This window comes from Xenorhabdus indica (assembly GCF_014467235.1).
Classification (GTDB): Bacteria; Pseudomonadota; Gammaproteobacteria; order Enterobacterales; family Enterobacteriaceae; genus Xenorhabdus; species Xenorhabdus indica.
In genome coordinates, this window is the sequence record NZ_NKHP01000002.1 from 1 (window position 1) to 57,671 (window position 57,671).

General features: G+C 40.0%; 55 protein-coding genes and 3 pseudogenes (1 of these 58 running past the window's edge). 33 read left to right on the top strand and 25 right to left on the bottom strand.

The genetic code is table 11. The features are described 5' to 3' along the window. Nucleotides 1-176: 176 nt before the first annotated feature. From Xind_RS01685 to Xind_RS01725, 9 genes and pseudogenes are all read right to left on the bottom strand, one after another. Nucleotides 177-1,130 carry a filamentous hemagglutinin N-terminal domain-containing protein gene (locus Xind_RS01685; RefSeq protein WP_187649341.1) on the bottom strand — a complete coding sequence of 318 codons (954 nt, stop codon included), beginning with the start codon at nt 1,128-1,130 and terminating at the stop codon, nt 177-179. Between the two features lie 75 nt (nt 1,131-1,205). Then, nucleotides 1,206-1,730, bottom strand: coding sequence for an SMI1/KNR4 family protein (locus tag Xind_RS01690; protein ID WP_187649342.1), 525 nt, complete (start codon nt 1,728-1,730; stop codon nt 1,206-1,208). Between the two features lie 12 nt (nt 1,731-1,742). Next, on the bottom strand, nt 1,743-2,174 hold the full coding sequence (locus Xind_RS01695; protein WP_187649343.1) for a hypothetical protein: 432 nt from the start codon (nt 2,172-2,174) through the stop codon (nt 1,743-1,745). A gap of 40 nt (nt 2,175-2,214) precedes the next feature. After that, entirely contained in the window at nt 2,215-7,518 is a 5,304-nt protein-coding gene (locus Xind_RS01700; protein ID WP_187649344.1) for a DUF637 domain-containing protein, read from the bottom strand. A 112-nt stretch (nt 7,519-7,630) separates the two neighbouring features. Next, nucleotides 7,631-8,599, bottom strand: coding sequence for a filamentous hemagglutinin N-terminal domain-containing protein (locus Xind_RS01705; protein ID WP_187649345.1), 969 nt, complete (start codon nt 8,597-8,599; stop codon nt 7,631-7,633). A 17-nt stretch (nt 8,600-8,616) separates the two neighbouring features. Next, nucleotides 8,617-10,314 (bottom strand): ShlB/FhaC/HecB family hemolysin secretion/activation protein, encoded by a 1,698-nt coding sequence (locus Xind_RS01710; RefSeq protein WP_187649346.1) that lies wholly within the window; start codon nt 10,312-10,314, stop codon nt 8,617-8,619. Nucleotides 10,315-10,366: 52 nt separating this feature from the next. Continuing rightward, nucleotides 10,367-11,293 (bottom strand): two-partner secretion domain-containing protein, encoded by a 927-nt coding sequence (locus tag Xind_RS01715; protein WP_187649347.1) that lies wholly within the window; start codon nt 11,291-11,293, stop codon nt 10,367-10,369. A gap of 113 nt (nt 11,294-11,406) precedes the next feature. Continuing rightward, nucleotides 11,407-11,604, bottom strand: coding sequence for a hypothetical protein (locus tag Xind_RS01720; RefSeq protein WP_187649348.1), 198 nt, complete (start codon nt 11,602-11,604; stop codon nt 11,407-11,409). Between the two features lie 131 nt (nt 11,605-11,735). Next, nucleotides 11,736-11,858, bottom strand: a pseudogene (locus Xind_RS01725) (phage major capsid protein); the annotation flags it as partial. Nucleotides 11,859-11,903: 45 nt separating this feature from the next. Here Xind_RS01725 and Xind_RS01730 point away from each other — a divergent pair. The 5 genes from Xind_RS01730 (at nt 11,904) to Xind_RS01750 (ending at nt 15,543) form a co-directional block, all read left to right on the top strand. Continuing rightward, entirely contained in the window at nt 11,904-12,206 is a 303-nt protein-coding gene (locus tag Xind_RS01730) for a Tn3 family transposase (RefSeq protein WP_338114328.1), read from the top strand. A gap of 77 nt (nt 12,207-12,283) precedes the next feature. Continuing rightward, nucleotides 12,284-12,580, top strand: a complete 297-nt coding sequence (gene tnpA / locus Xind_RS01735; protein WP_187649349.1) for an IS66 family insertion sequence element accessory protein TnpA — start codon at nt 12,284-12,286, stop codon at nt 12,578-12,580. Further along, nucleotides 12,577-12,918 carry an IS66 family insertion sequence element accessory protein TnpB gene (gene tnpB / locus Xind_RS01740; RefSeq protein ID WP_187649350.1) on the top strand — a complete coding sequence of 114 codons (342 nt, stop codon included), beginning with the start codon at nt 12,577-12,579 and terminating at the stop codon, nt 12,916-12,918. The genes tnpA and tnpB overlap by 4 nt, the downstream gene beginning before the upstream one ends. Before the next feature lie 81 nt (nt 12,919-12,999). Further along, entirely contained in the window at nt 13,000-14,487 is a 1,488-nt protein-coding gene (tnpC, locus tag Xind_RS01745; protein WP_187649449.1) for an IS66 family transposase, read from the top strand. Nucleotides 14,488-15,156: 669 nt separating this feature from the next. Next, nucleotides 15,157-15,543 (top strand): cupin domain-containing protein, encoded by a 387-nt coding sequence (locus Xind_RS01750; RefSeq protein ID WP_047680717.1) that lies wholly within the window; start codon nt 15,157-15,159, stop codon nt 15,541-15,543. On the opposite strand, the gene Xind_RS01755 is transcribed toward Xind_RS01750, so the two are convergent. Continuing rightward, nucleotides 15,544-16,233: a helix-turn-helix transcriptional regulator gene (locus Xind_RS01755; protein WP_047680720.1), complete on the bottom strand. Its 690-nt coding sequence runs from the start codon at nt 16,231-16,233 to the stop codon at nt 15,544-15,546. A gap of 947 nt (nt 16,234-17,180) precedes the next feature. Here Xind_RS01755 and Xind_RS01760 point away from each other — a divergent pair. After that, nucleotides 17,181-17,783 (top strand): hypothetical protein, encoded by a 603-nt coding sequence (locus Xind_RS01760; RefSeq protein ID WP_231571383.1) that lies wholly within the window; start codon nt 17,181-17,183, stop codon nt 17,781-17,783. A 36-nt stretch (nt 17,784-17,819) separates the two neighbouring features. Here the strand turns inward: Xind_RS01760 and Xind_RS01765 are convergent, their stop codons facing one another. Continuing rightward, entirely contained in the window at nt 17,820-18,185 is a 366-nt protein-coding gene (locus Xind_RS01765) for a DUF1090 family protein (RefSeq protein WP_047680723.1), read from the bottom strand. 121 nt (nt 18,186-18,306) lie between these two features. Here Xind_RS01765 and Xind_RS20795 point away from each other — a divergent pair. The 6 genes and pseudogenes from Xind_RS20795 to gorA all read left to right on the top strand — a co-directional run. Continuing rightward, nucleotides 18,307-18,519 (top strand): annotated as a pseudogene (locus Xind_RS20795) (primase-like DNA-binding domain-containing protein); the annotation flags it as partial. Between the two features lie 333 nt (nt 18,520-18,852). Continuing rightward, a complete protein-coding gene (locus Xind_RS01770; protein WP_187649351.1) occupies nt 18,853-19,776 on the top strand; it encodes a hypothetical protein in 924 nt (307 codons plus the stop codon). Continuing rightward, on the top strand, nt 19,773-20,168 hold the full coding sequence (locus Xind_RS01775) for a DUF1240 domain-containing protein (protein ID WP_187649352.1): 396 nt from the start codon (nt 19,773-19,775) through the stop codon (nt 20,166-20,168). Before Xind_RS01770 ends, Xind_RS01775 begins: the two co-directional genes overlap by 4 nt. A gap of 131 nt (nt 20,169-20,299) precedes the next feature. Further along, nucleotides 20,300-20,458 (top strand): annotated as a pseudogene (locus Xind_RS01780) (phage major capsid protein); the annotation flags it as partial. 202 nt (nt 20,459-20,660) lie between these two features. Next, complete coding sequence (locus tag Xind_RS01785; protein WP_047680729.1) at nt 20,661-21,503, top strand: 23S rRNA (adenine(2030)-N(6))-methyltransferase RlmJ; 843 nt, start codon at nt 20,661-20,663, stop codon at nt 21,501-21,503. A gap of 137 nt (nt 21,504-21,640) precedes the next feature. Next, nucleotides 21,641-22,993, top strand: coding sequence for a glutathione-disulfide reductase (gene gorA / locus Xind_RS01790; RefSeq protein ID WP_047680732.1), 1,353 nt, complete (start codon nt 21,641-21,643; stop codon nt 22,991-22,993). A 142-nt stretch (nt 22,994-23,135) separates the two neighbouring features. Here gorA and Xind_RS01795 read toward each other — a convergent pair whose 3' ends face one another. The 4 genes from Xind_RS01795 to lsrR all read right to left on the bottom strand — a co-directional run bounded on the left by Xind_RS01795 (nt 23,136) and on the right by lsrR (nt 27,563). Continuing rightward, nucleotides 23,136-23,690 (bottom strand): hypothetical protein, encoded by a 555-nt coding sequence (locus Xind_RS01795; RefSeq protein ID WP_187649353.1) that lies wholly within the window; start codon nt 23,688-23,690, stop codon nt 23,136-23,138. Beyond that, on the bottom strand, nt 23,687-24,697 hold the full coding sequence (locus Xind_RS01800) for an AAA family ATPase (protein ID WP_187649354.1): 1,011 nt from the start codon (nt 24,695-24,697) through the stop codon (nt 23,687-23,689). The genes Xind_RS01795 and Xind_RS01800 overlap by 4 nt, the downstream gene beginning before the upstream one ends. 95 nt (nt 24,698-24,792) lie before the next feature. Further along, nucleotides 24,793-26,385, bottom strand: coding sequence for an autoinducer-2 kinase (gene lsrK, locus Xind_RS01805; protein WP_187649355.1), 1,593 nt, complete (start codon nt 26,383-26,385; stop codon nt 24,793-24,795). 110 nt (nt 26,386-26,495) lie between these two features. Beyond that, a complete protein-coding gene (gene lsrR, locus Xind_RS01810; RefSeq protein WP_187649356.1) occupies nt 26,496-27,563 on the bottom strand; it encodes a transcriptional regulator LsrR in 1,068 nt (355 codons plus the stop codon). Nucleotides 27,564-27,847: 284 nt separating this feature from the next. Between lsrR and lsrA the strand changes: the two genes are divergently transcribed. The 8 genes from lsrA (at nt 27,848) to Xind_RS20805 (ending at nt 34,843) form a co-directional block, all read left to right on the top strand. Further along, nucleotides 27,848-29,443, top strand: coding sequence for an autoinducer 2 ABC transporter ATP-binding protein LsrA (lsrA, locus tag Xind_RS01815; protein WP_276511044.1), 1,596 nt, complete (start codon nt 27,848-27,850; stop codon nt 29,441-29,443). Nucleotides 29,444-29,448: 5 nt separating this feature from the next. Continuing rightward, the gene (lsrC, locus tag Xind_RS01820) at nt 29,449-30,471 is read left to right on the top strand and encodes an autoinducer 2 ABC transporter permease LsrC (protein ID WP_420856057.1); all 1,023 of its coding nucleotides are present in this window, start codon (nt 29,449-29,451) and stop codon (nt 30,469-30,471) included. Nucleotides 30,472-30,478: 7 nt separating this feature from the next. After that, the gene (lsrD, locus tag Xind_RS01825; RefSeq protein ID WP_187649358.1) at nt 30,479-31,492 is read left to right on the top strand and encodes an autoinducer 2 ABC transporter permease LsrD; all 1,014 of its coding nucleotides are present in this window, start codon (nt 30,479-30,481) and stop codon (nt 31,490-31,492) included. Nucleotides 31,493-31,548: 56 nt separating this feature from the next. Beyond that, the gene (gene lsrB, locus Xind_RS01830; protein WP_047680753.1) at nt 31,549-32,586 is read left to right on the top strand and encodes an autoinducer 2 ABC transporter substrate-binding protein LsrB; all 1,038 of its coding nucleotides are present in this window, start codon (nt 31,549-31,551) and stop codon (nt 32,584-32,586) included. Between the two features lie 44 nt (nt 32,587-32,630). Beyond that, on the top strand, nt 32,631-33,515 hold the full coding sequence (gene lsrF / locus Xind_RS01835; RefSeq protein WP_047680755.1) for a 3-hydroxy-5-phosphonooxypentane-2,4-dione thiolase: 885 nt from the start codon (nt 32,631-32,633) through the stop codon (nt 33,513-33,515). Between the two features lies 1 nt (nt 33,516). Continuing rightward, nucleotides 33,517-33,816 carry a (4S)-4-hydroxy-5-phosphonooxypentane-2,3-dione isomerase gene (lsrG, locus tag Xind_RS01840; RefSeq protein WP_047680758.1) on the top strand — a complete coding sequence of 100 codons (300 nt, stop codon included), beginning with the start codon at nt 33,517-33,519 and terminating at the stop codon, nt 33,814-33,816. A 351-nt stretch (nt 33,817-34,167) separates the two neighbouring features. Continuing rightward, the gene (locus tag Xind_RS20800; RefSeq protein ID WP_246432445.1) at nt 34,168-34,569 is read left to right on the top strand and encodes a class I SAM-dependent methyltransferase; all 402 of its coding nucleotides are present in this window, start codon (nt 34,168-34,170) and stop codon (nt 34,567-34,569) included. Nucleotides 34,570-34,594: 25 nt separating this feature from the next. Further along, complete coding sequence (locus tag Xind_RS20805; protein ID WP_246432446.1) at nt 34,595-34,843, top strand: hypothetical protein; 249 nt, start codon at nt 34,595-34,597, stop codon at nt 34,841-34,843. Nucleotides 34,844-34,848: 5 nt separating this feature from the next. On the opposite strand, the gene mobB is transcribed toward Xind_RS20805, so the two are convergent. Both mobB and mobA read right to left on the bottom strand, forming a co-directional pair. After that, on the bottom strand, nt 34,849-35,397 hold the full coding sequence (mobB, locus tag Xind_RS01850; protein WP_047680764.1) for a molybdopterin-guanine dinucleotide biosynthesis protein MobB: 549 nt from the start codon (nt 35,395-35,397) through the stop codon (nt 34,849-34,851). Next, entirely contained in the window at nt 35,394-35,996 is a 603-nt protein-coding gene (gene mobA / locus Xind_RS01855; protein WP_047680767.1) for a molybdenum cofactor guanylyltransferase MobA, read from the bottom strand. The genes mobB and mobA overlap by 4 nt, the downstream gene beginning before the upstream one ends. A 244-nt stretch (nt 35,997-36,240) precedes the next feature. Between mobA and Xind_RS01860 the strand changes: the two genes are divergently transcribed. The 4 genes from Xind_RS01860 to spfP all read left to right on the top strand — a co-directional run bounded on the left by Xind_RS01860 (nt 36,241) and on the right by spfP (nt 41,391). After that, a complete protein-coding gene (locus Xind_RS01860) occupies nt 36,241-37,218 on the top strand; it encodes a serine/threonine protein kinase (RefSeq protein ID WP_072032501.1) in 978 nt (325 codons plus the stop codon). A 17-nt stretch (nt 37,219-37,235) separates the two neighbouring features. After that, nucleotides 37,236-37,859 (top strand): thiol:disulfide interchange protein DsbA, encoded by a 624-nt coding sequence (gene dsbA, locus Xind_RS01865; RefSeq protein WP_047680773.1) that lies wholly within the window; start codon nt 37,236-37,238, stop codon nt 37,857-37,859. Nucleotides 37,860-38,250: 391 nt separating this feature from the next. Further along, a complete protein-coding gene (gene polA / locus Xind_RS01870; protein ID WP_187649359.1) occupies nt 38,251-41,061 on the top strand; it encodes a DNA polymerase I in 2,811 nt (936 codons plus the stop codon). A gap of 282 nt (nt 41,062-41,343) precedes the next feature. Further along, nucleotides 41,344-41,391 carry a small protein SpfP gene (spfP, locus tag Xind_RS24715; RefSeq protein ID WP_438361642.1) on the top strand — a complete coding sequence of 16 codons (48 nt, stop codon included), beginning with the start codon at nt 41,344-41,346 and terminating at the stop codon, nt 41,389-41,391. Between the two features lie 109 nt (nt 41,392-41,500). Here the strand turns inward: spfP and yihA are convergent, their stop codons facing one another. After that, nucleotides 41,501-42,124: a ribosome biogenesis GTP-binding protein YihA/YsxC gene (gene yihA / locus Xind_RS01875; protein ID WP_187649360.1), complete on the bottom strand. Its 624-nt coding sequence runs from the start codon at nt 42,122-42,124 to the stop codon at nt 41,501-41,503. Between the two features lie 392 nt (nt 42,125-42,516). Here yihA and ppiA point away from each other — a divergent pair, with 392 nt between their 5' ends. Next, on the top strand, nt 42,517-43,086 hold the full coding sequence (ppiA, locus tag Xind_RS01880) for a peptidylprolyl isomerase A (protein WP_187649361.1): 570 nt from the start codon (nt 42,517-42,519) through the stop codon (nt 43,084-43,086). A gap of 330 nt (nt 43,087-43,416) precedes the next feature. After that, complete coding sequence (locus Xind_RS01885) at nt 43,417-43,992, top strand: aminodeoxychorismate synthase component II (protein ID WP_038269479.1); 576 nt, start codon at nt 43,417-43,419, stop codon at nt 43,990-43,992. A gap of 194 nt (nt 43,993-44,186) precedes the next feature. On the opposite strand, the gene crp is transcribed toward Xind_RS01885, so the two are convergent. The 3 genes from crp to Xind_RS01900 all read right to left on the bottom strand — a co-directional run bounded on the left by crp (nt 44,187) and on the right by Xind_RS01900 (nt 46,429). After that, entirely contained in the window at nt 44,187-44,819 is a 633-nt protein-coding gene (gene crp, locus Xind_RS01890) for a cAMP-activated global transcriptional regulator CRP (RefSeq protein WP_004240730.1), read from the bottom strand. Nucleotides 44,820-45,223: 404 nt separating this feature from the next. Continuing rightward, nucleotides 45,224-46,093: a phosphoribulokinase gene (locus tag Xind_RS01895; RefSeq protein WP_047680785.1), complete on the bottom strand. Its 870-nt coding sequence runs from the start codon at nt 46,091-46,093 to the stop codon at nt 45,224-45,226. Nucleotides 46,094-46,210: 117 nt separating this feature from the next. Then, on the bottom strand, nt 46,211-46,429 hold the full coding sequence (locus Xind_RS01900; protein ID WP_047680788.1) for a YheU family protein: 219 nt from the start codon (nt 46,427-46,429) through the stop codon (nt 46,211-46,213). A 159-nt stretch (nt 46,430-46,588) separates the two neighbouring features. Between Xind_RS01900 and Xind_RS01905 the strand changes: the two genes are divergently transcribed. Further along, entirely contained in the window at nt 46,589-47,194 is a 606-nt protein-coding gene (locus Xind_RS01905) for a LysE family translocator (RefSeq protein ID WP_047680791.1), read from the top strand. Between the two features lies 1 nt (nt 47,195). Here Xind_RS01905 and murP read toward each other — a convergent pair whose 3' ends face one another. Then, complete coding sequence (murP, locus tag Xind_RS01910; protein WP_187649362.1) at nt 47,196-48,659, bottom strand: PTS N-acetylmuramic acid transporter subunit IIBC; 1,464 nt, start codon at nt 48,657-48,659, stop codon at nt 47,196-47,198. A gap of 43 nt (nt 48,660-48,702) precedes the next feature. After that, the gene (gene murQ / locus Xind_RS01915; protein ID WP_187649451.1) at nt 48,703-49,608 is read right to left on the bottom strand and encodes an N-acetylmuramic acid 6-phosphate etherase; all 906 of its coding nucleotides are present in this window, start codon (nt 49,606-49,608) and stop codon (nt 48,703-48,705) included. Between the two features lie 1,162 nt (nt 49,609-50,770). Between murQ and Xind_RS01920 the strand changes: the two genes are divergently transcribed. Continuing rightward, entirely contained in the window at nt 50,771-51,661 is an 891-nt protein-coding gene (locus tag Xind_RS01920) for a LysR family transcriptional regulator (protein WP_187649363.1), read from the top strand. A gap of 353 nt (nt 51,662-52,014) precedes the next feature. Here Xind_RS01920 and Xind_RS01925 read toward each other — a convergent pair whose 3' ends face one another. After that, the gene (locus Xind_RS01925; protein ID WP_187649364.1) at nt 52,015-53,967 is read right to left on the bottom strand and encodes an ABC transporter ATP-binding protein; all 1,953 of its coding nucleotides are present in this window, start codon (nt 53,965-53,967) and stop codon (nt 52,015-52,017) included. A 224-nt stretch (nt 53,968-54,191) separates the two neighbouring features. On the opposite strand from Xind_RS01925, the gene Xind_RS01930 reads away from it, so the two are divergent. Further along, nucleotides 54,192-54,395: a YheV family putative zinc ribbon protein gene (locus tag Xind_RS01930; RefSeq protein WP_047680805.1), complete on the top strand. Its 204-nt coding sequence runs from the start codon at nt 54,192-54,194 to the stop codon at nt 54,393-54,395. A 139-nt stretch (nt 54,396-54,534) separates the two neighbouring features. Next, entirely contained in the window at nt 54,535-55,071 is a 537-nt protein-coding gene (slyD, locus tag Xind_RS01935; protein WP_047680807.1) for a peptidylprolyl isomerase, read from the top strand. Between the two features lie 120 nt (nt 55,072-55,191). Here the strand turns inward: slyD and Xind_RS01940 are convergent, their stop codons facing one another. Further along, on the bottom strand, nt 55,192-55,410 hold the full coding sequence (locus tag Xind_RS01940; protein ID WP_047680810.1) for a SlyX family protein: 219 nt from the start codon (nt 55,408-55,410) through the stop codon (nt 55,192-55,194). Between the two features lie 344 nt (nt 55,411-55,754). On the opposite strand from Xind_RS01940, the gene fkpA reads away from it, so the two are divergent. The 3 genes from fkpA to tusD all read left to right on the top strand — a co-directional run. Continuing rightward, nucleotides 55,755-56,519: an FKBP-type peptidyl-prolyl cis-trans isomerase gene (gene fkpA / locus Xind_RS01945; protein ID WP_052189469.1), complete on the top strand. Its 765-nt coding sequence runs from the start codon at nt 55,755-55,757 to the stop codon at nt 56,517-56,519. A 379-nt stretch (nt 56,520-56,898) separates the two neighbouring features. Then, on the top strand, nt 56,899-57,636 hold the full coding sequence (locus Xind_RS01950; RefSeq protein ID WP_047680813.1) for a helix-turn-helix transcriptional regulator: 738 nt from the start codon (nt 56,899-56,901) through the stop codon (nt 57,634-57,636). Next, nucleotides 57,636-57,671, top strand: partial view of a sulfurtransferase complex subunit TusD gene (tusD, locus tag Xind_RS01955; protein WP_047680816.1) — the 5' portion only. The gene runs 360 nt beyond the window's last position; 36 of the gene's 396 nt are visible here — the first part of the coding sequence; it begins with the start codon at nt 57,636-57,638; the stop codon falls past the right edge of the window. The genes Xind_RS01950 and tusD overlap by 1 nt, the downstream gene beginning before the upstream one ends.

Consider the following 57,671-nt stretch of genomic DNA (forward strand, 5'->3'; position numbering starts at 1 on the left):
TCAGTCCATTTTGGGATTTTTTTGATTTGGCGATTAATCAGATCGCAAAAATTGGACTGAGTTCCCTCCAAGTGATCTACTATTTTGAAAGCTTATTTATAACCCTCAGAGATTTAATATTCTTGTTTTTAATAGTCATAAAATTCTCTTTTTAAGTGACATAATTTTTGGTGAAATTATTGTTTAGGATGCCAAACACCATTAATAAGTTCCATTTCTCTACCATCGTGAAAATATCTATTTGCTGCAACAATTATATCTTGTTTTTGGTTAGTAGTATATACGGCTCCAGAGTCTTTCGTTAATTGCACAGTAACATCCGTTAATTGTCCCCTTGAAGTTGATAAATCCCTTATATTCACGCCGGCACCTTTTTCGTTACTAAGAAGTATTATGCTTTTATTAGTATACATTCCCCCGAGGCTACCAGTATCTATAGAAAACCCAGATTGAGGAGTTTCATTTTCAAATCTGGTAGGTAATCCTGGAATTTTCATACCGAAAGAGTTTGGACCTACCATTGCTGTAATAGTGTCAGCATTAATTTTTCCATTTACTTGAAGAGATCTACTGAAAACAACAAGGTTATCAGAATTTAAGCCTTTTTCTCCAATAGTAACTTTACCTTTAGTTACTTCTAAACTAAGTAAATCTTTTTTATTGAAAACAGGTTTACCAGTGCTAATAAAAGACTCTCTTATATTTATGAATTTAGCTCCATCAATAAAGACACCGTTTGGATTAGTTATTACTAATTTAGCATCTTCCCCAACTATTTCTATAGCTCCTTTAAGTTGAGATTGATTACCGCCAACTACTTCATTAATGATTAATCTAGCAGTCCTATCCTTAAGATTATGATTTTTCTCTAATTGACCTGCTAATTGAGAATTAACAGAATCTATAGAATTATTGAAAATCACGCCCTTTTCACTAACATTGAACTCTTTATAGGTATTTCTGGACATACCGTTAAGAGTTGGAGTAGCTATGTTGATAACTGGTATATTATTAACTTGGTTAACTTGAGTGTTAAAATCATTAGGAATGATATCATTAGCAAAAGCTAGGTTAGTAGAAACTAACAAAGTTAATGTAGAAATCTTTGTAAAAGTTTTAAAGTTTTTCATAAAAGCCTCTTTTTAGGTAGATCTGCTTTGATTTAAATCAAAGCAGATCTAATAATAATGAAATAGGTTTAATTGTTATATTCTAAGTAAGTCTCCTGTATAATCAAGTGGGATTTTACAAGCATAACCTCTACTAGAATCTACAACGCTTCTTAAATATTCATTAAAAGTTAAACCAGTATCTACTATTGTGTCATAGTTAGTATCAAGATAATAAACTAAATCAGGATTATCTGAATCAGTTAATAAGAAATAATGCAAAATTCCTTCATTTTCCATTGAAATAAAGAAAGGTTTTTGTTCTACTAAATCAAATCGTTGAACTTCTCTTAATCCATCTTCACATCCTATTTGAAATTTTATCTCATCTCTGATATTAGCAGTTTCACTATAAAAACTTAAAGGTTGATTTGAAAAAAAACCTCCACTGCAACGCCCTATGTGAATTAAAAAATCAAGTAATTGACCTTGAATTTTAATATCATATAAACGTTCTAATTTTACTATATCTTCTTCTGAATAGCCCTTAATGTAAGTAATATCTATAGTCAACTCTGGGTAAGCAGAATGTAGATATTCTATTAATTCTGTTTTAGTCATTTATAACTCCAATTAATCTACTGACCATAAAGATTGTAATTTATGAAAATAATCATTCAATAATTTGGCATTACATTTTTTACTGAAAGAGAACTTTCTATAAAAAGGTTTATAATTGATATCTTCCTCCAAATTCATAACAGTGTATATAATTAACTTAAGTTCTCCATAGGAGAATCTAAGGTTATAGAATATTTCATTGTTTAAATGTTCTTTTTTCAAAATTATATTTGTTTTATGTGAAATATTGGATTGTATATAATCTGATATTTCTAAAAAAGCAGATCTATACCAGGACAATTTATCTAGGTTTTTTTCTTCAATCTCTTCAGATTTAAGCAAAATATCATATAAACAATCCCTAAGAACAACTAATTCTTCATATGTCATTCTGATAGTATAAAAACTAACTCCAGATACAGTTTCTCTATTTAAGGTCTTCATATTGATTTAAGGTCTTTATATTGAATTTATCACTAGATATTTAGGGTTTTCTACCGGTTGTACCGGTTGTACCCTCAAATATATTAATAATAAAATCTTTGTTTTGATCTGCAAATACTTTGCTATTAGGTTTACAGCCAGCACACATTCCTGGAGATGTAGCACTAGTATTCTGAATAGACATATTTATATCTACTTTCTTACCTTGAAAATTATCTTGAAAATGACTAAATAATTTTTGTTCAGCGTGATTAAAGTTAGTTTGCTTTCCATTAGGAGCTGATGGTATAGAACCACTATCTTTTCTAATCACATTAAAATTAACCCCCTTAATATTTACGACATTGGGAGAATTGCCTGACCAAGCTGCACCATTTACAGATAAGTAATATTCTTTTTTACCATTAACTGTTACTGATGCTGCAGCATAACTAACAGCTGCATCAGGTTTTTGGAATTCACTTTTAAGATATTTTTTAGTCCCCGCTCTAAGCATATTAGGCTCTAAATTCATATCTTTAAGCTTACTTAAATCATTAACTCTATGATTCCCTTTAAAGAATTTACCCATACTTCTAAGAGAATCATTGTAAATCCTAGTAGCTTCAGCAAACTTACCATTTTTAGCAAAAGTTTTTATAGCTTCAACGCTTTTATCAGCTGCTTTTCCTAATTTTGCCCAAGGGGCTGCTGATGCCGCTGCAATTATATAATCTGTTCCTGTTTCTGCATCTTTAACATCTTTAAGTACTGAAAGAGGACTAAATTCTACTATAAAATTACATAAAGTTGCATCAACTAAACAAGCATCTACAGCATCTTGGAGAGATCCTTCGGGGAATATGCTTCCAGGTTTACCTTTATTGACGAACAGTCCCATAGTATGTTCATCATGGTTATATATTATAGTCAATTCGCCAGCATTAGCTCCAGCATAAACACCTTCAGGAGTCCCTGTAATAGCTGCACCAGCTAAAGCTCCTACAATCTTACCTCCTATTTGAGTGGCTCTAGAATCATCAAACGTATTTCTAAGACTATCAGCTGCTAAAGAAGCAGCTAATGCTCCCGCTGCGGCAGCTTTACCATCATTTCCTCCAACTTCTGCAATTATAGCAGATAGTGCAGCATGGCTAAGCGCTCTTCCAACTTCAGTTAACTGATTCGCATATTCACCTATTTGGAAAGCTCCTTCAGCATGAAGTTGACTAGTTGAATTAGATAATAGAGCGGAAACAAAATTATCTTTAAAACTTCCACCATTAATAGTAGTGTTTATTCCAGAGCTAATCAAAGACTGTCCGGCAACTCTCTGGGCAGTAGCTACCCAATCTTGATTACTTAATAGAGGCATACTTCCTCTATTAATAGCTGCACCTCCTTTAGTCCCTTCACCCCAACCCATTGCAGAATCAAATCCAGCTAATGCACCTCCAATAGCCGCTGAAGTAACTATAGATTTTATAGTACTACTACTTCCCATGTCTTTAAAAATTTTAGATAAATTACCCTCATTTTCAGCTAGAGAAACCGCTGCTTTACTAGCAGCCGCTGCCATACCTGCTGTAATAGCTCCTTGAGCTGCTGCACTGCTTCCAGCTATAGATGTTGCATAGGGAGCAGCGTAACCAGCGGTGACTACAGCTACTACTACAGCTATTACTGCCCCTACAACCGGATTTAAGTTTTTATTGTTAATGTTCCATTCAGAATAAGCATCTTGTATTTTATTCCATTCAACATCATTTCGTTTGCTTATATCTTTTATCCAAGACATACCATAACCATCGCTTAGTAAGTCAATGGCATCTTGAAGATTTTGATTATCCTTTGTTTTTATATCAGCATTAATACCGGTAGCATTAACAGTAAGAGTTCCTCCAATATTAATTTGAGGTAAATACCAAATATTTTCTTGGTAACCTTTATTTCTTTGCTTAATGTAAAACCCTTTAGACATACTAAGTTCTTGTTCAAAATCTAAAGAACTTACAGCTTTGAAGTTAACTTTACCTTGAAGACTAGTTAAATTAGTATTTTTGCCGGCTTCTATTTTACTACCTTCAAAAGTAACATCATCTCTACCTAATAAATTGATATAACCGGTAGGAGCAGAAAACTCTGTAACAACTGGGGTTGAAGTTTGGTTAATTTTCTTAAAAGTTTTCTTTCCACCTAACCAATTTCGCTTTACAGACTCTGTTTCATATTGCGTTGTTTCGTTTAAAGCTTGAGCATAGATGTAACCGCCTTTAGCAGAAATATCCATAGTTCCAGAAGCTATCGCATTTCTTAAAGTAGTGTCTGAAATAACTGATGAGATATTTTTTAGTCCTTCAACTGCTAATTTAGTAGCTTGAAATAAAATATTTCCTTCAGCGGAAAGCGTTAATAAACCTTTGGCAGATAATTCTGTTGATTCAATAGTTTGATATTCGTAGCTATCATTACTTCTAGTATATTTTTCTTTTGGTAAAGCTCTAAGTCTAATGTCTCCTCCAGAAAGTATAGAAAGATTTTCTCCAGAGATTAATTTAGATCCTGAGGTTACGACATGATCATTAGCGATTAAATTAAGATTTTTACCGGTTTTAATAGAAGTTACTAAGTTATCTGTAAGGAAATAATTTAAATCTGGACTTAGTTTACCATAATTATACCGATCAAAACCTATATATTCTCCTGCTAATATTGTAGTATTTTCTTTAGATTTAATATCGGCAGCTTTTAGTATAGCCGACCCTCCAGCATTTAATGTGACATTGCCCGAGTTAATAGCAGTAGTTAAGTCTAAAATTTCGTGAGAATTAGCTCCAAATTCAGGTCCGAGATTCACAATTGTGTAATGGAGGTCATCAGGAGTGTTAGGTATAATTCTAGGCCCTTGGGCCATAACTTTTACTGAAAACATAATATCCCCAAAAGAGGTATCATTTCCAATAGAAGTAAGTCTATCATCACCATAAATTAGACCAGAGCTAGAAGAATTTCGAGTTTTTAAACTAAATAAGATGTCTTTTCCAGCAGTTAAGCTAACACTATCGGAATCTTTTACCGATACATTATTACCATTGCAACCATTTATTGATCCCCCTAAACAATTTATCTGAACACCGCGTAAAGCTAAATTATTTCCAGCTACCATAGAAACGTTGGAAGCATTAATATAGCTTCTAAAAGAGAAGGGGCCTCCAACAAAATCTTCTGCTGTTTTATTATGTGCAGGTCTGATTGTAAAGGTTCTAAGCTCTTTATCATTATTTTCGACGTTAATATCCCTTCCAGCGAAAATTGTTACTGTATTTCCATTATCTGTAGAACTAAAAACTGCAGTGTTCTCTAAAACGACATCTCTTCCAGCAGAAATTGTTAAATCTTTATCTGCTCTTATAATGCTACCTAATATTGGAAAAGTATCGAAATCAAAAGGTATAAAAACGTCACCATCTTTCTTGAGTCTTTTATTATTATTGTGTTTATCATTAGCATCTGAATCACTAATGCCATAAATTTTAACATCTCCATCTTTACTAAGTAGATTCTGAGAATCTCCTCTTAATTTTAATCTCCTCAAATCTATATTGTTGCCAGCTATAATCGATACTTCATTTTTAGCATTTAAATCAGTTTTTATTCCCTTTACAGAGTCATTCGCAATGATTTTTAAAGTATCATTAGCAGTTATTCTTCCATGAATATTAATGTTATTAGCGTTTAATACAATATCTTTACCTTTAATAGAATCAGAATCAGACCCTCCTTCGAAAGTTGGCGAATAAAACTTTTGATTATCTATTTTGAAAGAGAGATTATTAAATAAACTAGAATTTACATTAATTGAGTTAGTAAAATCTAAAAGAAGTTTATTTCCAGCTGTTAACTGTGGTGTTATATCATATTTTCTTCCAGAACCATAATGAAAATCGCTTATATATTGATGATTTAAATTTTGTCCAGTAAGAATTAAATCATTTTTTGCCGTAATATTTGCAGAATTGTTAATATTATTAGCATTGATATATAAACTATTACCTGAAGTTATTCTTTGATCAAAAAATTTTCCATTCTCTATACCATTATTTTCTAGACGAGCAGCTCTAAGTATTATGTCTCCATTAAGGCTATTAATATTTCCACCTAAGTTTTTAATTGAATCAGATTTATCTCCATATAAAGTTTTTTGAGCCCATAGATTATCTTTCGCCGAGATTAAAGAATTATCAAAATTTACAATATTATTGCCTAACAACCATATATCTTTACCACTAGTTATTTTAGTATTATTTTCTATTCTATTTTTGCTGGCTAAAACTATATCTTTTCCAGCGTTAATCTCAGCTTTATCGCCAGTAAAAATATTATCAGCTCCTATGTTCAAATTAGAGCTAGCTGAAATATTTCTGTTATTATTAGGGAGGTTGACAAGATTTACATTTCCATTAACGTTAATAGAAATATCTCCCCCATTAGACCTAATATCAGAACCAGATGCCTTTAGGCTATTTAAATTAACGCCAACTCCTTTTTCAGTAGAAAGTATGTTAATTTTATTAGCATACATCCCTCCAAGATCAGAAGTGTCTATAGCTAGTTTTGGAGAACTTCCTTCACCTTTAATATTTGCAGTTAAATAATTGTTACCAAGACCTCCATAATTAATTTGATTGGTGCCTTGAATTGTATTGATATTATTTCCTTGACCATTTATCCTACCAGATAAATTTAAAGTTCTACTGATTATATCTATAGAATCTACAGTATCAAAACTGCCATCTAAGCCATCACCCTCAATATTAATTTGACCTTTAGTTACTCGTAAGTTATCTAAAAATCCATCATTATTTAAAGTAGGTTTACCTGTAGTTAATGTAGCAACGGACATATTAAGAAAGCCGCCGCCATCAACAGTAATACCATTGGGGTTAGATATTATCACTGAAGCTCTATCGCCAGCTACTTCTAACGGTCCTTTAAGCTGAGATTGATTACCCCCGACTACTTCATTAATGATTAAATCTGCAGATCTATCTTGAAAATTAGGGTTTTTATCTACATCTCCTAATATTTCAGATACTGCAGTATCTATTGAGTTATTTAAAACTGCACCTTGCTCTTCGACATTAAATTCTTTATAAACGTTATGAGAGATCCCCCTAATATTAGGGGCAGCTATATCAATAACAGGAACATCATCAATTACATTTATTTGAGTTATGTTATCATTGGAGATAATTGGATTTGCAGCAGCGATGCTGATAGGATAAATACCTATTAGATATATCAGAAGATAGGTTAAAGCTTTTGTAAACTGATTAACATTATCAGGATTATTGGGTTTTTTCATAATTTCCTGCCATTAGTTCATTTAGAAAAAAATTGCAAGAAGTTATGAAAAGTATATAAGTCTCTTGCAATTAATAGAATTACTTATACTTTTTAACTAAGACTGGTAAATATTAAATTGGCTCCCATCTATTTTTATCATCAGACCATTTTAATTTTGTTCCATTATCATTTAAGTTATTAGCATTTATAGTTATATTGTTATTATCATTTCTAAAAACCCCATTAATATTTACAGTGCTACTATAAGGGGCGTTTATCTTAATCAGGTTTTTTCCATCTAAATCATTTAAATTAACTCCGGTTCCTTTATCAGTAGATATCAGTACGATTCTATTAGCGTATATTCCACCTATGTCACTAGTATCTATTGAGAATTCAGGTTTAGGACCTTCAGATTCAATCCAAGTATAAGTAAGGTTTTTCATATCTGTTAAAACACCGCCAGCATGAACAGAAACATAATCTCCTTCAATATCTCCATCTATCTTGATAGTTTTGCTAAACAAATTAAGATAGTTAACATTTCTAGTATTTATCCCATCTTCTCCAATAGTAATATGTCCTTTAGTTACTTTAGACTCCTCTAAATTTTTTCTTTTATCAAAGGTAATAGTTCCAGTGGTGAAATTAGCTTCACCAATAGTATCACTGAAAGTAAGTCCATTAATTGAAATACCATTAGGGTTAGATATTATCACTGAAGCTCTATCGCCAGCTACTTCAATCATACCTTTAAGTTGAGATAGATTGCCTCCAACTACCTCGTTAACAATTATTCCGGCTGGTCTATTTCTAAGATTAGGGCTTTTATTTAGTTGTCCTACTAGTTGAGATGTAGTACCATTTAATGAATTATTGAACACTAAACCTTTTTCAGAAGTATTAAATTCTTTATAGACGTTATGAGATACTCTTGAAATATTAGGAGTAGCTATATCTATTACGGGTATATTATTAACTATATTTACTTGAGTTCTATTATCATTAGGGATAACTGGATTTGCAAAAGCTATATTTATACTCACAAGGGATGTTAAAGAAAACAACACTCTTAATTTAAATTTGTTTTTAATGGTCATAATAATAACCCTATTGATTAAAAATTAAAAGAAGTAGACCAGTGGAAAACCCAGTTATCTGGTTTAAGATCTGATGAGTATTTTAAAGGTTTTCCAAGTGTAATTGAATGATTACTTATCTTATTATTCAAATTTAACCCTAAAGATGTTCCTACTAAAGTATCTCCTTCTGCAGATTTAGCTATTTCTTCTTTAAGCCATCCAGCATCTAAAGAGCTAACTAATGAAATATCACCTAATTTTGGAATACTTGCTACTTTCCAATTAACTTCATTTCGCCAATATCCTCCTGAATTTCCAGTAACATATTGTTCTTTAAAACCTCTGACAGAATACAATCCACCTATAGACATTCTTTCGCTAGAATATAAATTTTTTGGGCTATATTGACCATAAACAGAGGTAAAATAATAAATATCTTGAGTTATAGGTTTATAATAACTCAAACTCCCTGTTAATTTTGTAAATTTACTTTTAGGGTTGTTTTTAAACTCATTATCTTTAGTGGCACCTAGTATATGTAGCCCTTGAACTATTGTTGGGCTGGATCTAAAGTATCCACCTAGTAATGTTGAACTATAATTAAATCCTAGATTTACTGTGCTTAAATCTGAACCACTAGCTAGTTTATATTCTCCTAAAATATTTTCGGTTTTTCGTTTAGTTAATCCCATATTTAAGCTTAATTTTTGTTTTCCATCTCGATATAAAGTTCTATTTGCAGTTACAGAATGAGAATTTCCTTTTCCCATATATCGAAATGATCCAAAATCATTTATAACAATATTTTGATATGATTCATTTTTTGAATATTGATAATTAAATAACCAATATCCATAAGGTATGCTTACTCCAGTATTGAAATACCAACTTCTATAACTGTTACTAAATCCAGTATCTTTATTACCATAGAATGTCCAAGAATCTGCCAAATGTAGTAAATTATCTATTTGTAAAGAAGTATTAAATTGATTATTACCTTTATTTTTTTGACCATTATTGTCAAAACTTAAATCTACACTGATAGGTAATCTGTCTGAATCTTTTTTCAAAATTACATCTGAGTACCCGGGCTTATCTGAAGGCCGAATATCTATTTTAACTTGATAAGAAGGTAGCCTATTTAACTGGTCTAATCCTTGCTCTATATCTCTTAAGTTAAGAATATTTTCCTTCATGTTTGGAAAAGCCATTTTTAATTCTAATAAATTCTCACCATCTAGTAATATATTATTGATTTTCCCTTCTATGACCTGAATAGTAAAATTATCTCTAGATATATCCAATATACTTCTTGGTTTTATGAAAGCTCCAGAAGTAATATAACCTTTTATCATGTAATAATTAGATATCTCAGCTAGTAAAGACTCAATATCTTTTTGGGTTAAACATTTAGAGATATTTTGTTCTATTAGCGATTTTTGCTTAGATTTGGGAAAAATAGTAGCGCCTTCAATAACGATATCGTTGATTATCTGACAAGATAATTTAGATTCTTGAGCCTCTGGCTCTTTCGATTTATTAAATTTAAGATCTGACCCTAAATCTTGTTGTTTTTGGGACTCCTCTAATACTTCTTTTTGTCTTTGCTTAATAATCTCTTGATCCGCCATAATAGAGGTATTAGCGGAGCTTGGAATAGAGGTATTAGCTTGACTAGAAGTTAACATAATCAAATAGAAAAAAGAAGATTTAACGCAGTTTTTAATGAACATAAAATTTGAAAAAATCCGTTTCTTTTTAAATTATTAATTATATAGGTTTAGTTTAAATATCCGCTTCAACAACTATTGGGAAACCATTTGTTTTGAATGTTGCATTTTCTTTATTTAACTTATTAGCAAATATAAAGAGAGAGTTATCGCCTCTGAACTGACCAGAAAGATTCGCTGTTCCTCGGATTTCCGCCAATAAAGATTCTGTACCGGTTAAATTACTTAGGTTAACTCCGGTTCCTTTTTCATTAGATTTCACGATAATTTTATTAGCATAGATACCTCCTAAAGCACCAGTATCTATTGAAATTTCAGGATTACCGATGCCAGTACCCGCTAGTATAGAATTAGTATCTAAACTGACAGTTTTACCTGTAATCATTCCGTTCAAATCTATAGCTCTACTTTCAATAGTTAAATTATCAACATTAGTACTATCTATACCTTTCTCACCTATAACAACTTTACCTCCAATTAATTGAAAAGTGGCAGGATCACCTTTGTTTACTATAGCATGAGTAGAAGTACTTAATTGAACATGGTTGGTATTAGAAAAACTAGCTCCGTTAGCCACAATCCCGTTTGGGTTAGCTATTAATATTGCAGCTCTATCTCCCGCCACTTCTAGCATACCTTTAAGTTGAGTGAAATTACCTCCAGTAACGTTACTAACGATAACTCGAGCTGGCTTAGATAAATTAGAATTTTTATTTAGTTGTCCAGCCAATTGAGATACAGTGCCATTTACTGAGTTATTTAAAACCATACCTGGTTCGTTAACGTTGAATTCTTTGAAGTTATTAAAAGAAAACCCTCTATCATCTGGGTTAACTATATCAACAACTTCAATATTATTAACCATATGTACTCGAGTTTGATTATCGTTAGGAATACTTGAATTTGCAAGAGCTGAAGTTACAAAACTTAGAGATACTATAGAAGTTAATAAAGTTTTTACAAAAATTTTAGAATTTTTCATAAAGTTTCCATTTATTTTTAACTTTTTCTAACTAACTGTTATTTTGACATTAAATAAATAAAAAGTTAGTTGTTTTAAACAACTAACTATATTCTAAATCTTGCCATAAATGACTATTTTAGTAATTTTTCGCAATCTTCTTTAGGAAGAAGTCCTTCTTGACATAATAGAGTTATTGGAATCTCTATTACTCCACCACCAGCGTCAAAAGTTGGGTTAGTGAAATTATTGTTTTGAAATAAAGTTGGAGATGCTGAAGCTATACCTGCAAAAGAAAATAAACTAACTAATAAAAATTTACTAATTTTCATAATTTAATTACCTCTTTGTTAAAACATTGAGTAAAACATATTAATAAATATAAAAAATATTGTTAAGTAAGTCAATAAAAAATTATTTTAATAAATAAAATTTAATTACTAAAAGATTCTTTTAGTAATTAAAAGTTACCGAACGCCACCGGCACGGCACCTGCGCCCAAATCCGCAAACTGTTCGTTTTCCGCGATACCGTAGCCCAGCAGCGCAGAGGGCTGCCCCAGTTGCAGGCCCGGCTGCCACAGATATCAGCATTATCGCTGGTCGTCAATCATGTTCCAATCAATACTACCGTGAACGCCCCGAATGAGTTTGAGGGGCATTTTGCTTTTGACCTGCTCTATAACAACAGCAGTGATATCCAGCTGCTCTCGGTTTCGACGGATAATCATGGGATCAATAATGTCAATTTTGCCTTGCTGGATATTTTCGGTTACCAGTTTGCCCCTCGTTATGCCAAGTTCAAAAAAATCTTTGAAGAATTGTTCGATATCACCTTGCTGGGTGAAAAACTCCATATTTCTTTGAAAAAACCGATAAAGAACAAGTTAATCATGGATGAATGGGAACGTATCCAGCATATTGTTTGTTCGTAACCGCTCAATTAACCCCACCTATCTGACGAATTAAGATTTTGTCATAGTGTGTTTTCTTTTTATTCAGGAGACACCTCATGACACTCACTGAAAAACAGCAACACTGGATAACCGTCATCGATGCCCAGAAACAGAGCGGGCTGACGGTAACCGCATTTTGCCAGCATCATGAAATTAATCTGGCCACGTTTTATTATTGGGCAAAAAAACGTCGGCAACAGCACGCGCCTCAACGTCTGCATCCTATTGTACTTGATGAGCATTCAGATGCTGGTCATACCGTCACGCTTTGCCTGCCCAACGGACTTCGGGCGGAGTTGCCTGCCGGGTTATCTTCCGAGCAGATCCGTCACTGGGTTGAGGCCCTGCAATGATCCCAGCGGGCAACATTTATCTGGTTTCTGGTCAGACCGACATGCGAAAATCCATCGACGGACTGGCGAGTGTGGTGGAGGCACTGGGGCTGGATCCGCTCAGTGAAGCCGGGTTTATTTTTTGTAACCGCCATCGCGACAAACTCAAGCTCCTGTTCTGGGACACCAACGGTTTCTGGCTCTACTACCGGCGGCTGGAAAAAGGCCGCTTTCAGTGGCCCGCGCCCGTGGCGGACGGCACCGTACACATTACGCGCCCGCAACTGAACTGGCTGTTGTCGGGGCTGGCATTAACCCATCCCCGTGCCCATCAGCCTCTGCGGGAAGTCAAAGTGTGATCGGTGACACTGATCCCGGATTTGGACTTGCATGATCCGAGGGCGCTGTCACACTCAGGTTTTTCCCTGAGAGCCTGAATGATGACTGACCTCCCCGATGATATTGACCAACTGAAAGCCCTTATCGGCCAGCTTCAGGCCGAAATTCAGGAAAAAGATCATCATATTCAGCACCTGCTCGAACAGCTCAATCTCAGCAAGTCTAAACGCTTTGGCAAACAGAGCGAAAAGGCCGATAAAGGCACATTTAACGAGGCGGAACAGCAGGTAAGCCTGCCGAAATCCGCCCCGGTGCACCACAAAAAAGGGCGTCAGCCGCTGCCGGCAGGATTAGCGCGGGAAGTGCAGCATCATACCCTGAATGCGCCGCACTGCGATTGTTATGGCGAACCGCTGCATGCCTGCGGCACGGAAACGTCAGAAACCCTGAAAATCGTGCCGCAGAAAGTCAGCGTCATTCGTCATGAACGCACCAAATACACCTGCCGGCAGTGTGAAAAAACCGAAACCCACAGCAGGATTATCACCGCCCCGACGCCGCCCAGCCTGTTACCCCGGACGATAGCCGGCCCGGAAACGCAGGCGGCGATTGTCACCGCGAAATATGTCGATGCGCTGCCGCTATACCGGCAGACCGATATTTTGGCACGCTCCGGCATTGACATCAGCCGCAGTACGCTGGCGAACTGGTGTGTGCAGCTCGGCCGCAAGGTGCATGTGCTGGTCGAACTGATGCGGACTCATCTACTTGATGAACCGCTGATTTGTGCGGACGAAACCCCGGTACAGGTGCTTCACGAAGTCGATCGCCCGGCACAAAGCAAATCCTATATGTGGGTGTACCGCAGCGGGGAATTTGCCGTGCATCCGGCGGTGATTTTTGACTATCAGCCGAGCCGCAGCGGGCGTTGCATGGCGGATTTTTTAGGGGATTATGCCGGTTACCTGCTGACGGATGGCTATGCGGCTTACGATACGCTGAAATCGGTCAGGCACGCCGGCTGCATGGCGCATGCCCGTCGCAAATTTACGGATGCCCAGAAAGTGCAGGCCAGTAAAAAAGCCGGACGTGCCGAGCAGGGGCTGACATTTTTTGCCCGGCTGTACGCCATTGAACGGGAGGCCCGGTTACTCAATCCCGATGAACGACAGCGGTTACGGCAGGAAAAAGCGACCCCGGTACTGAAAGACTTCCATGACTGGCTGACGGAGTCGAGCCGGACGATGTTGCCGAAAAGTGCTATCGGCTCGGCGATCAGCTATACCCTGAACCAGTGGCCGAAGCTGTTGGTTTATCTGGAAGACGGGCATATCAGCATAGACAATAATGTCACGGAGCGGGATATCCGTCCGTTCACCACGGGGCGCAAGAATTGGATTTTTTCCACCTCCGCAGACGGCGCCTTTGCCAGTGCGAACTTATACAGCCTGGTGATGACCTGCCGGGCCAATGACATCAATCCGTATTTTTACTTCCGGCATATTTTTAAGGAACTCCCCAAACGCCAATCCGGTGATCCCCTGCATGATCTACTGCCGTGGAATGTGAATATCAGCGATATAATGTGAACTGCACTGTTTAAATGAGCGCTTACTTTCCACCTAAGACCCTCATTGCCATGGAAGCCTGTGCTACTTCATCATCGGCCAGAATATAATACTGGAGTAAAGAATATTCATCGGTTGGGAGGTTAAATAAAGCGGACCTTTATTGTCGAGTATCGACCGCTGATCAACCCTGAAAACGGCAGGAACGTGAACTGAATTTTTTGCCCATAGAACCGGATACGATGCTGTAGGTATTTTCGAAGAGAGCGATTCTGGAGTAAAACTCGTCCGTGTAGAACGGAAAAAGGTTCAATCTCTCCCCAAGCACGACAAATCGATACAATCCTGGTTACGGAACTTGTCCGATGGGGATTAAACCTTGGGCTCAGACTGAAACATGTCCAAGATCTGATTTCTTAGACGACCTCTTGTTAAAAATGACTGCGTGCAAAAACAGAAGATGCCGGAGCGGACAGAAAACGTTGAGTACCGTGGATTATCCCCAGAATTTTAATTTCAAATGAACACGTTTTCCCTGGTGTAGGTAAGAATAGCAATATTTTAAAATTAATGAGGCAGAGTTATAATAATTGTAAAAATTTGTTTTTTTACATGTGCATAAATGTTAAATTTGAATGCTTGGCTTAATAAAGAGTAAAAAATACTCATTCGAAATATAAGGATGTAATTGTGATAGAGTTTGCTAGTTTTTCTACAGAAGATGCTATCAAAGATGATGCTGTTGGTATTTCTGTCAGGCAGATGATAAAAAAAGAAGGACTAAACGCTTATGCTACGTTTATCAATGCAGGAAAAAGAGTTGGATGCCATAATCACAGTAGCGGAGATGAATGGTATATAATACTTTCTGGTGAAGGAGAAATATGGACAGGTGAGGTAATCGATAATGAGGTTCATGATGTCCAAAAAAAGCGATTTTCCCAAGGATGTATTTTTTGTATTTATCCAAATACAGCACATCAACTTGTTGCTCATGAAAATGTAAAATTAATATTTTTATGCCCAGAGTCCCATTTATCCCATGATAGAGTATGTTTTGCAGATATATGTGAATAATTATTTTGCAAAAGTGATAGACTGTGATTCCCTGAAAAAGCTTTCAGGGATATAGTTAGCTATGTTATTTTCATAACAATATCCAACCAAATCTTTCTTACATTTTACCCCTGTTTTTTGATACACATTTTGGATGTGATTGGCGATTGTTCTGTGGGACAAAAATAGTCTTTCGGCGATATCTTTAGTGGAGAAACCTTGCAGAATATAAAACACTATTTCCCATTCTCTTTTGCTAAAAAACGCTGATGGGGGTGTAAAAACTAATGATGTTTGCATATTTATTTTTTTTAGTTTTTCTAGTGTTATAGTATCTACTGGTCTTCCATGGAAAATAGTTCCTCTGCATGTCCCATTTTCATCAATTAATGGATATTTGTCGAAATACCATGGTTGAAGGTAGGGGAGATTTTGAAAAGGATGAATCTCAATAGAGGTGACCCGATCTAATAATGTTTCAACTTTTCTGTCGTGTTTCTGAAATTCATCCTGAAAATTTGCAGTAGATGCCGGAAGTTCACCATCAAAATGGCCCTCTACATCATACCCTTTAGGAAGGGAAAGTAATTCATGATATTTTTTATTAGCATATATAAATTTTGAGGTATGATCTTTTGCCCCCCATGGCTCATTACTAATTTCCCAAAATTTTATTAGCGGCTTAATCAACTTTTCTACTGAACAATTCATATGCTACCTTTTGAAAATCATTCTGATTAATTATTATTCTTTCTCATATTTATAATTTTAAATATGAATGATATTACTATAGCTTTCATGGTTTAGCGTTGTCAGATTAACTGTTTGAGTGAAAAAATTCAATAGCATAATTAAATAGATTCAAATAACTAATTGTGAGGATTTTTTTACCTGAATTGGGTATAAACTTTAGAAGTTCTTTAAAATGAATTCTATTAAATAGAAACTGTGCTATGGATTTAAAAATAAAAAAATAAAGATGTGGCATGTACAATTTATCAGGATGATTCATTAGAAATCGCCAAAAGAACGAATACTTTTAGGAGATAGAATTTTCAGAGATTAGTTTTATAATTTTGATTAAATATTTTTCTTTCCCAAGAAATTAAAATATAAAATCCGCCATGAAAAAATACGAATCTGTATAAATAAACAGTATTTTATTTACAGATGAGTCTGTTCAAATCTATTTTTTATAGAAAATTTAATATGCTTAATTAGCTAAAGATCACCACTAAATTACATTAGTAATAATTCGTTTCATTTATTATTTGTTTACCATATTTTTCTATTTGAAACAGGGAAAATTGTTAGTAGACTTAATATACTTTTCCTTTGCATAAAGCACCCCTGCATAGTGCTGTTTATGCTGAAAATGATAATAATAGAGGTTAATTCGTTACCTTATAAGCCCTCATAAGACATGAAATAGCAGTGTAGCGTAATCGATTTTTGTGAGTGATGTGGAGCTATCTCCTCCATAAGTGAAGTTATATTCTTGTAATATCTTGTGAATTTGTAACAGTAAAGCTGCTGATTAAAAGCAGTTGAGGGACTTTTTCGCACGGATTTTTATATTGATATTCAATCAATATAGAGTATGAGATTACTCCATTGTAATAAAATTGGCATAGCAAGGCTTTTAGTGATGCAGAAATGTGTTGATTAAAAAGGGTAAAATTCCAAAACCGTTTTCTCATATCAAATTTGATTATGAAGGGGGAATGATGTTTTTCCATGCTGTCAACAAAAATAATATCGTTGCACTTACATTAATATTGAGCATTGTCATTTTCTTTTTATCTGTTAGTAACAGTAAGTTGAGTATTATCGATTATGCAGATAAACATTGTCAGAAGAATACTGCTTGTCTGATTGATATGAATAAAATCGCACCCTTTGACTGGGATAAAATGTATATCCTGGATAAAGGAATGGATCATAAAGATATTGAAGATATTATCGGGGCTGCTTTTACAGGAAAGGCCAACCTTTTTTATAAGATTATTTTTGTCAGAAATCAGCGAGTGGTTTATGAAGATGAGTATGATCCCTATGTAAAAACTTATGAGAAAAAATTTCTGAAACCGGATTTTCAGTATCCTTATGATGGTAAAGTAAATTATTTAAATTATTACGTCGTCTCTAAGGATAACGCGATTCTTTCAATGAAAATTGAAAAGAGGCTTCCCGCAAGTGACAAAGTTTATTATAAGTTATCTCCTTCCAATCCACAGCAGGTTAAGGAAAAAAACTTGTAAATACATTCAATTATTGGTTGGTGCTTCAGTGCAGTCCTAATATTTCTTTTTGGCCTGCACTTTTTTAGTTTTATTCTTTGTTTTGTATTTAGAGTGGGAGCGTGAATTTTTTGAGGAGTTAACTTTATTTGATGGAATATCAGAAGCCGAATTACTTTGATGTACTGGAGTTTGTTCTTGCAGGTTTTTTAAACGTCTTTCCCATTCACAAGTTGCATTGAGGCTTTCCAGAGTTCGGGTTAACCCAGCAATCAATCTTTTATCCTTATCATTTTTTGCATACTTAAGTTGTTTTTCTAGTGTTTTCTTTTTTTCCTCACATCCAGCTTTACTGGGGTTTGCATAGGCAATACTCATACTGAAAACGATCAATACAGATAAGATCATAGTTTTCGACTTCATGAATTATTCCTAATATGGGTTTAAGGTAATTATCCAAAATTTTATATGCTGATCTGGATTTGATCCTAAAAATTTGACCATAGTTACAACTCACAGGGGAGGATGGAGGCTTTTATCTTTTTATTTATCTTTTATGTAAGCACACGGTTTTGAGCGGCTGTTAACCCTGACAAAATTTGGTTAATCCATCCCTAAAATTATGCAGGAGTGCCGGAAGGATTATCGAAAAACGAGAACAAAGAAAGGGTCTTCTTATAATGTTGAGCTATCGGAGGAAGCAGAAGAATGGCTGCCGTCGCTACCTGAGCATAAAAATCTCAATATTATACCATGATAGGTTTTTAGGTTTAACTATGCACTCTGTACATTAAATAGCGTATTTTTCTGATTTTAAATATAAAAATAGGATGTATAGTTATTCGTCTTCTGTACACCAAGTATGCATACTATACATAATCTGAAAAGGTTTTGGTTAACAGGTGAATAGTTAATGAATACTCTGTTAATGGTCACAAATCCAGATATAACAGGCTTCTTAAAAATCATGCGCTGTGTGTACAGTGAGTGACTTCAAAAAGATTTTTGGGGAGTCATCGGGTATAAGATAGTGATTTTTTATTAGTATTATGATGATATTTGGAAATATTAAACAGTATGGAGAGCTTACATGACAAGACGTAAAAGTTATAATCCCACTTGGGACGGTTACCTAGGGGATTACTTAAATGGTAAAATAGGAATTAACCAGTTAACTCCTCAACATGAATTTTTTGATTCTATAGGGTTAGAAAAGGTATTAAGTGATAATACCCAGTATCACTATGTGCTTACATTGGCTCAGGCTCAAAGTATTATTGAAGATATTAATCCTAGCCCTCCACAAAAACCAAGTTATGGCGAAGAATTTGCAAGAAGTAGCGAGGTAAGAAATAAGAAGAAAAATCCTATGGCAGCAGTGTTTTCTGTCACAGACCCTATTTCTACCTATGCTGGAAATATCTATGATTCACATGGATTCTCTGAAGTTTGCCGGGAATTTAAGAGGTTAAGTATTACTGCAAAAACCTATGTGGGAGAAAATGGGAAAAAATATATTCACCTGTCAGGTCATGCGGGACTTAGGCGTCTTGTCAGAGGAACCCGATACGGTGCTAGCCACCCTCAAATGTTAGCCATGGGGATAGGACAACAGGGTCTTAATAATAGTATTATCAAAGGTGTTAGATTCTGTATTGTCTTTTCGATTAGCTATAGATTGATAGAAAGTATTTTTAAGGATGAATATACCTTAGCTGATTTTATCGGAAATATAACAATAGATATGGCTAAAACTGCTATTGTTGCTGCTGCATCTTGGGCTGTCGGTACATTTTTAACTGCTACAGCTATTTTAGGCAGTAGTATTATTGTTGTTGCTGGAGTAGTTCTTCTTGCGGGTATTTTAATTACCATTGGTTTAGACTATGTTGATAAAAAATATGGAATAAGTGAAAAGTTAATAGCATTATTAAAAGAGGAAATGAAAAGAAAACCAAGAACACCGGAAGCAGACTTACAATATTTTTTCAATGTGATGGGAAGAATCAGGTGAATAGTAAATATTTAAAAGCATTAGCTGGGTTAATATTATTAATTATATTTACACCTATTGTGTTTTTAATTGGTGATTATTTTCTTTCATTAATATTCATGAAAGATGAGATAACATTTTCTAGCGGTATTATCATAGGTTTTATGTCTTCTCCTCTATTGTTATATTCTTTATCAGGATCTATTTTTTTCTTTATATTTGATAGATTACCTAAATTTAACAAGATAATTGTTAAATATCTGAGTAGGTTGATGATTGCATCATTTATAATTGGTTTTCCTCTCTCTTTTTATGTTGATTATAAGTTAAAAAATGATGGTTATCTGACATGTGATAAAATATCGTGGATGTCACCAACTACTTACGTGAAAAATTTATCCCTGTGTAAATGAAATTTTTTGTAAATATTCTGTCTTTATGTTTTGTCCTGTTTAGCCTCCAAACTTTGGAGGCTTTTTAATTATTTTGCATAGTATTAAATAGTGTCTTTGAGGAAAATAAATAACCATAAGACACCATGACCGCAGATGGCGGTTATACTGTTATCCCTGAACTTAACAAGCAGATCATGCAGCAACTGGCTGATGAGTCAGTCATGCGCCGAATCTGTACGATTAAAACCACTCGCCGCAACGAATATAAACAACTTGTTTCGGTCGGTGGCGCAACGGTGGCCCACGGGGTAATCCGTTACCCCACACTTCACTTTCTTTAGCCTACATTTACTCTTTTTAGGATGCGGTGACTGCACTTACTTTGTTACTATGCTTTATTGTGTTTTAGTGCTCGTGCAATGATTTGTGGGGTAATTCGTGGGGTAATAAAATGATTTATTTGCCTTATGCCAAACTAAAACTAGTTAAAAATCAATAGGAAATAAATTAATGCTAAGTTATCGTCACAGTTTCCATGCGGGCAATCACGCTGATGTGCTTAAACACACTGTACAAAGCCTGATCATTGAATCACTTAAGACAAAAGAGAAGCCCTTTCTTTATTTGGATACCCATTCAGGCGCGGGTCGTTATCAATTAAGCGGAGAGCATGCCGAGCGTACGGGTGAGTATCTGGAAGGTATTGCTCGTATCTGGCAACGTGATGATATTCCTGAAGAGTTAAATGCTTATATGAGGGTTGTTAAGGCGCTGAATCAGAATGGGGTTCTGCGTTACTACCCTGGTTCCCCGTTGATTGCCCGTCATTTATTACGGGAAAACGATGAGCTTAATCTGAGTGAATTGCATTCGAGCGATTTTCCTTTATTACGCAGTGAGTTTTCCCGTGACAGACGTGCACGTGTTTTGCGTGAAGATGGTTATCAGCAACTGAAATCAAAATTACCTCCTAAAACTCGTCGTGGGTTGGTACTGATCGATCCATCTTATGAATTGAAATCAGATTATCAGAGTGTCGTTAAAGGTATTTTGGAAGGGTACAAACGCTTTGCGACGGGAACTTATGCGTTGTGGTATCCGGTTGTGCTTCGTCAGCAGATTAGACGTCTAGTTAAAGAACTGGAGGCGACAGGGATCCGCAAAATTTTGCAGATTGAATTAGGTCTGCGTCCAGACAGTGATCAACGTGGTATGACAGCATCTGGCATGATTGTTATCAACCCACCGTGGAAGTTGGAACAGCAGATGCGGTCTGTTCTGCCATGGCTGCATCAGGTACTGGTTCCTGAAGGTACGGGACATACTTTAGTAGAATGGATTGTGCCGGAATAAGGCGTCGTTGGTTTGATAGCTCTGGCCTATGACAATAAGAGCCAGAACCGTCATGAATAGTGATAACTTTTTGTAATAATATGATTTACGCTTAAATTTTAGTCGGTAAGTTAATTGATTAGACGGAAGTGCCTAAGATGAGTAAACATTACGATTATATTGCAATTGGTGGTGGCAGTGGTGGTATTGCTTCCGTTAACCGTGCGGCCATGTATGGGCAGAAATGTGCCCTGATTGAAGCAAAAGCATTGGGTGGAACATGTGTTAATGTGGGATGTGTACCGAAGAAAGTGATGTGGCACGCCGCGCAGATTGCGGAATCTATTCATCAATATGGCTCTGATTATGGTTTTGATGCAACAGTAAATCATTTTGACTGGAAAAAATTGATTGCCAGCCGTTCCTCCTATATTGATCGTATTCATATGTCGTATGAACGTGTGTTGGGTAACAATAAAGTGGATGTTATTCAGGGATTCGCGCGTTTTGTTGATGCAAAGACAATTGAAGTAAATGGCGAAAAAATTACGGCTGACCATATTTTGATTGCGACCGGTGGCCGTCCAATGTCTCCTGCTATTCCCGGTGCAGAATATGGTATTGATTCAAACGGTTTCTTTGAACTGGATGAGATGCCAAAACGAGTTGCAGTCGTAGGTGCAGGCTATATTGCTGTGGAAATTGCGGGTGTTTTGAACGCGTTGGGAAGTGAAACCCATCTTTTTGTTCGTAAACATGCACCATTACGTTGTTTCGATCCGTTGATTGTCGATACGTTGTTGGAAGTTATTAAAAATGAAGGACCGACATTGCATACGGAAGCAATACCGAAAGCGGTGATTAAAAATGCTGATGGCAGTTTGACGCTGCAATTGCAGGATGGCCGGGAGCAGACGATTGATACATTGATATGGGCGATTGGGCGTGAGCCAGTGACGGATAATCTGAATCTGGCGGTGGCAGGTATTGAGCTTAATGAGCAAGGATACATTCAGGTCGATAAATACCAGAATACGAATGTGAAAGGTATTTATGCCGTAGGCGATAACACGGGAGCGGTGGAGCTGACGCCAGTTGCGGTTGCGGCAGGTCGTCGTTTATCGGAACGTCTGTTTAACAACAAGCCGGAAGAACATCTGGATTATGCCAATGTCCCAACAGTCGTATTCAGCCATCCGCCAATTGGTACTGTAGGATTAACAGAACCACAGGCAAGGGAGCAATATGGCGATGATCAGGTGAAAGTTTATACATCATCATTTACCGCAATGTATACCGCGGTAACAAGGCATCGTCAGCCATGTCGCATGAAGCTGGTTTGTGTAGGTAAAGATGAGAAAATTGTAGGTATCCACGGTATCGGTTTTGGTATGGATGAGATCCTGCAAGGCTTCGCAGTTGCGCTAAAAATGGGGGCAACGAAAAAGGATTTTGATAATACGGTTGCAATCCATCCAACGGCGGCAGAAGAGTTTGTGACTATGAGATAGGAAGATGATGCAGGAAAAGCATCTATCTTATTTCTATGACTGATTGAAAACCACGTTCTATGGGCGTGGTTTTCAACAGGTTCTGCTTTATTGATTTTTGCTTTTATTTTTGAATACAAGGTCAGAACAATTCTGGCTTTTATTATTGAGGGGCAGATGGTTCGTTCTTTCTTATTACTGGGCATTGAGTTAATACTCGGTTCCATTGTTGTACAGTCATACAATGTACGTCAAAAGGTTTTTTCCATCCTCTTTTCGGGCCTTTTATCCAATCTGTATGCCAAATTTTGTGTTGTAAACCAGCAAGTTCGGCAGGTTGTAATGATGATAAGCCAATGAGAATGATATATTGCATAGGTTTATCTACTATGCCTTGTTCTAAGCTGAGATAGATTAAACTATCGCGTAACTTAGGAAATAACTCTTTGTTAACAAGGTTATCGCTTTGCAGTTTGCGTCGGAACTTTGTTTGTTCTCTTTCTTTAAGATGATTAGGGATCATTCTATTTTCAGGATCCTTAATTTCTATTAACCAAAGTTGGTTTGACCATTCGACTACAAAATCGACGGATTTCAATAAGTGACTGAGACCATGCCCCTCAGAACCTTTTTTATCTAATTTTCTTACTGATTGCGCTTTAGAAAAATCGAAATACAGATCACCTTCAATCCACTCAGGATGCATTTGTGCTGTCATCTTGCATTCCCTAATGAATGTTGAATTTCAAGGTCATACAGACGTAAATATTCATCAGCAATTTTATTGGGTCTCACATCTTTATATTGTTCAAACATATGGTTTATTACACCATTTTGTTTGGTTTTTTCTAGCGCAAAATAACGTATAGGGTTGTTTTGCTGTTTAGCAAATTCCAGTTCTTTCAAAAAAGCATAGTTATGTGTTGCAACGAAGATTTGCACACCACGTTCGGCGAGCATTACGAGTATTTTCGCGACATTCTGCATTAAAGAGGGATTAAGATTAGCTTCTGGTTCATCCCAAAATAGGGTGTTATTACTAAATAGAGAGCCATTATGAATGAGTTGCCAAATTAGCGCTAATTTGCGATGACCTTCAGCGATCAAAGAAATTTCTAATTTAGAATTCCCTGAAGTCAACTGGAATTCTTCTCCATGAAGACTGACACGGCCTCCGACTGTTCTACGAATTAATTCCAGCAAAGGTTGTTCATCTTTAAGTGGCATTCCTTTGCGAGCAGGTAGGTAAGCCTGTTTTACGATGTCGTAATAGATTTCTTCGAATGCCAGTTCATATTTGTCGTATAACGAAATAAATCCAGGAGCAAAGGACAATACTTCTTTTACGGGAATAAAAACAGGTTCTTTAGATAAATTAAGTTGACCTTCTACTTCGAAGAGATGATGACGTGTATTGTCGAACTTAAGTGTAAGCGTTTTTTCAAACAGGCCACGATGTGAAGTAATATTGACTAATGCACTGGTTGACCCTTTTTTGCGTGCTACTAGTCTGGAAACGTTACCACCACTTGGACGAAAGACATTCGCGAGTTTTTGTTTTAACTCATCGGTATTGTGCCCTTTTTGTTGCACACAATATAATAGTTTCATTAAATGGGTTTTACCGGTTCCGTTTTCACCAATAAAGACGTTTATTCCAGAAACAAATTTAAATTCTGTCTGTTTAAAGGCACTAAAATCTGTTAATTCTAAAGTGGTAAACATGGTGCACTCCTACCCGGTTGTTTTTGTAAGAGTAATGGCTTTAGTATGACTGAGCAAGCCGTTACACTTGCCCAAATTTCGTTTATGACTGGAAATCACAATCCCGGTGCCTTCCACAACGAAGTTGTCAGCCCATCATCCACCAAATGCAGTTGATCTGCATATACTGTCTGCCAGTCTTTCTTCGCTTTTTGGTAAACCTCTTGGTGGTTTAAGTTTGGTTGATATTCCCGTTCCCAACGCACCAGTCTTTCCCCTGTTTCTGGCATGGAATCATACAGCGAAACCCCGACGCCCGCTGCTATCGCACAACCCAATGCCGTTGCTTCCTTAACTATCGGAACCCGCACGGGTAACCCGGTTACGTCGGAGAGAATCTGGCTCCAGAGTTTTCCTTTTGAACCGCCGCCTGCGAAGACCAGCGAATTGGGTTGTACGCCTGAGAATGCTGCAACCATATCGAGGTTACAGGCTGAAACGATAGCGGCGTTTTCCTCTAATGCCCTAAATAGTGTTGCCTTGTTGCATTTTTCCGGATCAATCGACAGGTTGAGGAAGGAAGGGGCAGCGTGATACCACGATTTAAAGCGCATGACATCGGAGAAAATGGGCATCACACCATATGCACCGGCAGGAACTCGCGCTGCCATTTCTTCCAGCAGGTTGTAGGCATCAACACCCAGACGTTCCGCCATCAGTTTTTCTTCCGCACAGAAAGCATCACGGAACCAGCGCATAGTGAGGCCAGTGAAGAAGCTGATGGATTCTGCCTGCGCCATGCCAGGGATCACGTGAGGATTAATGCGGATATTCATGTTGGGATCGGTCATCGGCTCTGGCAGGTTAACCACTTGCTGCCAGAATGTGCCGCCAAGTACCGCAGTCTGAGCAGGTTTGACAACACCAATACCGAGACAACCGAGCTGGACATCACCACCGCCCATAATAACCGGTGTACCACTATTCAGACCGCACTCGGTTGCAGCTTTATCTGTTACGTATCCAAGTAAAGTACCGGTTTCTTTAACTGGGGAGAGGATATCGGAACGCAATCCTGCCATTTCCAGCAGGCTTGGGCGCCAGTCGCGGCTCACTAAATCCAGCATGCCCGTTGTTCCTGCGTTGGAAGGATCAACTGCCAGTTCGCCACTCAACATATAAGCCAGCCAATCGCTGATCATCGTCAGGGTACTGGCTTGCCGATAGATATCTGAACGGTGATGGGCAAGCCACAACAGACGAGGCATTGCGCCCAATGCTAAGGTCTGGCCGGAATAACGATACACATCATATTCAAACGTATTGTTGTACAACTCTTTCAGTTCACTGACTTCATGACTGGAACGGGCGTCTACGTTGGCACATGCCCAGATGGGATCACCGTTGCGGTTGTAAAGGACGATACCTTCCCGCATGGAACAAGCTGCAACACTCTGAATCGCACTGGCGGGTAGTTCTGCTTTTTGCAGTGCCTGCCGGATACATTGGCAGGCCAGTTGCCAGTTGGTTTTCAGGTCAAATTCCATTGAGCCTGCGACATTCGGCACTGGCTGGTGAACCCATTCCGCCTGTCCAACAGAGATTTGATTTCCCTCCAGATCAAATATTACTGCACGGATACTGCCTGTTCCTGCATCAAGCGCCATCAGATACTTCCCTGATGAGTGAGCATGAGTGCGTTGGTTCATGATGCTATCCTCGTTTGTCGTTATCTTATTAGCCTACTGGTTGTTGATTATTGACTACGATATGGCACAGGGGATATCCCCTAATCTGTTGGGGATAAATGATTAGACGATCACATCAGCATAGCCCTTGCGGTTTTTTCTTCCGTGACCAACGAACTGATATAGCCTCCTTTTAATGCAGCAACAATAGCTTCGGCTTTTTCAATACCACCAGCGACACCAATCACGTTCGGAATGGTTTTCAGCTCAGACAAGGTGAGACCAATCAGTTCCTGATGAATGTCGATATCATCGACCAGTTCCCCTTCGGTATTGAAAAAGTGGCCGAGAATATCTCCCACCGCCCCTTTGCGTCCAAACATCAATTGTTCCCCATCACTGATATAACCGGAACGCATAATCGTTGCCTGTTGTCTCTGGTTGATTGCCCCAATACCGACTACTGCGATATCGGCGGCACAGGCGGTAAGTATCACATCCCGCACACTGCGTTCTTCGCGGAATGTTGTTGCGACTTGTTGGGTTGATGCCCTGAGTGGAGCAGGAATAATACTGACAGGGCAATCTGCATCAAGCTGACCAATACCTGTCATATAAGGGCCAACGCCACCCGATAGCGTCACTAGCTGGATCTGTTGGGAAGAAATAAAACCGCTCAGATGTTGCAAAGTACACATGGGGGCTTCACCAAAACCAATAGCCAAAAGTTGGCGAGGTTCAATCAGTGACATCAACAGATGAGCGGCCCCGGTGCCTGGCCGGGTATTCGGATTAATCCCTTCAAGGTCTGGCAAGACGCGTACTTTATTGAGGTTAAAGTGTTTTTTAAGGGTATCTTCCAGCTCCAGACATCCTTCATAGCGTGAGTTGATCTGAACATGGATCACACCGGATTTCCGCCCTTTTTCCAGCAAACGGGAGACCTTAAGACGGCTCAGGCCAAGCAGTTCACCGATGTCCCCTTGTGTCAGACCATCGTGATAGTAAAACCAGGCAACACGTGCCAGTAGTTCTTCTTCACTCATGCTGTTTCCTGGATAGCTGTTTTCTGTATAGCTATTGCTTGCATAGTTATTACCTGCATAGCTATTACCCGAATTATTACCCGGATAATAAAACTCCCCGGATGACACGTCTTTCTCTGAAACTGATTTTTTCTTGTTTGATTTGTTCGTCATAACAACTTCTTTAATCCCCTGGAAAAGAATTAAGCATGAAAGCCTCTGGTGTACCAGAGGTATTCCGCGAAAAATTGAACATATTTTAATGAAGATCTAACTTTTTCACAAAATGTGATCGAAATATTGCAAAAAATTCAGATTATGGATTAGAGTCATGAACAAAAGTTTTTTAAAAAAATAAATGTTCATATCGGTATTCAGGTTAAGTATCCGGGGTCACAAACGGAAAACAGCAATAAGGTACAGCAGCGAAAATCATATAAACACCCTGAGGTAGCGTGATGTCACAAAGCAATTCCGCTAGTAATTCATTGCAAAAGCATTCATTGCCAATACGCTCATCGCAAAAACATGCTGCCAATATGCCACCGCTTCTGGCTGTCCGGGGGATCAGTAAGCAATTTTCCGGTTTGGTGGTGTTGAAACAGGTTGATTTCACTCTGATGTCGGGGCAAGTTCATGCTTTGTTGGGAGGAAATGGGGCAGGTAAATCGACGTTGATGAAAGTCATCGCAGGTCTTGAGCAGCCGGATGCCGGAACACTGATGTTGGAAGGAAATACCATTAACCCTTTGACACCTGCCAAAGCCCATCTGTTAGGTATTTATCTAGTACCACAGGAACCTTTGTTATTTCCCCACCTTTCTGTTCAGGAAAATATTCTGTTTTATCTGCCTAAGCATCAAGCCAGCAAAAGCCGGATGCAACAATTGTTGGTACAACTGAATTGTCGGTTAGATCTGAGTGCACCAGCCGGCAGTCTGGATGTGGCCGATCAACAGATGGTGGAAATCATGCGCGGTTTGATGCGAAATTCCCGCATTTTGATCCTTGATGAACCGACGGCTTCTCTGACTCCCGCGGAAACAGAACGATTGTTTGAACGGGTACGGGAGTTGCAACAGCAACAAGTGGGGATCATCTTTATTTCCCATAAATTACCTGAAATTCGCCAGCTTGCTGACTATGTCAGTGTTATGCGGGATGGTGGAATCGCACTCAGTGGGCCGACTGTGGATTTTTCAACTGAAACAATTATTCAGGCAATTACACCAGAGGCAAGGGTTTCTGCATTAACAGATACACAGAAACTGTGGTTAGATGCTGCTAATTATTTATCCGATAGCAATATTCAGGCTCCGGTACTTGACGTGATTTCCCTGTGTGGCGAAGGTTTTCGTGATATCAGTCTGACTTTGAAGGCGGGAGAAATTGTTGGTTTGGCAGGTGTTGTTGGAGCAGGGCGTACAGAACTGGCAGAAGCGTTATACGGATTGCGGCCTGTTGTGAGTGGCGCGATCCGTTTGCGCCAACAGAGTCTCAATCCACTGGATACAGCAGCACGATTGCGATGTGGTCTGGTTTATCTGCCAGAAGATCGACAGGCATCGGGATTGTTCCTTGATGCTCCCCTGAGCTGGAATGTTTGTTCACTGATCCATAACCAAAGCACGTTTTGGGTTCGTCCTGCTTATGATACCGCAGTGCTTGAGCGTTATCGCCGGGCGCTCAATATTCGTTACCGTCATGCCAGCCAACCTGCGCGTACCCTGTCAGGCGGGAATCAGCAAAAGATTCTGCTTGCCAAGTGCCTGGAAGCAAAGCCAGTCGTTTTGATTATTGATGAGCCGACACGTGGTGTTGATGTCAGCTCACGCCATGAAATTTATCAACTGATACATCACATTGCCAGCCAGCAAGTGGCAGTTCTGCTGATTTCGTCTGATCTTGATGAGGTCGTACAGTTGGCGGATAGGGTATTGGTTATGCACCACGGAGAAATTTGTGGTCACCTTGATAAATCCAGCATGAGTGTGGATGCGATTATGCATCTTTCTTTTGGTGAACAGGAAAATGGCGAGAGGGCATCATGCTGAAGTTTATCCAAAACTTTATTCAGAACAATCGTGAAGTCACTGCGCTGATTGCCATTTTAGGATTGTTTCTCCTATTAAGAAGTCTGGAGCACCATGCTTTCAATTTCCAGACCATCACGATGATTTTCTCTAATGCGCAAATCCTGATGTTATTGGCGATGGGGGCAACGCTGGTAATGCTCACCCGCAATATTGATGTCTCCGTTGGTTCAACAATGGGGTTGTGTGCTGTTGTATTGGGAATGTCACTCAATGCGGGTTTTCCATTATCGGTAGCCTGCCTGATAACACTATTGACCGGTGTGATGGCAGGCTTGGTAAATGGTGTGCTGGTGGTATGGCTGAAAATTCCGGCCATTGTCGCGACGTTAGGTACGCTAGGTTTGTATCGTGGTTTGATGCTGCTGCTGACAGGCGGTAAATGGATTGAGGGGTTACCTGCGGATGTGAAAGCGCTCGCTAATCCAATCTTATTCGGCATTTCTCCCATTGGATGGTTGTTGATATTACTGGTTCTGACAATGACGTGGGTGTTGAGGATGACGGATTTTGGTCGTGGATTCTATGCCACGGGCGACAATCTGCAAGGTGCTCGTCAGCTTGGTGTACCTATTAGTCGTATCCGTATTACAGCTTTTGCCGCGAATGGCGTAATGGCAGCATTGGCAGGTATTGTATTTGTCGCCCAGATTGGTTTTATCCCAAATCAGACCGGGAACGGGTTGGAAATGAAAGCAATAGCTGCCTGTGTTTTGGGGGGAATTAGTTTGCTCGGTGGGATGGGAACGGTAACAGGAGCAATTTTCGGTGCTTATTTTCTGACGCAAATAGATAGCGTGCTGGTATTACTCAGACTGCCGGCATGGTGGAACGATTTTATTGCGGGTCTGGTTCTGCTGGCAGTGTTGGTATTTGATGGCAGATTGCGTAGTGCCGTTGCAAAGAACTTACGTCAGCAACGTTATGCCCGTTTCCTCAAGCCAGATAATGATTCTGTTAAAGATTCAGCAGCAGAAAACAGGAGGTAGTCATAATATGAATGCGCTTAAAAAGCATGGGCGACAACGTTATGGTTGGGAAACGGCTCTTGCTGTTCTGTTGGCTCTGGAAATCCTGTTATTTGGCATAGCAAATCCACGGATGCTGGATATTAATGTATTGCTGTTCAGCACCAGCGATTTTATCTGTATTGGTATCGTCGCTTTACCGTTGACGATGATAATTGTCAGCGGTGGGATTGATATCTCGTTTGGGGCGATTATCGGCTTATGTGCCATTGTATTGGGGATGATGAATCAGGCCGGGCTACCGATGGTTGTTGCTCTTCCTTTGACGCTGATTACAGGAGTGCTCTGTGGTTTGATCAATGCCGGGCTGATTTTCTACACCGGCGTTAATCCTCTGGTTATTACTCTTGGGACAATGTACCTGTTCGGTGGCAGTGCATTATTACTGTCCGGGTTATCGGGGGCGACAGGTTATGAAGGCATTGGCGGTTTTCCGGCTGCATTTACTGATTTCGCTAACCTGACATTGCTGGAACTGCCTGTACCGTTAGTTATCTTTACTGTTTGTGTCATCGGGCTCTGGCTGTTCATGCACCGTACTCACTATGGACGCAATGTCTTTCTGATTGGGCAAAATAGCCGCGCCGCCCGTTATGCTGCAATTCCTGTCAATAAAACCCTGTGCCTGTTGTATGCCCTAACGGGGTTAGCTTCTGCACTGGCTGCGATTGTTTTGGTGTCTTATTTCGGTTCAGCTCGCGCTGACTTGGGCAGCTCATTTCTGATGCCAGCTATCACTGCGGCGGTGTTGGGGGGAGCTAATATTTACGGCGGTTCTGGCTCTATCATTGGCACCGCATTAGCTGTCCTGTTGGTGGGTTATTTGCAGCAGGGGCTACAGATGGCGGGTATCCCAAACCAGATATCTAGCGCGTTATCTGGTGCTTTGCTGATTATGGCTGTGGTCGGACGCTCTGTTTCACTGCATCGCCATCAAATTCGTGATTGCTGGCAACGTTGGCGGGCTGCGGTTTTTCAGTGAGCTATTCTTGAATGATTCCTGAACTATTCCTGAAATAGAAAAGAGTGGAGACAGTCATGAAAACATCGATAGTAAAAAAACTGGTTTTGGCGAGTGTGTTAAGTCTGGTATGTGTTTCCTGGGCACAAGCTGCTGACAAAATTGCATTTATTCCGAAGCTGGTTGGTGTCGGGTTCTTTACCAGTGGCGGACAAGGAGCACAGGCTGCGGGTAAAGACTTGGGGATTGCTGTTACTTACGATGGCCCGACTGAGCCAAGTGTGGCAGGGCAGGTACAGCTCATCAATAATTTTGTTAATCAGGGTTACAACGCGATTGTGGTGTCGGCAGTATCACCGGATGGTTTATGTCCGGCACTGAAACGCGCCATGCAGCGTGGTGTGAAAGTGTTGACCTGGGATTCAGATACTGCGCCAGAGTGCCGTTCTATCTATATCGATCAGGGAACGCCAAAACAACTGGGTGGGATATTGGTAGAAATGGCTGCCAATCAAGTGAAAAAAGATCATGCAGTGAAAAAGGATAAAACAAAAGTAGCGTTTTTCTACTCCAGCCCCACAGTGACAGATCAAAACCAATGGGTGAAGGAAGCGAAAGCCAAGATTGCAGCGGAATATCCCGACTGGGACGTTGTGACTACCCAATTTGGCTATAACGATGCTGCCAAGTCTTTACAGACAGCGGAAGGTATTCTGAAAGCATGGCGTGATTTGGATGTAATTATTGCTCCTGATGCCAATGCGCTGCCTGCGGCGGCACAGGCAGCGGAAAACCTGGAACGTAAGGATGTGGCGATTGTTGGATTCAGTACGCCGAATGTGATGCGCCCTTATGTAGAAAACGGCACCGTCAAACAGTTCGCCCTGTGGGATGTGGTGAAGCAGGGCAAGATAGCGGTTCATGTTGCCAATGAAATGCTGAAAAAAGGCAATTTGAATGTGGGGGATAAATTGGTTATTCCTGACATCGGCACACTTGAGGTTTCACCGAACAGCGTTCAGGGATACAGCTATGAAGCGAAAGGCAATGGCATTGTTGTAATGCCGGAGCGTGTGATTTTTACCAAAGAAAACATTAACCAATACGACTTCTGATTCATATCCGATAGATTTCGCGTTGTAACCTTCCGGAGGGAGAAATGGCAGATTTAGATGATATCAAAGATGGTAAAGATTTTGGCATTGATACACCGCAAAAGAATACATTGTTTGAACTGAAAGGCTGTGGCGCGTTGGATTGGGGAATGCAATCCCGCTTATCGCGGATTTTCAATCCCGCTACCAATAAAACGGTCATGTTGGCATTTGATCACGGTTATTTTCAAGGGCCGACAACAGGGCTGGAACGTATTGATATTAATATCGCTCCACTGTTTGAACACACCGATGTGCTGATGTGTACACGCGGTATTTTGCGTAGTCAGGTTCCGCCCGCGACAAATAAACCTGTAGTACTGCGCGCATCTGGTGCGAATTCCATTTTGACTGAACTGTCTAATGAAGCCGTTGCGGTAGCGATGGAAGATGCGCTGCGGCTGAATGTCTGTGCAGTCGCGGCGCAGGTTTATATCGGTTCAGAATATGAGCATCAGTCCATCAAAAACATTATCAAGCTGGTGGATCAGGGAACGCGTTATGGGATGCCAACAATGGCGGTGACAGGTGTCGGTAAGGATATGGTTCGTGACCAACGTTATTTCTCTCTGGCAACCCGAATTGCAGCGGAGATGGGCGCAAATATCATTAAAACCTATTATGTCGATACTGGTTTTGAGCGGATTGCCGCAGGTTGCCCTGTACCGATTGTTATTGCGGGAGGTAAGAAACTGCCTGAGCTGGATGCGTTAATGATGTGCTATCAGGCGATTGATCAAGGCGCATCCGGTGTTGATATGGGGCGTAATATCTTCCAATCAGAAGCACCGGTAGCAATGTTGAAAGCCGTTCAGGCAGTTGTACATTGTAATGAGAAGCCTGCTCAGGCTTATGAATTGTTCCTGAGTGAAAAAGCGAAGGGAGAATAATATGCACGTCACATTAGTGGAGATTAATGTCAAAGCCGACAAGATCGACGAATTTATCCAGGTATTTCGCGATAATCACCTTGGCTCGGTGAAAGAGCCGGGTAATCTGCGGTTTGATGTATTACAAGATGAAAAAATCCCGACTCGTTTTTATATCTACGAAGCTTATACCGATGAAGCCGCAGTCGCAGCGCATAAGAAAACCCCGCATTACCTGCGTTGTGTTGAAAAACTGGAATCACTGATGAGTGAGCCACGGCAAAAAACCACGTTTATTGGTTTGATGCCGGAAGGGAAGTAAGGAAAAGATAAATTATCAAGCAGGAATAACGCCCTTGAGCTGGTTATCGGGGGCGTTGCACTATCGATAATAAACCGAAATATTTTCCAGTTATATGTTTTTCATATTTTGGTTTTTCTTTATTTAATGGGTATTATTTTATTTAAAAATAAATATAGTTATCGGTAATAATATTGATATACGGAATTAATAATTTTTCAATTAAAATTAATATTTCTTTAGGCTGATTGATATTATCTATATTAAGGTAATTCTAACATCCGTTTATCAGGGGTTAATACTTATGAAAGAAAAAAAACAAATTATGATTCTATTGGAGAGAGTTATGATAATTACATAGAAAACAGTGCATTGCGTATATTGGACGCTCGTTTTGTCTTAGATGTGGTGGGTGATGTGAATGGGAAATCAATTCTGGATTTGGCTTGTGGATATGGTTATTTTAGCCGGAAATTATATAAGCGAGGGGCTTCAAAGGTTGTAGGGATAGATATTTCGGAAAAAATGATAGAACTTGCTAAGGCAAAGTTGAAACAATATGGTGATGGCCTGGAGTTTCATGTGCGAGATGTTGGTAAAATGGAATCATTTGGCAAGTTTGATCTCGTCACTGCTATTTGGCTGTTTAACTATGCTGCATCGGTCGAAGAGCTGGAAACTATGTTTCAGACGGCTGCCCGACATCTTAAGCCCTCTGGTAAATTAGTGGCATATATGACTTCACCTGATTATCGATTGGAAATAAGTAAGTAACTTTGATAGATATGGTATACATATCGTGAATAAAGAATCATGGAAAGGCGGTTTTCGTTATCAGGCTGAATTTCTTAGCACACCCCCTAGTCCTTTCACATTCTATCAATGGAGTCGTGAAAGTTATGAACAGGCTATTAAGAAAGCCGGATTCAGTAAATTCGAGTGGAAAGAAGCAAATCTTCTGGAGAGTGAAATTGAATCCCAGCCAGAAGGTTTTTGGGATATCTTTCAACATAATAACCTTAACACCGGTATCATTTGCTACTACTGATGATTTTATGTCTCTGTTTCTGTTGACGGGATTAATGAAAGCCACTTTGCAATAAACTCTGCCACTTGCTCTGGTCGATTAATATCAAGCCGCGGCAATGAGGTAGCCAGCGGGATATCGCTGGCAATGGCAATCACATGGGGATCAATCAGTTCCTCAAAGGAATGATTCAATCCATGCCGATACAGCGCAATTTTGGAAATGGCTTCGTCCTTGAAACCCTCAACCAGAATTAAATCCAGAGAATCTGTATCAAATCGGCTGGCAAGATAGTGCAGATCCAGTTCAGGTAATTCAGGCGTTTCTGCCATCAACGCCCAGCGCTGCTGGCTGGCAACTAATGTTTGTGCTGCACCCGCTTTACGCAGTTCGTAACTATCCTTACCCGGTTTATCGATATCCATATTATGGTGAGTGTGTTTGATCAATCCCACACGTATTTGTTGCTGACATAACAGAGGAATGACCTGTTTTAGCAGGGTTGTTTTACCGGTTCCACTGTAGGCGGTAATTCCCAGTAATGGCAGGTTAGGTGGGAAGGTACTTTGATTCATGCTGACTCCCGAAGACATTCCCAATGCTGGCATTGCCAGTGTTGGCACTCTTCTGGTGTATTCAAATTGGTGAAAGCGGTGGGATTCGGGATATAGACCGCCTTTGCTTTAATCATCTGCATAAAGAACATCAGCTTTCTGTCTCCCAACGCAAGATAGCTTTCTAATCTGGGTATCAGGCTGCGGTGCATCAGAGCCAATGTCGGATGGGCGCGTTCGCAATCATGTACATAAGCCGCCCATGAGTGTTGTTTATAGCGCCAAAGTTTTGCTACTACGTCATCAGGGAAATCCGGCACATCACAAGGGACAAACATAACCCATTCATTAATCGCTTTCTTCAATACCGCTAGCATTCCTGCCAGTGGCCCAGAAAAATCAGTGATAATGTCCGGTATAATTGGGTAACCACTCTGCTGATAAACCGACTGATTACGGTTGGCATTAATTAACAGTTCATGAACTTGTGGCTGCAATTTTGTTGCTATGTGTTGGTATAATGGTATGCCACCAAATTGTAATAGTCCTTTATCATTTCCTCCCATACGAGTGGATAGCCCTCCAGCCAGAATTGCACCACTGATTTTTGGATACGTCATTGAAATCACCTGATACTTGGTCATGAAATATTTTATATTTGGTTATATAACCCTTGTAAATCAATATGTAACAATACATCACAGGAATTAGGGAGTATAACTCTTACTCTTGTTAACAGACCAATTTTTTCTCCTAATCATTCTTCTTGTTGTAAGAACTGTATAGAAGCTGGCTGAGGACTGTACACACAAGGTATGATAATTAAAGATTGATGAAAGAGAGAACTGAGTTGTGACAGAAACAATGGCTTTTAATTTCCAAAATATTACGCCGGACTTAATAATGGATGCTTTGATGCAGTCTGGTTTGTATGTTGATTCTGGCTTAACTGAATTGAATAGCTATGAGAACCGAGTTTATCAGTTTATGGATGAAAACCGTAAACGTTATGTCGTGAAATTTTATCGTCCTCAACGCTGGAGCCAGCAGCAAATTCGGGAGGAACATGAGTTTGCACTGGCCTTGCAGCAAGCAGATTTACCGGTTGCTGCGCCAATGGTTATTGATGGACAGACGGTATTGGAGCATGGCGGGTTCTTTTTTGCCATTTTTCCTAGCGTAGGTGGACGGCAGTATGAAGCTGATAATTTTGAACAGTTGGAAGATGTAGGGCGATTGTTGGGTAAAATACATCAAGTCGGTTACCAGAAAACATTTTCTGCCCGTCCAACTATCAGTCTCAATGAATATTTATACCAGCCATATCAATATTTGGCAGAATGCGATCTCATCCCCGACAGACGCAGAGCCGCTTTCCTTACTGCACTGGATGAATTGAACAAGGCTGTGGAAGCACAATGGAATGTTGATTGGCAGGTATTGCGGCTGCATGGCGATTGTCATGCTGGTAATATCCTGTGGCGTGATGAGGCGTGGTTCGTCGATCTTGATGATGCCCGCAATGGCCCGGCTATTCAGGACTTATGGATGTTACTTAATGGTTCACGGCAGGAAAGATGGATCCAATTGGATATCCTGCTTGAATCATATGGCCAATTTGCAGAGTTTGACTTGAAAACACTGGCGTTGATAGAGCCACTGCGGGCAATGCGGATGGTCTATTATCTGGCATGGGTTGCTCGTCGCTGGCAAGATCCGGCTTTTCCAAAAGCGTTTCCGTGGATGGCTGATGGTGACTTCTGGCATAAGCAGATAAATCTTTTTTCTGAACAAATCCAGTTGTTGCAGGAACCACCCTTACAGTTAACCCCGATGTATTAATTTTTCTGGAGAACACGATGAAAAAATTTTGGTTCGCATTGGTGGGAGTGTTTATGGCATTTAATGCCAGCGCTTCTGGCTTCTCTGAAGGCAAGCAATATGTTGCATTAAAAGATCCTGTTGCGGATCAACCTCAGGTTTTAGAGTTTTTCTCTTTTTATTGTCCACACTGTTACCAGTTTGAAAATATTTATCATGTGCCTGGTACGATTCAGAAAAACCTGCCTGCTGGCGTTACCCATGAACGTTATCATGTCGATTTTCTGGGTCCTTTGGGTAAAGATCTGACAGATGCCTGGGCTGTTGCTATCGTAATGAAAGTACAGGATAAAGTAGCGCCGATTCTGTTTGATGGTATCCAGAAAACTCAGACTATCATCTCTAAGGCTGATATCCGTAATGCTTTTATCAAAGCAGGTGTTCCTGGTGAAGAATATGATGCAGCATTAAATAGTTTCATAGTGAAATCTGTGGCAGCTAAAGAACGCCAGGCGGCTCAAGCTTTGCAACTGCAAGGTGTTCCGGCAACTTTCGTCAATGGTAAATATATGATTAACAATGGCGGAATGGATGTTAAATCTGCGCAGGATTATGCCAAACAATATTCTGATGTTGTGAATTATCTGGTAACAAAAAAATAGGCCGTCACTATTAATATAAAATGATACAAGTATTGTGCCTGTTACTATAAGACTGGCACAATACTTGCTAAAAACCGCCTTTCATAACATAAACTCCGGTTATATCCACAAGTCAGTGATTTGTAAGTAGTTGCAATACTTTCATAATATTTGACGTAATTCATTGATTTTTACTCTCAGTTATTCCTTTTTAACATGGATAAACATAAATCTGTTTTATGTGCCAATTTTTTGTGCACAAAGTTATCCACAATTTATTTATCAGAATATTTGTCAGGACATATAGAGGACATAGGTAACAGAACGAGAAAATTATCGCAAAATTCGTCTATGACTGCACAGTATGGCATTCTATTCTTTATTCATACTACAGAACGACGAAGACAATTTTATGGTACAGATAGCAGATAATCCCCTGATTTTGGTTGATGGTTCTTCATACCTTTATCGTGCATACCATGCTTTCCCTCCTCTGACAAACAGTGCAGGCGAACCGACAGGCGCCATGTATGGTGTACTGAATATGCTGCGCAGTTTAATCCTGCAATATAAGCCTAGCCATGTGGCGGTTGTATTTGACGCCAAAGGTAAGACGTTCCGTGATGAATTATTTGCTGAATATAAATCTCATCGTCCATCGATGCCGGATGACTTACGTGAGCAGATTGAGCCGCTGCATAAAATGGTCAAGGCAATGGGACTGCCAATTTTGGTTGTGCCGGGGGTTGAGGCAGATGACGTCATTGGTACATTGGCGTTGCAGGCAGAAAAAGAGGGGCATTCCGTTTTGATCAGCACAGGCGATAAAGATATGGCTCAGTTAGTGACGCCTAATATCACGCTGATCAACACCATGACTAACACCATTTTGGGACCGGATGAAGTCATTGAAAAGTATGGTATTCCGCCGGAATTAATTATCGATTTCCTTGCATTGATGGGGGATTCTTCCGATAACATTCCGGGTGTACCGGGGGTTGGAGAGAAAACGGCACTGGGATTGTTACAGGGCATCGGTGGATTGAATGAGATCTACGCCAGACTTGATGAGATTGTGACACTCAGTTTCCGTGGTGCAAAAACGCTGGCTGGAAAAATGGAGCAGCATAAAGAAGTTGCTTACCTCTCTTATCAGTTGGCGACCATTAAAACCGACGTTGAGCTGGATAAAACCTGTCTGGATCTTACGGTTTCCGCACCGGATAACGATGAATTATTGGCGCTGTTCGGTCACTATGAATTTAAACGCTGGTTGAGCGTTGTACAAAATGGCAGTTGGTTAGAAAGCCGTCCGTCAGAGAAAAGCGGGCAAAAGCCAACAACCAGCACGACAAACAAATCCACCGCAGCCGTAGCGAATATTTCTCCCGAAAGCTACCAGACTATCCTTGATCAGAAATCTCTTGATGAATGGGTTGGGAAACTGAAACAGGCACCCGTATTTTCGTTTGATACTGAAACAGACGGACTTGATACTTTAACTGCCAATCTGATTGGAATGTCTTTTGCTGTTGCAGTGCCCCAATCTTCAAAAGGGGAATCCAGTGTTGAAGCCGCTTATCTGCCGTTGGGACACGATTATCTGGACGCGCCACAACAGTTGGATTTGCATGAAGTGCTTACGGCCTTGAAACCGCTGTTGGAAGATGCCAACCTGCCGAAGATTGGTCAGAATCTGAAATTTGATCGTGGTGTACTGGAACGCCACGGTGTGGCATTGAATGGTATTGTTTTTGATACGATGCTGGAATCGTATGTCCTGAACAGTGTCGCAGGACGGCATGATATGGACAGCCTTGCTGAGCGTCATTTGGGATATAAAACCACGACTTTTGAAGAAATTGCGGGCAAGGGTAAAAAACAGCTTACTTTTAACCAGATTCCACTGGAAGAGGCGGCAAAATATGCTGCGGAAGATGCAGATATTACCTTGCGGTTGCATCAGGCTATGTATCCACAACTAGAAAATGTGCCGGCACTGAAAAAAGTTTTCCAGGACATCGAAATGCCGTTGATTCCTGTACTTTCTCGCATGGAACGGACAGGCGTTTTGATCGATGCTAATACGTTAGCGGAACATTCGAAAAAGATTACGGCACGTTTACTCGAACTGGAAAAAGCCGCTTATGCATTGGCTGAAGAAGAGTTCAATCTTGCTTCACCTAAACAATTGCAGGTCATCTTGTTTGAAAAAATGAATCTGCCTGTTTTGAAAAAAACGCCAAATGGTGCTCCCTCCACGAATGAAGAAGTGCTGGAAGAGCTGGCAGAAGATCACGAGTTACCAAGAATTATTTTGGAACACCGTGGGCTGGCAAAACTGAAATCGACTTATACCGATAAATTGCCGCTGATGGTCAGTCCACTGACTCAACGGGTTCACACCTCTTATCATCAGGCAGTGACAGCAACCGGGCGTCTCTCTTCCCGTGATCCTAACCTGCAAAATATTCCTGTTCGTAATGAAGAAGGGCGACGTATTCGCCAGGCCTTTATTGCACCAGAGGGTTATCGCATCATGGCTGCGGATTATTCGCAGATTGAGTTGCGGATTATGGCGCATTTATCACAGGATAAGGGATTATTGGATGCTTTCGCACAAGGCAAAGACATTCACCGTGCTACGGCCGCAGAAGTTTTTGGTGTGCCACTGGAGCAAGTTACCAGCGAACAGCGCCGCAGCGCGAAAGCAATTAACTTTGGTCTGATTTATGGCATGAGTTCGTTTGGTTTGTCCCGTCAATTGGGTATTTCGCGTGGGGAAGCTCAGCGTTATATGGAACTCTATTTTGAGCGTTATCCGGGTGTACGGGAATATATGGACCGCACTCGTCAACAGGCTGCTGAGAACGGATTTGTTGAGACACTGGAAGGCCGTCGTCTGTATCTGCCAGATATCAAATCGCGCAATGCCATGCGTCGTAAGGCTTCTGAGCGTGAGGCCATTAATGCCCCGATGCAGGGAACGGCAGCAGATATTATCAAATTGGCTATGATAGCGGTGGATGACTGGATCGTCACTGCACAACCGAATGTGCGTATGATTATGCAGGTTCATGATGAATTGGTGTTTGAAGTACATGAATCAGAGCTGGTTATCGCGGAACAGAAAATCAGAGAGTTGATGGAGAAAAGTATGCAGCTTGGTGTCCCTCTGAAAGTTGATGTGGGGGTCGGGGAGAATTGGGATCAGGCTCACTAATCTTTAATTGAATAATTTTTATGAAAGCCACAGTGCATTTAATGCACTGTGGCTTTCTTTATTATACTGTGAAGGGGCGTGAGACAAGAATTTTGATCAGATTTGAGATTAGATCCAGATCCCACAAATATGTAATTAAACTACAAGAAAAATGGTGTAATGACAGAGATTGATCACATAATTGTGGCTAAATCGAGGTATTTATTGAAAATTAATTACAAAAAAATCTTTTGTTGATAAAAAAAATAGGGTAAAGTTATCGGCGTAGGGTACAGAGGTAAGATGTTCTATCTTTCAGACCTTTTACTTCACGTAATCGGATTTAGCTGAATATTAGCTGCCCCAGTCATCTCTTTTGACTGGGGCGTTTTTTTATGCGTGATTTACGATTGTTGCAGAAGATGAGAAGGGAAAAGGTGGAAATGACTTCACTTCAAAATTACTTCACTTCAATAGTGGGCTGGCTGAACCAGCTATTAAGTTTCTGTTCAAGTTGGTCTATGCCGATTTTTTTCAGAACAGAGAAATTCTCGATCTGAATATCGCCTTCCAGCCTAGCCAATTCCTGACGTACTTTGTTTAATTGGCTCTTGCGTGCCCCTGATGCCAGTTTATCGGCTTTGGTCAGTAGTATCATGACTGGCACCTGCATCACGACGGCCCATTCAATCATTTGCCTATCCAGATCTTTGAGTGGATGACGAATATCCATCAATACCACCAGCCCCTGTAGGCATTCACGTTTCTGGAGATATTCGCCCAATGCTCTCTGCCACTTGAGTTTCATTTCTTCCGGTACTTGTGCATAGCCATAACCCGGTAAGTCAACGAGGCGTATGCCTTCTTCCACCTCAAACAGGTTAATCAATTGAGTTCGTCCGGGAGTTTTACTGGTACGGGCAAGGCTCTTTTGCCGGGTCAGTGCATTCAGTGCACTGGATTTACCGGCATTTGACCGACCGGCAAACGCGACCTCAATGCCCACATCTTGAGGCAGGTGGCGAATGTCAGGTGCACTCGTGACAAAGTGGGTCATATGATAGTTGTAGTTCTTGATGGTCAAAATGGTTATCTCCCTGCGGAATACACAAAAAAAACAGCGCGGTGATTATACCGAGAGCAACGGCTTGTGGACAGGTGTAACTTTATCGTGATGTTTCTATTACGACATATTTTTACTTTTTGACTGAAATTATTTTTGCCTAACGTAGTAAAGAATATTCTGCAACTTTTTCCTGCCTAATATGTATGAAAGAACACCAAGATAGACGCTATTCCAAAAATAAACTCTACCCAAAATATGAGAATATAATATCTATTTAGATAGATATTCTTTAGCAAAACTCATAATTGCTCGTAAAAGTTGGTAAATCTTTGCAACTTAGCGCTATAGGGAATTACACTTAATGAGTTTTATGGGTTTTGTTATTGACCTCAAGAATAAAGGAACCATCAATGTTTAAACGTATTTTTGTGTCGCTTATGACGGCATGTGCTATCAGTGTGATGGCTGCTCCAGCATTGGCTGCTGAAACTCACGTGAAGCTGGTGACATCAGCAGGTGAAATAGAGCTTGAACTGGATAGCAATAAGGCACCGATTACCACAAAGAATTTCGTTGAGTATGTGAATGAGGGTTTTTATAACAATACGATTTTCCATCGCGTTATTCCCGGTTTCATGATCCAGGGAGGGGGATTTACAAAAGATATGAAACAGAAAGTAACCAAAGCCCCAATCAAAAATGAAGCTGATAATGGATTACGTAACTTGCGTGGAACAATTGCAATGGCGCGCACCGCAGATAAGGATAGTGCAACCAGTCAGTTTTTTATTAATGTGACTGATAATGCTTTTCTTGACCACGGTCAGCGTGATTTCGGCTATGCCGTCTTTGGTAAGGTAGTGAAAGGGATGGATGTGGTTGACAAAATTTCTCAAGTCAAAACAGAAAATGTTGGGCCTTACCAAAATGTTCCTGTGAAACCGATTGTGATCCTTTCTGCAAAGGTTGTTTCCCAATAACCTTGATGAGAAAACCCCTTTTTTTACCTGAAAAATAGAGAATGAGACGGTATTGGCCTGTTATTACACTTTTTGAAGTTTCAGGGTTTTTAAAGTGCCGTCTCCCTTTCTCACTCCTCTATCGTTTTCACACGAAAAAGATCTCACTGTGAATATGTGCCGCTGTCTGGCGGTAATCCCTGCCCCTATTTTAAAAATGCCTATGTGGTATGATGACAGTCCCGCTACCGTTGGTGCTGCTTTACCTAATTTTACCGTGATACAGAACGCATAATGTCCGATAGGACAACGCAATATATAAAACTATAAAAATCAGTAGGATGAACTCCTATGTTATTAATAATAGATAACTACGACTCTTTTACATTCAATTTATATCAATATTTTTGTGAGTTAGGGACGAGTGTTTTAGTTAAGCGTAATGATGAATTACAGCTTGAAGATATCGAGAAATTGGCACCGACTCATTTAGTGATCTCTCCGGGGCCTTGTACACCAGATGAATCAGGGATCTCACTGGAAGCCATTTCGCATTTTGCCGGGAAATTGCCAATTCTTGGGGTGTGTCTCGGACATCAGGCGATTGGCCAGGCTTTTGGCGCGAGTGTTGTTAAAGCCCGTGAGGTGATGCACGGAAAAACCAGTTTAATTCACCATAACCAGCAAGGTGTATTTAAGGGCTTGAATCGTCCGCTGACAGTGACCCGTTATCACTCTTTGGTCATCGCCGCAGAAACGTTACCTGCTTCCTTTGAAGTTACAGCATGGAGCCAGCATGATGGTAATGTGGATGAAATAATGGGAATACGCCACCGTACTCTCCCCTTGGAAGGCGTGCAGTTCCATCCGGAAAGCATCCTGAGTGAACAAGGGCATGAACTGTTGAATAATTTTCTTAAATATTAACGAAGAACGATTTAATCTTTCTTTTGGCTGTTGTTTCCGGCCATTTTTTACGAAGCACCTGTGGGCAGGTTATATGACTAAATGATGCACCAGCGGGTTTCATTTTGTTAAGGATGAGAAAAGCTGGAGGAAGGAAAGCAAAAAGCCAGTGCTCTATGGGCTGCACTGGCCTAATTCAAGCGCAATTTCAGGAATTAGCGGGTTCCATAAACGACAATCGTTTTGCCGTGCGCAGAGATCAGGTTTTGATCTTCCAGCATTTTCAGAATGCGGCCGACTGTTTCACGGGAGCATCCGACAATCTGCCCAATTTCCTGACGTGTAATTTTGATTTGCATACCATCAGGATGGGTCATTGCATCAGGCTGTTTGGCCAGATTGAGCAATGTCTGTGCAATACGACCTGTCACATCCAGAAATGCCAGGTTTCCGACTTTTTCCGATGTTGTTTGTAAGCGGCTTGCCATCTGAGCGGATAAACGCATCAGAATGTCAGGATTAACCTGAATTAACTGGCGAAATTTCTTATAGGAAATTTCAGCCACTTCACAGGCGCTCTTAGCCCGCACCCATGCAGTACGCTCTTGCCCTTCTTCAAACAATCCAAGTTCACCAATGAAATCCCCCTGATTTAAATAAGAGAGGATCATTTCTTTACCTTCTTCATCTTTTATTAGAACAGCAACTGAACCTTTAACAATGTAGTAAAGCGTTTCTGCTTTCTCGCCTTGATGAATAAGCGTGCTCTTGGATGGATATTTGTGAATATGGCAGTGTGACAAAAACCATTCAAGAGTAGGGTCTGTTTGTGGCTTGCCGAGAACCATTCGCTTTATCCTCTGTTGTTATTTCCGCCTTTATGTTCTGAGAAACTGACAGTTTCTCATCAGGCCGGCTTTATAAAGTCAATAGATTAACATATTAACTTGCTGAAAAACCGACAAGTAAGAATTTTATATAGGTTTATAAGGATGCTAACATATTGGTGTAGTTATCCAGCCTCATAAAACCTGCCAGCTTCGCTTGTAACTCTGTTTGTAACACAGGAAAACTTTTCTGTCTTCTCCTGTATCGCTTCAGCATATAAAACCAGTTAATAAATTACCAGAAATCTGTTTGCAGAATACCATTTACTACATTTTCATTTATAAGTGGGTGAATAGTTAGTGTTTTGTCACAGGTAACATTATTTTTTGTTACCTGTGTTATTGATAATTAACTTGTGCTTAATTCAGGAAATTTTTTTGCCTTCCAGTAATTGTTGAACTAACGGAGCCATAATTAACTCCATTGCCAGTCCCATTTTTCCACCTGGAACGACGATAGTATTTATACTGGAAATAAACGAACCCTGAAGCATGGCCAGTAAATAAGGGAAATCGATTTGGCTCAGACCACGGAAGCGGATGACGATAAAACTTTCGTCCAGAGAAGGGATAGCTTTGGCGGAAAAGGGGTTGGAGGTATCAACAGTAGGAACGCGTTGAAAGTTGATGTGAGTGCGGGAAAACTGTGGCGTAATATAGCGAATATAATCATCCATTGAACGAACCACGGAATCCATAACCGCTTCCCTTGAATGCCCGCGTTCACTGGTATCACGAATGAGCTTTTGTATCCATTCAAGATTGACGATGGGGACAACACCAATTAGCAGATCAACTAATTCGGCGACATTGTATTGCGGTGTGACAACACCACCATGTAACCCTTCATAAAACAGCATATCGGTGTTTGATGGTAGTGATTCCCAGGGTGTGAATGTACCCGGTACTTGGTTGTAGGGAACAGCTTCATCATAAGTATGCAGATATTTCCGCCAGCGGCCAGTACCTGTTTCCCCATATTCAAAGAATGTCTTCTCCAGCATATGGAAATCATTCGCTTCTGGCCCGAAGTAACTGATGTGCCTGCCTTGTTCTTTCGCTTTACGTATTTCTGCGTCCATTTCAGGGCGGGTATAACGGTGGAAACTATCCCCTTCGATAAGTGCGGCAGTGATGCCGAGTTGTTGGAAAATCTTGCGAAATGCCACACTGGTGGTTGTCGTTCCGGCTCCGCTAGAGCCGGTTATGGCAATGACAGGGTGTTTGGCAGACATAAGAAACAGACTCCTTATCATAAAAATTGGGATGATCGTTCTCGCGATCAGCAGTATCAGGCCAATAAAACAAACAGATGTTGAATGAAATGCTATTGAGCCGGAAATGATATGAAACTATGGACGGAACATCTCCTTAGGCATGATATTGACAGTCTCATGCAATTCAGACCAGACCAGCAGGGCTTCACCCCGCTCAAGCTGGCGTTTTACATCCTGTACTTTTTGTTCCAATGTTTTTTCGCGTTCACCGTAGTCGGTGCCTTCCCGCAAGACAAAACTTTCGATCAAGCTGAGTAGAGTATCGGGTTCTACTTGTTGCCACGGGATAATCATTGTGGTCGCTCCATATCACATTATATTAGCTGCTGGTATTGCTTAGTTTTGAGGTTGTTTTTGAGTTTAACTTTCATTGTTAACTGGCCTTGTATGTTAAATAACATACTGCTATTTTCTTGGAAAGGAAATGTCAATAATTGAGGGATAAAGCACGTCATGACCGCCAGCCTGATATTCTCACTTAGCACATTTATGTTTATCTCCGCAATCACGCCCGGCCCGAACAATATGTTACTGACATCATCTGGTGCCAACTTTGGGTTCCGCCGCTCGTTAATACTATTGTTGGGGATTGTTCTTGGGATGCAATCTGTCCTGTTGTTGTCTGCTTTTGGTATTGCGGCGTTACTGCTGGTGTATCCGGCCATACACACCGGATTGAAGGTGCTCGGTAGCCTGTATTTACTGTGGCTGGCCTGGAAGACGGTGACGGCACAATACAAACGGCTGGAGGCTACACAATCCCTTGGGATACCCATTAAAGGTCATCAAGGCTGGTTATTGCAGTTTTTGAACCCGAAAGCATGGATGATGGGGTTAGGGGCTATCAGCAGCTACAGTTTAGCAGGGGATTTATATATCCATTCCATTCTGGTCATCAGCGTGGTGATGCTATTGTGTAATACAGTCACCGGAATGGTATGGCTTATTTTGGGCGCTATGATTGGCCGTCTGTTAAAAAGCCGCACCGCATGGTTTACTTTCAATATCGTGATGGGGCTTTTGACCGCGGCTTGTGTACCATTGATCTGGGTGAGCTGAATCAGCTTAAGTCAATGTCCTTGCTGCCAAAGAAAAATGTCAGCATAAAGCCGCTGATATACGAAACAATTAGCCCTGCACCGTATACTGCCATGCCCATGAAAATGCCTGTCTGGGATGTTATTAAGGGCAGGGCAACTACACCGGAGGGGCCGAAAACCGTATTTAGGCCGACGGGCAATCCACACCAGGCAATCAGGCCGATAAAAAAACCACCAACAGCACCACCAAAACAGGCGGTAACGAAAGGTTTGATGCGAGGCAATGTTACACCATAAATCAAGGGCTCACCGATCCCCAAAAAGCCCGGTATGATAGCTCCTTTGATTTGAGTGCGTAGCAACGAATCTTTTTTGGCTCTGATATATAGCGCCAGCGCAGAGCCTACTTGCCCTGCTCCTGCCATTGCCAGAATCGGAAACAGGGAATTAAACCCTTGTGTTTCTACCAGAGCAAAATAGACTGGCACAAACCCCTGATGTACACCGAACATCACAGCGATCAAGAACAGCCCCGCCAAAATGGCTGTACCGAATGGATTACCATTTAGGTTAGTGAAAAGCCATGACATTGCTGCAAACAGATAACTGCCTATTGGCATAATCACAATAAAAGTAACCGCGCCCATAACAAGCAGCGTGATAGCAGAGGTCAGGATCATGTCCAGGTCAGCAGGCATGATCTTACGGATCTGCTTCTCAACCCAGGCTCCCAGAATACAGGCAATCAATACCCCGATAATATTTCCCCGTGGATCGATGGGAAAGCCAAAGAAATTGTTGATACCAGAATAAAAGCCGCTGAGGGAGTCAGGGTTGTAACCCAAAATAAACAGGGAAGCGATGATGGCCCCATTAACGCCTGAACCGCCAAAAGCCTTCTGAGCGTTGTAACCAATCAAGATACTGAAGAAAGTGAACATTCCTTTGCTGAAAATTTTCATATAGCCGATCATTTCAACCAATACAGCGTTAAGTTGTGTAACACCCTGAATGAAAATTTGCTCCAGCAGAGTGGCAAGGCCTAATAGTAGACCAACAGCGATAAATCCGGGGATCAGAGGAGTAAAAATGGTAGCAAATTTGGTAAGGAATTTATGGATTGAACGGGTTTGTTTCTCTTTGAGGTGTTTTTTATTGGAAGAGGCAATCTCTTTCAAATTTGCCGAGTGATGTTTTGTTGAAAGATGTTCAGAGGCCGGATGCTCAGCAGAACTTAATAGTTCATTCATCATCTCCGCTGCTGTTTGAGCCTTACCGGGGCCAAGGACAATCTGGAGTTGTTCATGACTTTCAATGACCCCCAGAACGTCGGGAATTAGCTTCAGTTTAGCCTTATCGACCAGCGAATTATCACGTAACGTCAATCTCAGACGAGTCATACAGTTGCCACTATGTATGACATTACTTGTTCCACCAATAGCGTGAAGAATTTCAACCAGCATATCTGAATTAATTTTAGTCACGTACCACCCCTGCGGTTTATCTTCCACAAAGAAAAAGTAATGATTATCGAGCAGTTGAAATCGCTGACCGGATGAACCCTTGATGTTCTGTTAATAATATTCTGGCTTCTTCGGCACTGAGCCCCGATAGAATCATCACAATTGCAGTTTTGCAGTGACCGTTACAGGCGTTCAGGGCTTGTTCAGCCGTCTCCCTGCTGCACTCAGTAGCAGCCATGACAATATTTTTTTGTCGTTCAACTAACTTAGCATTAGTGGCTTCCACATCCACCATCAAATTGCCATATACCTTACCAGTACGGATCATGGCTCCTGTCGTGATCATATTCAGCACCAGTTTTTGCGCTGTACCTGCTTTCATACGGGAGGAACCTGTTACAACTTCTGGCCCGACAATGGGAGTGATAGCGATATCAGCCAGTTGGGTCATCGGACTGTCAGGGTTGCAACTGATACAAGCGACAGTTGCTCCTACTGATTTAGCATATTCCATTGCTCCCAACACGTAAGGTGTCCGGCCACTGGCGGCAATTCCGACCAGCACATCTTTTTCATTAAAGTGTAGTACCTTAAGATCATCTGCGCCTGGTTGCCGATTATCTTCCGCATTTTCGACGGCTTTGAAAATGGCTTGATGCCCGCCAGCAATTAAACCGACCACTTGTTCCGGTTTGGTGCCGTAGGTTGGCGGACATTCGCTGGCATCCAAAATCCCTAATCGACCTGATGTTCCTGCTCCGCTATAGATTAAGCGTCCACCCTGACGTAAAGCTTCTGCAACTTTATCAACGACAAGAGCAACCTGAGGTAGTATCTGCTCAACTGCAACGGCGACTTTTTTGTCTTCATCATTGATAACGCGGAGCATATCGAGTGTTGATAACTCATCAATATGAGTACTGGCGGGGTTACGGCTTTCAGTCACCAGATTATTCAGATCGATTTTCATCATTTTTTCCTGCTACATGTGATGGAATGATTTTAGGTAATTCATAAATACTGAATTATCGCATTGATCACATAATATAACTTTCATCTTTCAGACTGTTTTTTTATTTACTTTGTCCATTCAGAGTAATCGTAAACACCATATTCATAAAGAATTGATGATTTGCCTGATAAAGAAAAGTGATTATTTTCTTAAATATCTCATCCATTGGTTAATGGCATCAGGCTAACTTATGAGACATTCATATTTCCTATTCCTTTCCAAGTAGTCGCTGAATCGGCATTCAAGAAAATCTTAACTCTTTTGATGAGCTGCCACATATGTTGGCAACAATGGTTTCGGGTTACCGTTTTTGTTGGCCTTTGAAGTACCAGTCTGAGCCGATCTTCGGGTTAAAGTGTATATCTACCTTGTTTTTACAGAAAAACCGATACAGGGTACTGATTGAAATCTTCACATTAGCTATTTTTTTGATTTGTAATACGAAAAGATCAAGGCTCCAACGAGAGCGGACATACCTGAATTAATCAATGGTTTTAAAGCCGCTTAGCTAATATTTCATTGAGTGATTATCTTAATGTTCAATCGATACTTTCCTTTATACGAAAATTCCAGCATGTTTTACCTGTGCAATAATATGTAAATACAGAATGTTCCTATATCCAAAAAATTAGAAACTTGAAATAAGGATAGGTATATTATATAGGTAATATTACTCTAAAAATAAGTTTTTATAAAAGTTGTGTTTTACTCGGATTTTGATAATTAAACCTTTTGTAATTTATTTTCTTCTAATGGGTTATAAATTATATTACGTAGATGGATGTATTTTAAGATTAACACGTGATAAGCGTTAAATATGAATTAGTGATAAAGAATGGATGGATTTTGTTATAAGAATACATGAATAAACTATGGGTTGTGTCATTATACGAGTAAACTAGTTTGATATGCTTTTCTTAGTTTTTATTATTAATTTGTGTGATTAAAACACTATAGTAAATCTTTTGCTAATTGTATCCTTATTAATTAACTAACATTTCACTGGTTAACATTTTGACCAGTAGTCTCGATAAAACCTTTGGCGAAACGCTAAGTTAAAATGCTATCACCATGAATCTGTAATGTTTTGTTTTTATTCACAACCATTGGGCGAAAGAACATGGATATACGCAATCTTGAAGCTTTCATCGTTTTGGCTGAGACTCTTAATTATCATAAGGCTTCAGAGAAACTTTACCTTTCTCAGCCTGCTTTGACGAAAAAAATACATGGTCTGGAAGGTATTCTGGGGGCTTCATTATTCAGAAGGGGGCCAAGTGGAACAAGATTAACAGATTTTGGGCAGAAGACGTTGGAAAATGCCAGGAAGTTTTTAATGCATTATGAACAGTTTAAAAGTCAGGTACAGTCTGATTCAAAAAGGGAACTTGTCAGGCACCTATATGTTGGTTCCTGTTTTTCCACTCATAACTATTCGCAAATAGAAAAGCAGCTTGCAGGGAAGAAAGGGAATGTTGTGCTGGCTTTGATGACAGGATTGTCAGTTGAGCAGCAGATTAGTTTGTTGAATGTGGGAATGCTCCATGTAGCTGTAGTGCCATTGGTGGCTGTGACACAGTTAGAGCCGAAAAAAACTTTTACTGAAAAATTGGTTTATATCTTTAGAAAAAGGAGTCAATTGATATCTAAATTTAGAACAGAAAACAGCAAGTCTAAGCATAAGAATTTTCTGAGCAGTTCGTCGGGAAAAAAAGAGGTGATTGACCTGAATGATTGTCTGAATGTCTTTCCTGTTTATACTGGTGATAATATGAGTTTGTTATTAAAAACAAATGATATCATGTTAATTATGGAGATGATTACAAAGAGTGGTACTTATGCCTGTGTACCTAAAAGGATGATTGCTGCAATTCCTGATTATTATATGAATTTGTTAGAAATTATTGAAACTGATAAGAAGATAGATTTAGGTGTAGTATGGGGCAAGTCAATAGATGATGATTTGATTGATGATGCCGAAAGTTTTTCTGCATTGGTGGCCAATCTGTAAAATAATTTTATAAGTGATCAGTGAATTATTCTATTGTTATACTTAATATATTCTGTTATGAAATCAGATTTAAATCATAAATGATAAGGCCGTTTTCGTTAAGGAACATAGAATGTTTATTAGAATTACTGATGTCTTACAATTATAGAAATACTTTTTAATTAAATGAGTTATCATTTTTAAGGTCAGTAAGATAATTCATTTTAGATGAACTCCTTTTATTATTTGTGCACATAATATGTATTGGGAATACATAGTCAGTTTAGGGGGCTTGCGATATAAAGTATGATTACCGGGTATTGAATTAAAACATCCGGTAATCATTGCCTGGAAATAATTGAATGGTAATAAACTTACTGATTGATGTTAAATGTTTCTGTCATTTTTTCAAGTTGCTCTTGAATATCTAACCATTCCATTTCAATATCTTCCAGTCTGGATTTAGTCTTTATTTGTTGATGCAAGCATTCCGTTAATTCAGTTTTACGCTCACTTTCATATATTGTGTTATCTGAAAGTTTTTCTTCTAAACTTGCCAAGTTTGTACTTAAATTTTCCATCTCTTTTTCGAGCACTGTGAGTTGTTTACGCAATGGTTGCGTTTGGCTACGGAATTCTGCTTCACGCCGTTTTTGATCTTTGCGTTCTTGTGCACTGTAATTTTGAATGTTATTTACAGAATTATCTATACCGGGAGCTGTTTTTTCCTTTTCCTGATTTTCACGCCACTGTTGACGTTGTAATTCTGTCAGCCATTGTTGGTAATCTTCCAAATCACCTTTGAAAGGTTCTACTTTGCCATCATGTACCAGATAGAGTTCATCTGTCGTGGAACGCAATAAGTGTCTGTCGTGCGATACCACGACAAGAGCGCCATCGAAATCGATCAGGGCTTCAGTCAATGCTTGTCTCATGTCGAGATCAAGGTGGTTGGTCGGTTCATCCAACAACAGAAGGTTCGGACGTTGCCAGACAATCAGCGCCAGCACCAATCGGGCTTTTTCTCCTCCTGAGAAACGCACAGTTGGATCGGTCACTTGGTCACCTTTGAAACCAAAACCACCAAGATAATCTCTTAACTGTTGTTCTGTTTCCTGAGGAGCAAGTTTGGCTAAATGTTGTAAAGGAGATTCATCTGCGCGAAGGTATTCCAACTGATGTTGTGCAAAATATCCTAGCTTGATGCCCTTGGCTAAGGAAATCTCCCCTTGTTGTGGAATGAGTTCCCCTGCCAGTAATTTTATCAGGGTTGATTTACCCGCACCGTTACGACCCAACAAGCCAATTCGTGAGCCCGGAACCAAATTTAATTTGATTGAGTTCAGTACCGTTTTATCTTCATATCCGGCACTGACTTTTTCCATAATTAATAGTGGATTTGGCAGGCTGTCTGGCTGGCGGAAACTGAAACGGAATGGGTTATCAACATGAGCAGGCGCAATCAACTCCATTCGCTCCAGCATTTTGATTCGGCTTTGAGCTTGTTTTGCCTTGGAAGCTTTCGCACGAAAACGATCAATGTAGCTTTGCAAATGCGCTACTTTTTCTTGCTGGCTTTGGTATGTAGCTTGTTGTTGGGCGAGTTTGGCTGCTCGTTGCCGTTCAAAAGAAGAGTAATTGCCCGTGTATTCAAATAAGCTCTGCTGTTCAATGTGCAGGACTTTATCAATGATTGGATCGAGGAAATCTCTATCGTGCGATATCAGGATTAAAGTACCTGTATAGTTTTTCAGCCATTTTTCGAGCCAGATTACAGCATCCAGATCAAGATGGTTGGTGGGTTCATCGAGCAACAATAGCTCAGAACGACAAATCAGCGCCTGAGCCAGATTAAGTCGCATACGCCAGCCACCGGAAAATGAACGGACAGGTTGCTCCAGTTGGGCCTGAGAGAATCCCAGCCCATGCAGTAAACTGGATGCACGGGCACGAATTGTCCATGCCTGAATAGTATCGAGCAAGCCGTGAAGGTGTGCAATGGCATGACCATCATTCTGTTCGTTGGCAATTCGCAGTTTCTGTTCCAGTTGGCGGAATTCACGATCACCATCGATCACATATTCCAGAGCCGAAATCTCCAGAGCTGGCGTTTCCTGATTCACCCAAGCTAAAGCCCAATTGTTGGGAAATGTTACAGAGCCACTTTCAGTTTGTAGTTCACCTTTCAGTAATGAGAGTAGGGTTGATTTACCACAACCATTTTTACCAACTAATCCCACTTTTTGGCCGGGATTGATGGTTGCGTTGGCATTATCCAGTAGGACGCGAATGCCACGACGGATTTGCAGAGAAGAAAAAACAATCATGATGTTGTCTGTATGGGATATGTTAAGTTAATGACATTATATATATTCGTTTTGATAGCTTGGCGTGCATGGTAGCGGAAAATAGGCGGTCTGACACGTCCTGGGAGGGAACTGATGTTATTGTCATCTAACAGGGTGATATGAGCGAAGTGAAACGACTGCGTAAAACATTAATCAGGTTAGGGATTCATCCGCATCAGGCATGAACAGCAATGGGGGTAAATATGTCAGTGAGTCGTAAACGTTTTATAGCAGGTGCTGTGTGCCCAAAGTGTCAGTCACAGGATACTTTGGCAATGTGGCAGGAAAACAGAGTTGATATTGTCGAGTGTGTTCACTGTGGACATCTTCAGCGGCAAACTGATGAGGCTGTAACGTCTCATGTCAGAAAGCAGGAACAAGTTATCGGCATTTTTACACCTCAATAACTCAATGTAATTACAATGGGTAACGGATAAATTTTCCCATCACTAGGTACAGTGAAGTAGAATTCCGGTACAATCAGCGGCATTTTTTTAGTCGTAACCATTTTTCCCACGTTTTTTCCTGGGTATCGTAGGAGATGTCATGAAAGTAGCAAAAGATTTGGTGGTCAGCTTGGCTTATCAAGTAAGAGCAGAAGATGGTGTTTTAGTTGATGAGTCTCCGGTGAGCGCACCGTTAGACTATCTCCATGGCCGTGGTTCCCTGATTAGCGGCTTGGAAAAAGCGCTGGAAGGTCGTGAGGCTGGTGAACGTTTTGATGTTAGCGTTGAAGCAAATGATGCGTATGGTCAGTATGATGAGAACTTAGTTCAGCGCGTATCAAAAGATGTTTTTGTTGGTGTAGAAGAGTTGCAGGTTGGTATGCGTTTCCTGGCGGATACCGATATGGGGCCTGTGCCTGTTGAAATCACCGCTTTAGAAGGTGATGAAGTTGTTGTTGATGGTAACCACATGTTGGCTGGTCAGAACCTGAAATTTAACGTTGAAATTGTAGCAATTCGTGAGGCGACAGAAGAAGAACTGGCTCATGGTCACGTACATGGACAGGATGGTTGCGGTGATCACGATCACCATCATGATCATGAAGGTCATAGCTGTTGTGGCGGTGGTTGCCATTAATCAGCGGGTTAGCTGAAAAAAGGGAAGCTGGCTAGCTTCTCTTTTTGTCGATCTTTTGGCCTTCCCTGGCAGACGATTCCCCCGATCGGATAGCCGGAATCGGCTTCAGTGGTTCTGTTTTCAGTAATGGGGTGGGGGCGTTTCTTCTGAAAGTGGTGCAATAATTGATGACTGATGAGTTTTAAGTCGTTCGGCCATTAATTTTAGCTGTTCTTTTAGTTTATCCATTTCTACTTGCTGTTTTCTGACTTCTTGATTCAACGCTTCAATGGTAAATTCCTGATAGGCCAGTTTAGTTTCCAGTTGCTCAAATCTCTGCTCAAGGCTGGATAATACCATCACTTTTTCTCCTGTCTTTAATCATGTCATTACTCGACGGAATGATTATTGTATTTAAATCGATACTATAATACTTGAAGCCTCATGCCCAAAGCCTAATAGAGAAACCTTAATGTCTAAATCTTTTGGTGAAGGTGAAAATTTTGGTGAAGTTGAAAAGTAAAATGGAGAGAAAGTGGAGAATAGGAAAGCTTTTTGTTCAATGAGTTACTTCAAGATTGTTTCAATATTTTTCAGGGCGGCGTATAGCAAATATTGTTATTGGTTTTTGTAGGCAGTTATAGTACATGTGGTTGCATGATTTTTGCTGACGGCAAACTCAGTCAAATTTATTGGAGAATAAGATGAAATCATTGTTAAAAACAACCTTACTGGCAACTACACTGGCAATGGCATTCAGTGCACCGTATACAATGGCTGCTGAAACAAAAACCAGCGATGAAGTGAAACTGAATAAGGCTTTTAAGACAGTAGAACAGCAGGATTCTTATGCATTGGGAGCTTCCATCGGTCACTATATGGAAAAATCTTTGGACGAACAGAAAGCGCTAGGTATTGATATTGATAAGTCTCAGCTTTTGGTTGGTTTTGAAGATGCCGTCAATAACAAAAGTAAACTGAATGACACAGAAATTCAGCAAGTCCTTAGTGAGTTTGATGCCAAAATTAGAGCTTCTTTACAGGCCAAGCTGGAGAAAGAGGCCAGTGAAAATAGTGAGAAAGGGGATAAATTCCGGGAGCAGTTTGCTAAGGAGGCGGGAGTTGTAAAAACGAAATCTGGTCTTCTGTATAAAATTGAGCGGGAAGGAAGTGGTAAAACACCTGCAACAAGCGATACCGTAGTTGTGAATTACAAAGGAAGTTTGATTGATGGGAAAGTGTTTGATAGCTCCTATGAACGCAAAGAGCCTCTGTCGATTCCTCTGGATAAAGTGATTCAGGGCTGGAAAGAAGGTCTTCAGCATCTGAAAAAAGGTGGAAAAATGAAATTAGTCATCCTACCTGAGTTGGCTTATGGCAAAAATGGCGTGCAAGAAATTCCAGCTAACTCAACTTTAGTCTTTGAAATTGAATTGTTGGATATTAAACCTAACGCGAAAGCAAAATAATTTTCATCGTAATTAATACATGATTTTATAACAGGGGCTATCAGGTCCCTGTTTTGTTATACTAATATTTACTTCGATTTAGTAAATTTAGTAAGTAATAAACGTAAATATAGAGAATGAATTTTTCCAATTATTATTTTATACAATATTAAATAGAATAATTTTCTCATATATCAGGTACATTTGAACATAAACGCTGTGATAACCTCTGGCAGTCTATTCAGCAAGGTCTTGACGGCAATTTAATGTAGTTTTAACGTCATTATTCTGGATAGAATACAGCGTTTTTGGAATGTTTTCTGTTAAATTGCGGTTATAATAAATCTCACTCTGATGCTTTTGGTGAGGTGAAGTCTAAGCTTGAAGGATGGTGTATTACATGTCTACCCCACTATTATCCGGTGATAAAATATCTGGTGATAACAGCGATATTGATTTACTGGAAAACCAACCGTTCAGTGAAACGGATCATGAAATTTTAAAGTCTTATGAAGCTGCTGTTGATGGCCTGGCTATGCTGATTGGTGGGCATTGTGAAATTGTTCTTCATTCACTGGAAGACCTTAAATGTTCAGCTGTCAGAATAGCTAATGGCGAACATACGGGCCGTAAAATTGGTTCTCCCATTACTGATCTGGCATTACGAATGCTGCACGATATGACGGATGAAGATGCCAGTGTTTCCAGGGCCTATTTCACACGGGCGAAAAGTGGCGCATTGATGAAATCTGTTACGATTGCGATTCGTAATCGTCAGCGTCGAGTGATTGGGCTTTTGTGTATTAATATGAATCTGGATGTTCCTTTTTCTGAAATTATTCAGACTTTTATTCCGGAAAAAACTCACGAAGTCTCTTCAAACGTCAATTTTGCTTCTTCTGTGGATGATCTGGTTGCTCAGACTCTGGAATATACTATTGAAGAGGTAAATGCTGATCGCAATGTTTCCAATAATGCGAAAAACAGGCAGGTTGTCCTGAATCTTTATGAGAAAGGTATTTTTGATATTAAAGATGCTATTAATCAGGTTGCTGATCGACTGAATATCTCCAAACATACGGTATACCTTTATATTCGCCAGTTTAAAAGTGGTGAATGTACGAGTCTGGAGAAGTAATGTCGCCACTGTCTTATTGTCTTCTGGTGACCGGG

Coding starts and splice junctions, on each gene's coding strand:
- Xind_RS01685 (WP_187649341.1), bottom strand. CDS start 1,130: ATGAAAAACTTTAAAACTTTTACAAAGATTTCTACATTAACTTTGTTA.
- Xind_RS01690 (WP_187649342.1), bottom strand. CDS start 1,730: ATGACTAAAACAGAATTAATAGAATATCTACATTCTGCTTACCCAGAG.
- Xind_RS01695 (WP_187649343.1), bottom strand. CDS start 2,174: ATGAAGACCTTAAATAGAGAAACTGTATCTGGAGTTAGTTTTTATACT.
- Xind_RS01700 (WP_187649344.1), bottom strand. CDS start 7,518: ATGAAAAAACCCAATAATCCTGATAATGTTAATCAGTTTACAAAAGCT.
- Xind_RS01705 (WP_187649345.1), bottom strand. CDS start 8,599: ATGACCATTAAAAACAAATTTAAATTAAGAGTGTTGTTTTCTTTAACA.
- Xind_RS01710 (WP_187649346.1), bottom strand. CDS start 10,314: ATGTTCATTAAAAACTGCGTTAAATCTTCTTTTTTCTATTTGATTATG.
- Xind_RS01715 (WP_187649347.1), bottom strand. CDS start 11,293: ATGAAAAATTCTAAAATTTTTGTAAAAACTTTATTAACTTCTATAGTA.
- Xind_RS01720 (WP_187649348.1), bottom strand. CDS start 11,604: ATGAAAATTAGTAAATTTTTATTAGTTAGTTTATTTTCTTTTGCAGGT.
- tnpA (WP_187649349.1), top strand. CDS start 12,284: ATGACACTCACTGAAAAACAGCAACACTGGATAACCGTCATCGATGCC.
- tnpB (WP_187649350.1), top strand. CDS start 12,577: ATGATCCCAGCGGGCAACATTTATCTGGTTTCTGGTCAGACCGACATG.
- tnpC (WP_187649449.1), top strand. CDS start 13,000: ATGACTGACCTCCCCGATGATATTGACCAACTGAAAGCCCTTATCGGC.
- Xind_RS01755 (WP_047680720.1), bottom strand. CDS start 16,233: ATGAATTGTTCAGTAGAAAAGTTGATTAAGCCGCTAATAAAATTTTGG.
- Xind_RS01765 (WP_047680723.1), bottom strand. CDS start 18,185: ATGAAGTCGAAAACTATGATCTTATCTGTATTGATCGTTTTCAGTATG.
- Xind_RS01770 (WP_187649351.1), top strand. CDS start 18,853: ATGACAAGACGTAAAAGTTATAATCCCACTTGGGACGGTTACCTAGGG.
- Xind_RS01785 (WP_047680729.1), top strand. CDS start 20,661: ATGCTAAGTTATCGTCACAGTTTCCATGCGGGCAATCACGCTGATGTG.
- gorA (WP_047680732.1), top strand. CDS start 21,641: ATGAGTAAACATTACGATTATATTGCAATTGGTGGTGGCAGTGGTGGT.
- Xind_RS01795 (WP_187649353.1), bottom strand. CDS start 23,690: ATGACAGCACAAATGCATCCTGAGTGGATTGAAGGTGATCTGTATTTC.
- Xind_RS01800 (WP_187649354.1), bottom strand. CDS start 24,697: ATGTTTACCACTTTAGAATTAACAGATTTTAGTGCCTTTAAACAGACA.
- lsrK (WP_187649355.1), bottom strand. CDS start 26,385: ATGAACCAACGCACTCATGCTCACTCATCAGGGAAGTATCTGATGGCG.
- lsrR (WP_187649356.1), bottom strand. CDS start 27,563: ATGACGAACAAATCAAACAAGAAAAAATCAGTTTCAGAGAAAGACGTG.
- lsrA (WP_276511044.1), top strand. CDS start 27,848: ATGTCACAAAGCAATTCCGCTAGTAATTCATTGCAAAAGCATTCATTG.
- lsrD (WP_187649358.1), top strand. CDS start 30,479: ATGAATGCGCTTAAAAAGCATGGGCGACAACGTTATGGTTGGGAAACG.
- lsrB (WP_047680753.1), top strand. CDS start 31,549: ATGAAAACATCGATAGTAAAAAAACTGGTTTTGGCGAGTGTGTTAAGT.
- lsrF (WP_047680755.1), top strand. CDS start 32,631: ATGGCAGATTTAGATGATATCAAAGATGGTAAAGATTTTGGCATTGAT.
- lsrG (WP_047680758.1), top strand. CDS start 33,517: ATGCACGTCACATTAGTGGAGATTAATGTCAAAGCCGACAAGATCGAC.
- mobB (WP_047680764.1), bottom strand. CDS start 35,397: ATGAATCAAAGTACCTTCCCACCTAACCTGCCATTACTGGGAATTACC.
- mobA (WP_047680767.1), bottom strand. CDS start 35,996: ATGACGTATCCAAAAATCAGTGGTGCAATTCTGGCTGGAGGGCTATCC.
- Xind_RS01860 (WP_072032501.1), top strand. CDS start 36,241: ATGGCTTTTAATTTCCAAAATATTACGCCGGACTTAATAATGGATGCT.
- dsbA (WP_047680773.1), top strand. CDS start 37,236: ATGAAAAAATTTTGGTTCGCATTGGTGGGAGTGTTTATGGCATTTAAT.
- polA (WP_187649359.1), top strand. CDS start 38,251: ATGGTACAGATAGCAGATAATCCCCTGATTTTGGTTGATGGTTCTTCA.
- ppiA (WP_187649361.1), top strand. CDS start 42,517: ATGTTTAAACGTATTTTTGTGTCGCTTATGACGGCATGTGCTATCAGT.
- Xind_RS01885 (WP_038269479.1), top strand. CDS start 43,417: ATGTTATTAATAATAGATAACTACGACTCTTTTACATTCAATTTATAT.
- crp (WP_004240730.1), bottom strand. CDS start 44,819: ATGGTTCTCGGCAAGCCACAAACAGACCCTACTCTTGAATGGTTTTTG.
- Xind_RS01895 (WP_047680785.1), bottom strand. CDS start 46,093: ATGTCTGCCAAACACCCTGTCATTGCCATAACCGGCTCTAGCGGAGCC.
- Xind_RS01900 (WP_047680788.1), bottom strand. CDS start 46,429: ATGATTATCCCGTGGCAACAAGTAGAACCCGATACTCTACTCAGCTTG.
- Xind_RS01905 (WP_047680791.1), top strand. CDS start 46,589: ATGACCGCCAGCCTGATATTCTCACTTAGCACATTTATGTTTATCTCC.
- murQ (WP_187649451.1), bottom strand. CDS start 49,608: ATGAAAATCGATCTGAATAATCTGGTGACTGAAAGCCGTAACCCCGCC.
- Xind_RS01920 (WP_187649363.1), top strand. CDS start 50,771: ATGGATATACGCAATCTTGAAGCTTTCATCGTTTTGGCTGAGACTCTT.
- Xind_RS01925 (WP_187649364.1), bottom strand. CDS start 53,967: ATGATTGTTTTTTCTTCTCTGCAAATCCGTCGTGGCATTCGCGTCCTA.
- Xind_RS01930 (WP_047680805.1), top strand. CDS start 54,192: ATGTCAGTGAGTCGTAAACGTTTTATAGCAGGTGCTGTGTGCCCAAAG.
- slyD (WP_047680807.1), top strand. CDS start 54,535: ATGAAAGTAGCAAAAGATTTGGTGGTCAGCTTGGCTTATCAAGTAAGA.
- Xind_RS01940 (WP_047680810.1), bottom strand. CDS start 55,410: ATGGTATTATCCAGCCTTGAGCAGAGATTTGAGCAACTGGAAACTAAA.
- fkpA (WP_052189469.1), top strand. CDS start 55,755: ATGAAATCATTGTTAAAAACAACCTTACTGGCAACTACACTGGCAATG.
- Xind_RS01950 (WP_047680813.1), top strand. CDS start 56,899: ATGTCTACCCCACTATTATCCGGTGATAAAATATCTGGTGATAACAGC.